A 56,492-nucleotide genomic window follows, 5' to 3' on the forward strand; every position below is an offset into this window, starting at 1 on the left:
TTTAGCCAGCTTTAGCAATCAAAGTCTTATTGCGCCGCCTTCTGCACAGCCGCCGCGACCGCGGCGTCCTTCGCCAAAGCAGCATCCTCTGCGACATCCGAGAGTTGCTCCTGCGTCAGTTCCTCGAGCAGTGCCAGGTCGCGCTCGATGACTTGCGGAAGATGCGCGCGCAAGAATTCCACCCACGTCTTTGTTTTCGCGTCGACGAACTTGCGCGACGGATAAAGCGCGTACACGTTTGTCTTCTGCAGCTTGTGCTGCGGCAGCACGCGCACGAGCGTACCGTTACGCAGTCCTTCGATTGCCGCGTAGACCGGCAGCATCCCAATCCCCATCCCCTCGCGTATCGCCACTGCGAGGGATTCCGCGATATTCACCTGCACGGGGCCGTCCACGTGCATTTCGACGCTACCCTCGGGTCCGTCAAGCGTCCATTCGTGCGCTGGAAACGCCGGTGATTTGAGAATCAGACAGTCGTGATGCGATAGATCGGCGGGTGAGCGCGGTGCGCCGTGCGTATGCACATAACCAGGCGATGCGCACAGAATGCTGTACGTCGAGCCCAACTGGTGCGAAACAAGATCGGAATTCGGCAGCGAAGACGCCGTGACCACCGACACATCGCTGCTGCCCTCGAAAAGATCCGGCATGCGTTGAGAGAGCGTCAGTTCGACGGTGACCTCGGGATGCAGTGCGCGATAGCGCGAAATCGCCGGCAGCACGTACTGCTGACCGATACTCGCGAAGCTGTGCATGCGCAGCGCGCCGGCCGGGCGTTCGTGCGCGCAGCTCGCTTCTTCTTCTGCACTATCGACGTCCGCGAGAATCTGCGAGCAGCGCTTCAGATACCGCTCGCCGGCTGGCGTGAGCGCAAGCCGGCGCGTTGAGCGATTGAGCAGACGGGTGCGCAAATGCGCTTCGAGTTCCGATACCGCGCGCGACATTGCGCCGGTGGTCGAATCCAGCGACTGAGCCGCTGCCGTGAAGCTGCCCGCTTCTACGACGCGGACGAACACCCGCATGTTTTGTAACGTATCCATCAGACCTTCTTGACCTTCTTGTTCGGTGCAGAAACGATATTGTCCGCCTCTCGGGGCGCGTCATTGTTGAGTGATCTGGAACGGAGGTTCCCCGCGCGTCCCATTAATGCGGCGCAATGACGCTCCTACAATCGGCCCCTGTCCTCGAAACAGCCCGAGCGTTTGTCATGAGCCGCCAGCCTGCGATACATCGAGCGTTCGACTCGCGTCGGCGCGCGGAAATCATATGGCGCGCCGCCAGACGGGCGCTGCGCGACTGGCAGGTCACCGATGGCGCGATCTGGATTCATCTGCTGAAAACGGTAGCGGCCGGCTTGCTTGCCATGGGCATTTCCATGCTGCTGGATTTGCCGCAGCCGCGTATCGCGATGACCACGGTCTTCGTCCTGATGCAGCCGCTCTCCGGCATGGTGTTCGCAAAGAGCTTCTATCGCATCGTCGGCACCGCGGTGGGGATGATTGCGGCAGTGGTGCTGGGCGCCGTGTTCGTCCAGCAGCCCGAGCTTTACATACTCGGGATGACGGTGTGGGTGGCCGCCTGTACGGCTGCCGCCATGAGGAATCGCCATTTTCGCTGGTACGGTTTCGTGCTCGCCGGCTACACGGCGGCGCTGATCGGCATCCCGCTAGTTATGCAACCCAACGGGCTCTTTCTCGCCGCGTTAGGACGCGGCGCCGAAGTGGCCGTTGGCATTCTTTGCTCGGGCATGGTCAGCGCAGTGATCGTGCCCCGGCAGTCGGGCTCGCTGCTCGATCGCACCCTGCGCGCCCGATATCTCAATTTTACTGCGTTCGCCGCGGCGGTGTTGGCAGGGCGGCTCGAAAGGGGCGCGTTCGAAGGGCGATTCGCAAGTCTCGTCGACGATGTCGTCGGTTTCGAGGCGACGCGCGCTTTCTCATTTTTCGAAGATCCGACCATGCGCGCGCGCAGCGGCCTGCTTTCGCGCCTGAATTCCGAATTCATGGACGCCTGCGCGCGGCTGCACGCGCTGCGCCAGTTGCTCAAAAGGCTGCATTGGAGCGACGCGGCGATCGCACCGCTGGCCCCATATTTCGGCGAGCTTGCCACGCTGCTCGCGCAACGGCCGAGCCGCAACGAAAGCGATCGCGCCTATGCGCGGCGGCTCGCCGACGGGCTCGAAGCCTTCCAGCGCACGCTGCCGCGTCACGTGCGCGAGACGCGGCGGCCGCTCGAACATGCGCTTCCCGACGCGCTGCCCGACTTCGACACCTCGGCTGAACTCATCTATCGCTTCACGACGGAGATCGTGCGCTACAGCCGCACGTGGGCATCGCTCATGGAGGCGCGTCCTGCGCAGGAGCCGAGCGGCGCGCGCTACGTGCCTCGCACGAGCTGGTACGTGGTGGCGTTCACCTTCGTGCGCACGGCCATGGTGGTCGCGGCGCTGGGCTGGTTCTGGGTCGAGACGGACTGGCCGAGCGGCGGCCTCGCGATGATCGCGGCCGCGCTCACGTGTGCGCTCACCTCGTCGTCGCCGAACGCGTCGCGCATGGCCGTGCAGATGGCGGTCGGCGCAGTCTTTGCCGCCGTGACGGGCTATCTCTTCACCTGCTACGTCTATCCCAATGTCGATGGCTTTCCGTTGCTCTGCGCGACGCTCGTACCCGTGCTCGCCATCGGCGCTTTTCTTGCCACGCGCTCGCGCATCGCGGGCTACGGCGTCGGCTTCTCGGTGTTCTTCTGCTTGCTTGCGGGTCCCGACAACGTGATCGTCTACACGCCGGATCTGCTGATCAACAACGGCATCGCCGTCGTTGCCGCGATGCTGGTTGCCTCGCTCGCATTCGCGGTGGTGTTTCCACCGCACATGAACTGGCTCGTCGAGCGTATGTGCGTGTCGTTGCGCGGGCAGGTCGTGCTGGCCTGCCATGGGGAACTGAAAGGCCTCGGGCAGCGCTTTCAGTCCGGCACGCACGATCTGATGCACCAGTTGCGGCTCCTGCTGAACGGGCGCCGCCAGGCGCACCGGCGCGCGCTGCGCTGGATGCTCGTGACGCTCGAAGTTGGGCATGCCGTGGTGGATCTGCGCAACGAGGCGCATGCGGCAGCGTGGTTCGACCGTCATGACGCGCGCTGGCCTGCCGCATTGGAGCGCGTGCAGGAGGCTATCGCGCATCTTTTCGAGAGCCCGGACGGAACCTCGCTCGACCACGCGCTCAGTGCCGTGCGCGCGGCGACCTGGATCGCCCAGGAAGCGCTCGCGACGGTGCATCACGAGCGAGAGAGCCGGCACGCGGTGCAGCGTCTGTTGAGCCACCTGCACTTCATCCGCAGCGCGCTGCTCGACCGCGATGCGCCGCTCGGGCCGCTGGCGCGCCGTGCACGCCGCACGCGTGCGCCGCGCAGATCGTTGAAAACACAATGAAAAAGCAGGCGCGCGCGATCTTGCTGCAGTCTGGAAATATGCCTTCCACCCCGCCTTCTTAATCAATTCGACCGTGAGTCATATAGTCACATCACTGCTTCGCAGTACCCGTTAGCACTGGAGAGTAAAATGAAGTCCGTGAAGATCGCTGTTGTTGCCTGTTCGCTTTTTGCCGCCGCCGCTGCTTATGCACAGAGCGAAGCACCGGCAGCGAGTGTCCCTCAGCAGGTCGCGCAGTCCGCTGCTCCTCAAGTAGCGCAAGCGCCCGCTCACCGCGAAATCGTCAAGCCGGCAAAGAAAGATGAATGCGTCGGCCCGGTCAGCTTCTGCAATATTTATTTCGGTAGCTGAGATCGAGAGCACGCCCGCCATGTGCAGGCGCACGCCGACATCTTGTGCCGCGACGCCTTCATATGGGTGCCGCGGCTTTGCGCATTGTGGCTGCGCGAAACACTGCAATAGTGTTTTGTGAAACTCGCAGTGCACGACCGCCGATGCAAGACCTGAGAATAGGCACCAGGCGATCAGAGAGTTTGTGGAGACTGTGATGTACGAAGACCGTATTCGTTGTGCCGCCTTGCGCGGGAAAATTACTTCGGCTGCCGAGGCGGCTCAACTCGTGCGCAATGGCATGCGCGTTGGCGCGAGCGGCTTCACGCGCGCGGGCGACACGAAGGCCGTGCCGATCGAACTGGCGCGCCGCGCGCGCGAAGAGAAGGAGCCGCTGCGCATTACGCTGATGACGGGCGCCTCGCTCGGCCACGACGTCGACCGCATGCTCACCGAAGCCGGTGTGCTCGAGCGCCGTTTGCCGTTCCAGGTCGACTCGACGCTGCGTAAGGCAATCAACCGCGGCGAGGTGATGTTCGTCGACCAGCATCTTTCGGAAACCGTCGAGATGCTGCGCGCGAACCTGCTCGGCAAGCTCGATCTCGCGATCATCGAAGCCGCCGCGATCACGGAAACCGGTGCGATCGTGCCCACCACTTCGGTCGGCAATTCGGCAAGCTTCGCGATTCTCGCGGAGAAAGTGATCGTCGAGATCAACCTCGCGCAGCCGCTCGCGCTCGAAGGCCTGCACGACGTGTGGATTCCCGGCCGGCGCCCGCATCGCGATCCGCTGCCGATCGTGCGGCCGCAGGACCGCGTGGGTACGACCGCCATCGAAATCCCGCCGGAGAAGATCGCCGCCATCGTCATCACGAACGAGTCGGACAGCCCTTCGACCGTGCTGCCCGCCGATGAAGAAACCGCGCGCATTGCCGGTCACCTTATCGAATTCCTGCAGCACGAAGTGAAGCATGGCCGCATGAACGCGCAATTGCCCCCGCTGCAGGCCGGCATTGGCACGATCGCGAATGCGGTGCTCTCGGGCTTTGTGGATTCGCCGTTCGAAGCGCTTACGATGTACTCCGAAGTATTGCAGGACTCGACTTTCGATCTGATCGATTCCGGCAAGATGGTCTTCGCCTCGGGCGCCTCGATGACGCTCTCCGCACAGCGTCAGGCTCAGGTGCTTGCCGAACTCGACCGCTATCGCGACAAGCTCGTGCTGCGTCCGCAGGAAGTGAGCAACCATCCGGAAGTGATTCGCCGCCTCGGCTTGATCGCACTGAACACCGCGCTCGAATGCGACATCTATGGCAACGTGAATTCCACGCACGTGGGCGGCACGCACATGATGAACGGCATCGGCGGCTCGGGCGATTTCGCGCGTAATGCGTCGTGCGCGATCTTCGCAACCAAGGCGATTGCAAAGGATGGCCGCATTTCGAGCATCGTGCCGATGGTGCCGCACGTCGATCACAACGAGCACGACGTGGACGTGATCGTGACCGAGCAAGGTCTGGCCGATCTGCGCGGTCTCGCGCCGCGCGAACGTGCAAACCTCGTGATCGAGCGCTGCGCGCATCCGCTCTATCGCGACCTGCTGCGCGACTACTATCGCGACGCACTCAAAATTGGCGGCCAGACACCGCACGATCTCGCGCGTGCGTATGAAATGCATCTGCGCTTCAATCAAACGGGCTCGATGCTGCCCGAAGCAACGGGCGGACTCGCGTCGAACGCATAATCTCCGCAGCGATCCAGCAGCATACAAAACAAAACGGGAGCACCGTTGCCGGTGCTCCCGTTTTTCATTGATAGCGCGGATTCGCTACGCTCGTCTAACCAACCGGATGATGAAGAGCAGAATGACCGCACCGACAATGGCGGTGATGATCGAACTGATGATACCGGCGCCGATATGAATGCCGAGCACCCCGGCAAGCCAGCCGCCGATGAACGCGCCGACAATGCCGACGATGATATCGATGAACAATCCGAAGCCGCCGCCCTTGACGAGGACGCCAGCGAGCCAGCCTGCGATTGCGCCGATGATGAGCCAGGCAATGATGCCGTGTTCCATATGAATAGACTCCCCTTGTTGGCGTGAAAGAATCACGGTGAATGCAGCTTAGTCCAAGGGCGAATAGGCGTCCATGCAACACGGCCAGAATTGACAGTTCTTGAACTGTGTCGCGGATAGTTTTAAAAAGCGCAATAAATTAGAAATGCAATCGTAAGGAATCCGAGCCGATGCCATGCGCAATCGTCATTCGGGCGCGATTTCGGGTTCCGCGGCCGTCCAGCTCACGCTGGACACGCCTTTCTCCATGCTCAGGCGGCTCGCCATGAGTTCGAGCTTCGACTGGTACTTCGGATGCAGGCGCATCGTTGCCGTCACGCGCAGGCGCGGCGGATCGCCGGCCAGGTCCTCGCTCGTGAGGCTTTGAAATGAAAGCGGCGTGGAGTACAAAGAATTTGAAAGCAACGTGCGGATATGGACTTCGTCCTCTTCGCGGCAAACCACGGTAAGCACATAAGCGCGCACGAGATCCGCATTCGAAACGGGCGATGCGTTGATGATGCGGCTCACCTCGCGCAGCACGGTATTCGTGAGCAGCACGACGACGGTGCCGGCCACCGCCGGGCCGTAATGACCTGCGCCGCACAGCACCCCCACGGCCGCCGAGCACCATAGCGTCGCCGCAGTATTGATGCCCTGAATCGAGCCCTTCTCGCGCATGATGACGCCGCCGCCCAGAAAGCCCACGCCAGAAACCACGTAGGCTGCAATTTGCGTGACGCCGGTCGAGCCATTGCCGGTCAGCACGCCGAGCGTGACGAACAAGCACGCGCCGCTTGCCACGAGCGTGATGGTGCGCAGACCGGCCGTGCGTTGGCGAATCTGGCGTTCGAGGCCGATGGCGACGCCGCAGGCGAACGCTGCGAGAAGGCGCAGGGCGAATTCGAGAGTCATCGTTTTGTCATGAAAACGCAGGGCGGCCGCACGCCTTGCGGCTCTCGCGCAAGCGTGGCGGGTACATCGGGGGCCAGTGGATCATACGCGGGACGGGGCTTTGCGCCAAGCTGTCCGCGCCGTCATGTTCGAGTCAGGATCTGGCCACGGCTCGTAGGCGAAACTAGTTTCATTCGTGTGGAGATGGGAAGGCAGGCCGAATGAACGGGAGTTTCTGATGGATACGCTGCGCAATATGCGGGTCTTCGTGCGAGTGGTGGAGTCCGGCAGCTTTACGCGCGCTGCGGCGAGCGAAACGATGACGACCGCGCAGGTCTCGCGCGCGGTCACCGACCTCGAATCGCGGCTGCGCACACGGCTCCTCAACCGGACCACGCGGCGCATGTCGATGACAGAAGCGGGCGAGCGCTACTTTCAAAGCTGCAAGCGCATTCTCGCCGACATCGAGCAGGCCGAGGCCGAAGCCGCCGCGGCGCACGCGAACCCCGCGGGCAAGCTGCGCGTGTACGGCGGCACGAGTTTCGGGCAGCACTATGTGATGCCGCTCATCGCGCGCTATCAGCAGCATTTGCCGGAGGTCTCGGTCGATCTCACCATCGCGCAGCAAATGCCCGACATCATCGAGGAGGGCTTCGATGTGGCGGTCGTGGTGGCCGCCGAGCTCGAGGACTCCGCGCTGATCTCCCAGCATCTGGGCAGCACCGCCGCGATTCTCTGTGCTTCGCCGGCGTATTTGCGCATGCGCGGCGAGCCGCAATCGTTCGACGACCTCGAGGCGCATACCTGCCTGCATTTGACCGACGCGAGCCTGCCCGCCGGCCAATGGGTTTCCGAGGGGCCGCTTGGCGAGACCTTCCGGCATACGGGCGTGACACCGTTCCAGGTGAACAACCCCGAGGCGCTCGCGCTTGCCATACGCGAGGGCATGGGCATCGGCCCGCTGCCGGTGCCGGTGGCGTTGCCCGGGCTTGCCGACGGCACCCTGGTGCGCGTGCTGCCCACGCACACGCTGCAAAAGCTCAATATTTACGCGCTGTACGCTTCGCGCCGCTATCTGGACGCGAAGATCCGCACCTTCGTCGAGTTTTTACGCGAGAAGGTGCCGCTCGTTCTTGCCGAACAGGAGGCCGCGCTCGCCACCTGTGACGAGCCGCCGCTTCGCGAGATGGAGGCGCACACGGGGCCGCGAGGTACGCGTGCGCGCAGCGGCCGTGGCCGCGCTCACAACGCGCGCGACCTGGAGCGCCTGCGCCTCGTGAATTGAAGCAGTGAACTGAAGCAGTTAAAGAACGGCTCGCGAAGCGTGCGGCTGTTACCGGGCGTTTCGCGGGCGGCTTTTCAGGCGCTTCGCGACGCTGCAGCGGCGATCTATCTGCGTTCCCGTACGCTATCGCGCGCCTCGCGCGTTGCCTGTCAATTTCGCCATATTGGCGCCAGCAAACTGCCACCGCCATTGCCTATGATGCGGCACCCGCTGGATGAATGCGTCCTCGTCTCAACCCCTCGCCTGAGTTGTCCGAAACACTGACATGTGGATTGTCAATCTCGCGCTGAAGCGACCGTACACGTTTATCGTGATGGCCATCATGATCGTGCTGGCCACGCCGTTCGTGCTCATGTCGATGGCCACCGACGTGCTGCCGAACATCAACATCCCGGTCATCAGCATCATCTGGTCGTACACGGGCTTTTCCGCGAAGGACATGGCCGACCGCATCACCTCGGTCAACGAGCGCAGTCTCACGACCACGGTGAGCAACATCGAGCACATCGAGTCGCAATCGCTGCCGGGCATCGCCATCATCAAGCTGTTCCTGCAGCCGGGCGCGAGCCTGCAAACGGCGATCGCGCAGGCCGTGGCGTCGGAGCAGGCGCAGGTGAAGCAGATGCCGCCCGGCGCCACGCCGCCGCTCGTCATCAGCTATTCGGCCTCGAGCATTCCGGTGATCCAGCTCGGCCTCTCCAGCAAGTCGATGAGCGAGCAGGCGCTGGCCGACATCGCGATGAACTTTCTGCGCCCGCAGCTCATTACGATTCCCGGCGCGCAGGTGCCTTACCCGTATGGCGGCAAGACGCGCGTGATCTCCGTGGATCTCGACACGCGCGCGCTCATTTCGAAGGGCCTCACGCCCGCCGATATCGTCAACGCAGTCAACGCGCAGAACCTCATTTTGCCGACGGGTACGGCCAAGCTCGGGCAAACCGAATATCGTGTGGACACCAATGCGTCGCCCGATACGATCGCGGGCCTGAACCGCATTCCCGTGCAGACAGTGAACGGTGCGACCACTTATCTCGGCGACGTGGCGCACGTGCGCGACGGCTTCACGCCGCAGACCAACATCGTGCGCCAGGACGGCCAGCGCGGCGTGCTGCTGTCGATCCTCAAGAGCGGCGACGCATCGACGCTGCAGGTGGTGGGCGTACTCAAGGACCTGTTGCCCAAGGCGCGCGACACGCTGCCCGCAGACCTTGTCGTCAAACCGCTTTTCGACCAGTCCGTGTTCGTTTCCGCAGCCGTGCAGGGCGTGGTGCGCGAAGCGCTCATCGCGGCGGCGCTCACGGCGGCGATGATCCTGCTCTTTCTCGGCAACTGGCGCAGCACGCTCATTATCGCGGTGTCGATTCCGTTGTCGATTCTCTCCTCGATCATCGCGCTCTATGCGCTTGGCGAGACCATCAACATCATGACGCTCGGCGGCCTCGCGCTCGCGGTCGGCATTCTGGTTGACGACGCAACGGTCACGATCGAGAACATCGAACGGCACTTGCATCTGGGCGCGAAACTGCACGACGGCATTCTCGAAGGCGCGGGCGAAATCGCCGTGCCCGCGCTCGTTTCGACGCTGTGCATCTGTATCGTGTTCGTGCCGATGTTTTTCCTGACGGGCGTGGCGCGCTTTCTGTTCGTGCCGCTCGCAGAAGCCGTGGTGTTCGCGATGATCGCGTCGTACATCCTCTCGCGCACGCTCGTACCGACGCTCGCCATGCTGCTGTTCGAGGGCCACGATCCCACCGCGCACGCGCAGCGCGCGCAAGGCTCGTTCTTCTCGCGCATCCACTGGCGCTTCAATCATGCATTCGAGCGCGTGCGCGCCAATTACATCGCGCTGTTGAGCCTGCTGCTCTCGCGCCGCAAGCTCTTCGGCGGCAGCTTCCTCGCGTTTTGCCTGCTGTCGCTCGTCCTTGTGTTCTTCCTTGGACGCGACTTCTTTCCCTCGGTCGATGCCGGCAACATTCGCTTGCACATGCGCGCGCCAACGGGCTTTCGCATCGAGGAAACCGCGCGCCTCGCCGACCAGGTGGAGCAGGTGGTCCGCGACGTGGTGCCGCCCGATCAACTCGATACGATCGTCGATAACCTCGGGCTGCCCTATAGCGGCATCAATCTCTCGTACAGCAATGCGGGGACGATGGGCACGCTCGACGGCGAAATCCAGATCGCGCTGAAGCCCGATCACGATCCCTCCAGCACGTATATCGACAAGTTGCGTGCGTTGCTGCCGCAACGGTTTCCGGGCGTCGAGTTCTTCTTTCAGCCCGCGGACATCATCACGCAGATTCTGAACTTCGGTCAGCCCGCCGCGATCGACGTGCAGGTGGTGGGTGCGAATCTGAATCAGGACATGGCGCTGGCGAGCACGCTGCTCAAGCAGGTGCGGCAATTGCCGGGCGCCGTGGATGCGCACATCGAGCAGCGCAACGACGAACCCGCGCTCACGCTGGCGATGGACCGCTCGCGCATGCAGCAGCTGAACCTGAGCCCGCAGAACGTTGCCCAGGATGTGCTGATCGCACTTTCGGGCAGCACGCAGACCTCGCCCGCGTTCTGGGTGAGTCCGCAAAACGGTGTGGAATATCCGCTCACGGTGCAAACGCCGCAGTATCGCGAAACCTCGATGAACGAACTGATGGGCACGCCCGTTTCCGCGCACAGCACGAACGCCAATGCGCCGCTGCAGCTGGTGAGCAATCTCGTGCAGCTCAGGCCGCATAACGGGCCCGCCATCGTCACGCACTACAACATCCGTCCCGTGATCGACCTGCTCGTGAGCGTGGAAGGTAGCGACCTCGGCTCCGTGGGCGCGAACATCAACGACATCATCCGGCATGTGCAGGCGCACGCGCCACGCGGCACCACCATCACCATGCGCGGGCAGATCGGCACGATGCGTTCGTCGTTCGTGGGCCTCGGCGTGGGCATTGCGATGGCGGTGGTGCTCGTGTATCTGCTCATTGTCGTGAACTTCCAGTCCTGGGCCGATCCGCTCATCATCATCAGCGCGCTGCCCGCCGCGCTCGCGGGCATCGCCTGGATGCTGTTCATCACCGGCACGCACCTGAGCGTGCCCGCACTCACGGGTGCGATCATGACCGTGGGCGTGGCGACCGCGAACAGTATTCTCGTGGTGTCGTTCGCGCGCCAGCGTCTCACCGCGGGGGCTACGCCGCTCGCCGCCGCGCTCGAAGCGGGGGCCACCCGCATACGCCCCGTGCTGATGACGGCGTTCGCCATGATGATCGGCATGGTGCCGATGGCGCTCGGCCTCGGCGAGGGCGCGGAGCAGAACGCGCCGCTCGGACGCGCGGTGATCGGCGGGCTGCTGTTCGCTACGGTCTCCACGTTATTGTTCGTACCCCTGATGTTTGCGACCGTGCATACGCGGCTCGCCCAGCGCGCGGCCGCGAAACGCGAGCGCGAGGCGCAGCGCCGTGGTGCACGAGGCGATACCCGTTAAGTCACAATTGGCCGAAGACATGAACGAACCCCACCACCATTCATCTCTCGACATCACCGTCGGCGGCGAGCAGGGCATGGACCTGCCGGCGCGCGGCCAGGCGGGCAAGCGCGCACGCTTCGCGGTGATCGTGGTCGCGCTGCTGCTCGCGGCAGGCGCCACGCGCACGATCGTCTCGAACCTCATGAATGCGCACCATCTCGCCGATGTCACGAAGCAGAACGCGAAGCAGTACGTGAGCGTCGTGCAACCCGTGGCGGCAGGCGCGGACGGCCGCATCGTGCTGCCCGGCACGCTGCGCGGCTATGTCGAAGCGCCGATCTATTCGCGCGCGAACGGCTACGTGCGGCACTGGTATGCCGATATCGGCGCGCATGTGCAACAAGGCCAGTTGCTCGCGGAGATCGACACGCCCGAGATCGACCAGGAACTCTCGCAGGCGCAGGCGCAGCGCGATCAGGCCGCAGCGACGCTTGCGCTCGCGAAGACCTCGTTCGATCGCGCGCAGCAGTTGCGTCAGCGCGATGCGGTCTCGCAGCAGGAACTCGACGACCGCCAGGGCGCGTTCAACACCGGCCAGGCGAATCTCGCCGCCGCCGACGCGAACGTGCGCCGCCTCACGGAGATGAAGTCGTTCCAGCGCATCGTCGCGCCGATCACGGGCATCATCACGCAGCGCAACGTCGATATCGGCGACCTCGTGAATGCGGGCAATGGCGGTGCGGGGCATGCGCTCTTTTCGATTGCGCAGTCCGACCCGCTGCGTCTCTATCTCGACGTGCCGCAGACCTACGCGCACCAGGTGGCGGTCGGCCAGCACGTGAGCGTGACCGAGCAGGAGTTGCCGGGTGTGACGTTCGACGGCACCGTTACGCGTACGGCGCAGGCGATCAACGTCGCCACGCGCACGCTGGAGGCCGAAATCTCGCTGCCCAATCACGATGGCAGGCTGCTGCCCGGCGCCTATGTGCAGGCCGCCTTGCAGACCGATGCGAAGGGCGTGCTCACCGTGCCGGGCAACACGCTGCTGTTCCGCTCGGAAGGCCCGCGTCTTGCGGTTGTCGATGCGGATGGCAAGGTCAAGCTCAAGGCGGTGGAAATCGCGCAGGACCTCGGGCAGACGCTCGAAATCAGTGGCGGGCTCGATCCGACCGATCGCGTTGTGCTCAACCCGAGCGATTCGATTGCAGATGGCGACAGCGTCGTCGTGGTCGCGCCGAACAAGACCGAATCGGCGCGTGAGGCCGCCAGACGGAGCGCGACGTGACGATGTGGCCAAAAACGCGGCAAAACGCGCGGCAAACCGTGCTGCTACGTCCGCGCGCTTACTTCACGGCGCTCGGCGCGATCGGTCTCGCGGCCTGCACCGTGGGCCCCGACTACCACGCCCCGCAAACGCAGAGCCCGACGGCGTGGCGCGTCGATTCCGCCGATTCATACTGGCACGCGGCGCAGCCCTCGCATGCGCCGCTCGATCCACAATGGTGGAAGGGCTTCGACAACGCCGAGCTGGACGGTCTGGAAACCGCGGCGCTCGCCGAAAATCAGACGCTGCGCGTGGCCGCCGCGCACTACGCTCAGGCGCGCGCCACGCTCGCTTCGGTGTCGTCGCAGCAAAGCCCGCAGGTCGGCCTCGACGCGGGCCTCGCGCGCGAGCGCATTTCCGCGAACCGGCCGCTCACGAACTACGCCACGCCCAACACGTCGACCGTGCAAAACCAGGTCACGGTTGGCGCGACCGTGAGCTATGAGCTGGATCTGTTCGGGCGCATCCGGCGCATGGTGGAGTCGGCGCAGGCATCGACTCAGCAGGCCGGCGACGATCTCGCCAACGCACGTCTCGTGCTCACCGCCGAACTCGCCACCGACTACTTCGCCATGCGCGAACTCGACAATGAGATCGACGTGGTGAACCGCTCGGCGCAACTGCAGCAAAAGGCGCTCGATTTCGTGACCGCGCAGCACGATCTCGGCGCGGTTTCGGGCCTCGAGCTGCTGCAGCAAAAAGCGCAGCTCGCCGCGACGCTGACCCAGGTGCATTTGCTCGAAAATCAGCGCCAGCAGGAGCAGAACGCCATTGCCGTGCTGGTCGGCCGGGCGGCGCCCGAGTTCACGATTGCGCAGAAGGTCACGACGCTCCCGGCGCCGGCGCTTCCCACGGGCCTGCCGAGCGAACTGTTGCAGCGACGCCCGGACGTGGCTTCGGCCGAGCGTGCAATGGCCGCGGCCAATGCGCAGATCGGGGTGGCGCGCTCCGCGTACTTCCCGGACATCACGCTTTCGCCCACGTTCGGCTGGGAATCGACGCGCTTTGGCGGCCTGTTTTCCGTGCCGAGCCTGATGTGGTCGGTGGGCGCGACGGCCAGCGAGGTGCTGTTCGACGGCGGCAAGCGCGCGGCGGGCGTGGATTTCGCGCAGGCCGGCTACGAGTCGGCGCAGGCGACTTATCGTCAGACCGTGCTCACCGCGTTCCAGGAGGTGCAAAATGCGGTAACGGGCCTTTCGGTGCTGGAGCGCGCATCGACCGACGGCCAGGCGGCCGTGGACGACGCACGCAAGTCCTTCGATCTCGCCAACGACCGCTATCAGGGCGGCCTCGTGGCGTTCATCGACGTGCTCAACGCGGAGCAGCAGTTGCTCACCAGCGAGCGCCAGGAGGTGCAGATTCAGGGTCAGCAGGTCGCCACCGTGGTGTTTCTCGCCAAGGCACTGGGCGGCGGCTGGAGCGCCGGCGACCGCGAGATGGCATGCAGCGCAGGTACGTGCCGCGAAGTGCCGAAGGCCGAGGGTAGAGGCTAAGCGGCATGCGAGGACTGAAAGCGGGGCAAACAAGAGGGCTTGAGCGAGCCCGGCACCAGGGTATATAACAGCGCGCAACGGCGGTCACGAGCCGCAGCGGCCGGAACCGCCAGGGCAGCGCGCGAAGAGGAGGGCGGGCATGAAAGTATTGGTTATCGAAGACGAGCGCAAGGTCGTGGACTATTTGCGCAGCGGACTCACGGAACAGGGCTGGGTCGTGGACGTCGCCATGGACGGCGAGGAAGGCGCGTGGATGGCCACGGAATACGACTTCGACGTGATCGTGCTCGACGTCATGCTGCCGAAGCTCGACGGCTTCGGCGTGCTGCGCGCCGTGCGCACGAAGAAGGACACGCCGGTCATCATGCTCACCGCGCGCGACCGCGTGGACGACCGCGTGCACGGCCTGCGCGACGGCGCCGACGACTATCTCACGAAGCCGTTCTCATTTCTCGAACTCGTCGAGCGGCTGCGCGCGCTCACGCGGCGCGCACGCACACAGGAATCCACGCTGATTTCGGTGGGCGATCTGCAGGTGGACCTCATCAGCCGCCGCGCGACGCGCGACGGCGTGCGTCTCGATCTCACGGCGAAGGAATTCCAGTTGCTTTCGGTGCTCGCGCGGCGGCGCGGCGAGATTCTTTCCAAGACGCTGATCACCGAGCTGGTCTGGGACGTGAATTTCGAAAGCAACGCGAATGTGGTGGAAACGGCGATCAAGCGGCTGCGCGCCAAGCTCGACGGCCCGCATGCGGCGAAGCTGCTGCACACCATACGCGGCATGGGCTATGTGCTCGAAGTGCGCGAGGAAGGAGGCCAGACGTCATGAAACGCTCGATCTCGCTGCGGCTTTCGGCGATGTTCGCAGCGGTGTCGCTCATCGTGTTCACGCTCACGGGCGCGGGTCTCTTCTTCCTGATGCAGCGCCAGCTCTTCAACGAGTTGCGCGAAACGCTCGATACGCGCGCGCGCATTGCGAGCCTGATCGTCTCGCACGCACCGGACGTGCAGAAGTGGGCCTTCGTGCAGGAAAAGCTGCGCGACCTCTCGCCTGCGGACAGCCGCATGCATTACTACGTCGAAGGCCCCGATCCGCGCTTTCGTTTCGGCACGCCCATCGTCGGCAAGGTCACGGGTAACGTTGGCCCGAACCATGTGCTCGTGCGTCCGCCCGATTGCAGCTACGACATCATCACGACGACCTTTATCGTGCCCGCGAGCGGCGACCGGCCCCAGGTGAAACTCGTGGTCGGCAGCGACTGCGTGCGCACCGAAGGCATGCTGCGGCGCTTTGGCATTGCGCTCGGCGTGCTGATCGCGCTCTCCACCATCGCGGTCGCGTTGCTGAGCCGCGCGGTCACGCGCTTCGGGCTTGCGCCGCTCACGCGCCTCTCGCGCGAGGCCGCGCAACTGAGCCCGTCGAACCGGCGCCAACGGCTGCATTCTGACGAGCTGCCAGAGGAGTTGCACGAACTCGCCACGTCGTTCAATGGTGCGCTGGAGCGTCTCGACAAGGCCTACGAGCGCCTCGAATCGTTCAACGCCGACGTGGCGCACGAATTGCGCACGCCGGTGAGCATCCTGATCGGGCAGACCCAGGTGGCGCTCACGCGCGACCGCTCGGTCGAGCAGCTGCAACAGACGCTGCAATCGAATCTTGAGGAATTCGAACGATTGCGCGTGATCGTGAACGACATGTTGTTCCTCTCGCGCAGCGACCGCGGCGAACGCGCGACGGACCTGGCAGAAGTGTCGTTGCGATCGGAGATCGAACGCATGCTCGATTTTCTGGAAATGCCGCTCGAAGAGGCGCAACTGCGCGTGGAAGTGCAGGGCGACGCGCGCGCATGGGTGAATACGTCGCTGATTGGCCGCGCCGTGAGCAATCTGTTCGTCAACGCGATCCAGCATTCGCAGCCCGGCACGACGCTGCGCGTTACGGTCGCGCCGCAGAGCGGTCACGTCGAGATCGCCGTTTCGAATCCCGGCGAGCCGCTCGACCCCGTGACGCGCGAGCATATTTTCGACCGCTTCTACCGCATTCAGGAAGCGCGCTCGAACAGCCACGAAAATCACGGGCTCGGGCTGTCGATCGTCAAGGCCGTGGCGGAAATGCACGGCGGCACGGTGTTCGTGCGCAGCGCGGACGGCGTCAACACGTTCGGTTTTTCGGTGGCCGTGGACGGCGTCGAAGCGCCCGAAGCACCCGTTGCCGGTCTCTCGCGCCAGGGCCGCGCCGGTGTGCCGCTGCACGTCTCGCCCTGACGTTGCTCTGAAGCTGCCCCGAAGCTGTCCTCTAGCGGCGCTTACACGGGCTCGTCTTCCACGGGCGCGCTCTCGTTTTCGATGTTGTGCTGGTCCTTGCGCAGCAAGTCCCAGCAACTGATGAAGAGCGCGGCAATGAGCGGCCCGATCACGAAGCCGTTGATGCCGATGAGCGAGATGCCGCCGAGCGTCGAGATCAGCACGACCCAGTCGGGCAGGCGCGTGTCCTTGCCTACGAGCACGGGCCGCAGCACGTTGTCCACGGTGCCGATCACGACGGAGCCGAAGACGATGAGCCCGACCCCCTTCGCTACCGCCCCCGTGGAGAGGAAGTAAATCGCGATGGGCCCCCACACGAGCGCTGCGCCCACGGCGGGCAACAGCGAGAGCAGCATCATCACGAAGCCCCACAGCAGCGCGCCCTGAATGCCGAGCACCCACAGCGCGATGCCGCCCAGACCGCCCTGCACGACCGCCACCGCCACGTTGCCCTTGACCGTGGCGCGGATCACCGTCGTGAACTTGCGCATGAGATGCAGCTTGTGCTGCTCGTCGAGCGGAATGGCGTCGCGCACGAGCCGCGAAATTTCGCGGCCGTCGCGCACGAGGAAGAAGAACAGATAGAGCATCACGCCGAAGCTCACCAGGAACTGCAGCGTGTTCTGCCCGAAGGAAAGCGCGCGCGTGGCGACGAACTGGCTGATCTGCGCGGCGCCCGCCGAAAGGCGCTGCTGCAGCCCCGGCAGATCCATGAGGTCGTAGCGCGCGAGCAGGTTCTGAATCGACTCGGGCAGGGCATGAACGATCTGCGTGAAGTACGCGCCGACGTCGAGACTGCCGCCGCGCACCTGCTGATACGCCGAGGCGACCTGCTGCACCAGCGTGGCCGTCACGAGCGTGAGCGGAAAGATCACGATGACGAGGCAGATCGCGAGCGTGATGAGCGCGGCGAGATTGCGCCGCCGCCCGAGGCGCGCGACGAGCCGGCGCTGCACCGGCTGGAAGATCAGCGCGAGTATGGCACCCCAAAGCACCGTGCTGAAGAACGGCGCGAGAATGAAGCACAGTGCAATCGACACTGCGAACAGCAGCAAATAGAACGATGTCTGGTGAAGGTGCTTGTTGCCTTCCATGTGCGATGAATTCCGGTTAAAGCGTTCTGGCGGACGAACGGCGGCATCGCCGGATGATACCGGCAAGACCATGCAGGCCGTGGGGCGCAGCGTGCCCGGCGGCTTTTACCTGGCGCCCACGAGCCGTACCTGCGTGATTTCCGAAGGCGCGCCAAGGCGCTTGGGCGGCCCCCAGTAGCCCGTGCCGCGGCTCGTGTACACCCACAAGCTGCCGAGCTTTTCGAGGCCCGCTGTGAACGGCTGCTGCAGCCGCACGAGGAAATTCCACGGGAAGATCTGGCCGCCGTGCGTGTGGCCGGAGAGTTGCAGCGTGAAGCCCGCGTCGGCGGCGGCGTGGGCCGTGCGCGGCTGGTGCGCGAGCAGCACGCGCGTGTTGACGTCGGCGGGCGCGTCGCGCAGCGCCGCCGCGGGATCGCTGCGGTGCGCGGGATCGAACTGGCCGCCCGTGAAGTCGGTCACGCCGGCCAGCACGAGCCGCGCGCCGCCATGCTCGATCACCACGTGCTGATTCATCAGCACCGTGAGGCCGATGCGGCGGAACTCGGCAATCCACGCGTCCGCGCCCGAGTAGTACTCGTGGTTGCCGGTCACGAGATACACGCCGTGATGCGCATGGAGCTGGCCGAGCGGCGCGGTGTGCCTGGCGAGATGCGCCACGCTGCCGTCTACCACGTCGCCCGTAATGGCGACCACGTCGGCGTCGAGCTGGTTCACGGCGCGCACGATCGCCTCGACATAGCCGTGCTTGATGGTCGGCCCGACGTGGATATCGCTCAACTGCACGATGGTGAAGCCGTCGAGCGCGGCGGGCAGGCCGCGAATCGGCACCTCGACGCTGCGCACGCGCGCGCGCCGCCGCGCATTGAAGAAGCCGAACCCGGTAGTGAGGAACGCAAGCGCGATGACCGCGGCGGCGCTCACGATGCGCCAGCCGGTGAGATCGATGGCGTGGGGCCACAGGGCTTCCACGGTCATGGCCGAGGCGAGCACGATGTCGCGCGCGATCGTCAGCATGAGCAGCGACGAGAAGAAGCCCATGGCGAGCATGCCGATCCAGGCGAGGCGGTCGCCGAGCGGCTGGCGCTTGAAGCGCCGCGCGAGCAAGCCGGGCGGGATGAACAGCACCGACAGGACGAGCCACAGCACGGCGAGCCATTTGCCGGCGGCGGGCACGGGCAGGTCGGGAATCAGGCGAAAGCCGACATAAGCGTGCAGCAGCACGCCAATGGCGATGAAGCGAACCAGAAACGAGAGTCGGGGCATGGCGGCGCGAACGGATGGGAGCGGACCGGCGTGAAGCCAGACCAACGTGGCCCGGCCAGCGTGGCCCGGCCGAAAACCCGGCGAACGGGGCAGCGCAGGTAGCTGCGTTGCATTCTACCGGCGCAGCAGACTTCGTGCCGCCAGGCGGCGGCGGTGAGTGGCTGCGCATGCCGCGATGCGTCATGAACCGGCCCGTCAACGTCGCATCGATATCGCTTCAACATACATGCATGCGTGTATGCATCGGCGTTCGCGCTTTGTCTCTTACGCGTGTGGCAGTGCGGCATTTCCCTGGATTGCCAGGGCGATCGCAGTCGTCGCACTATGTTCTCGTGGGGCCGGGCACACTCTATTAAACGTCCATTGAATCGGCCTCTGCGATGGACTATGCTCGAAATGAGGCCCGCGCTGTTTCGGGCGCTCTGGGGGAGACGGATCATGAAAGGCATCCGGCCAGTCACACATGGGCTGCACGAAGGGTTGCATGGTCGTCACGTCGGGCACGAGGGCAGCCATGTCATGCTGCCGATGGTTGGGCTCTCGATCATGGCCATCGCGCTGTATATCGCGGTCAAGCACATCGATATCATCGATATTGGCCGAAGCGCGTTGTTCGACGTCGTGATGGTGTTCGTCGCGCTCGGTATTGCCGGCATGTTCGGCGTGCTGGGGGCCTGGCTGCGATCTCGCACCACCGATGAGCCGGCAGAAGGCTTCTGCTTCGTCGGCGCGCTCATTGGCGCGGTGGTTTTCTACGTCGCGCTGCTCACCTGATTCGCTCTCTGGCGGGAAGCGAGGGCGCGCGGTAGCCGGCCGCGCCATGCGAAACTGCACGTTTCCCGCTCGATTCAAGCATTCTCGATGTTCGATCTTTTCGACGATACGCCGGCCCCCGACGTGGCGTGGCATCCGTCATGGCTCGCGCCTCGCGCGGCCGCCGAGGCGCTCGCGCGCATCATTGCCGAGGCCGACTGGCGCCAGGAACGCATTCGCACGCCCGGTGGCTGGGTGGACCAGCCACGCCTTACCGCCTGGCAGGGTGACGAGGGTGCGGTATACGTCTATTCAGGCATCCGAAATATTCCCCTGCCGTGGACGCGTCAGGTCGCCGAACTGCGCGACGCCATCTCTGCGCTTTGCGGCGTACGCTTTAACAGCGTGCTGCTCAACCGCTATCGCATGGGCACCGACAGCATGGGCTGGCACGCGGACCACGAACCCGAACTCGGCCCCGAACCGGTGATCGCTTCGCTGAGCCTCGGCGCGACACGGCGCTTCGACTTGCGTCACAACGCGACGGGCGTGGTGCGCTCTTTCCAGCTGACGAGCGGCAGTCTGCTCGTGATGCAGGGCAAGACACAGGCGCAGTGGCGGCATCGCGTGCCGAAAGAGCCTGCCGTGACTGGCGAGCGCGTCAACCTCACGTTTCGCGTGGTAACGCCCGGTTTGCGGAAGTAGGCTGCGAGATCGTGTTGGATGGGTGATCAATTGCCGATTTTCGACGCGGCGAGGACTGTTCGGCGCGCGGCTTCGCGTTAAAAAGAAAATAAGAATTTATGCGCATAAACGCCGTGGTCGGCGTTGGCATGGCTTTCAGGCGTCGTCGCCTAGCCGCCGCCGCACGATCGCGACGAGCCGCTCCAACGGCAAACCTGAGCCTGCGAGCGCCGCCACTTCGGGATACTGCTCACGGGCGATGTCTGTGAGCACCTGGCCGGGGGGCGCCTCTACCAGCACGCTGGCGCCCGACTCGATCATGACCGTGAGCGCGTCGTACCAGCGCACCGTGTAGCGCATGTTGGTGGCGAGATCGGCGCGGATCGCGTCGGCGCTGTAGAGCGGCCGGCCGCCGCGATTGTCCACGTACACGCCACGCGGTGCGCGAAACGCTATGTCTCGCGCCCACTCGGCGAGCGTCTCTGCAGCATCGGCCAATAGTTCGCAATGCGAAGGAACGGCTACTGCCAGCCGCTGCGCCTTGCGCGCGCCGGCGGCGAGCGCGCGGGCCGCGAAGGTTTCGAGGGCGGCATCGGCGCCCGCCACGACGATCTGGCGCGGCGCGTTGACGTTCGCCACGTACACCTGCTCGCCGCCCTCACGCGCATACGCGCCCGCGAGCGTTTCCACCTGAGTCTCGCTCAAGCCGGCAATGGCCGTGAGGCCATAGCCCGAGGGCCACGCGCTTTCCATCAGCTCGGCGCGTTTGCGCACCATGTGCAGCGCGTCGCCGAACGCCAGGGCCTCGCAGCTTACGGCGGCCGCATACGCGCCCACGGAGAGCCCGGCGCTGAACTGCGGCGCGAGGCCTTCTTGCGCGAGCGCGCGTGCCACGGCGACGCCCGCGACCGTGAGGCCGATCTGAACGGCGACCGTGGAGCGCAAGGCGTCGTCGCTATCGAGCGTGAGGACGTCGAAGCCAAGTGCGGCCGACGCCTCGTCGAGCGTGGCCCGTACCGCGTCGTGCTGCGGCAGTTTGTGGAGGAAGCCTGTGCTTTGCGCGCCCTGGCCGGGAAAGAGCAGGGCGAGCGTCATGGCGTGTGCCAAGGGTCGGCGACGAGTTGCGCGCCGCTCGAAGCGCGCGCCAGCACGCGTGGCTTGTGCGCCGCGAGTTCGGCCAGCGCGACGCCGCCCGCGGGCGTTTCGAGTTGAGCGTCGATGCGCGTGCCGGCGCGGCTGGCGGCTTGCGCGAGGGCTTGCGCGAGCGAGTCGATCGCCCCACGCGAGATGCGTTGTGGCAGGCGAATCAGGATGTCGAGATCGCTCGATGCCGTGAGGGTGGGCACGCCCGTGGCGAGCTCGAAACCGGCGCTGCCCGTGGGGCCCCAAACATGATTGCGCAACGGCGAGGCGGAGGTGCGCAGGGTTGCTAGCGCGATGAACGCAGGCAGCGCGCGGCGTGCGCGCAGGGGATCAACGTCGAGAAGATGTTCTGGGCTCGAATATGATTCGATATCCTCAATATTGACCCACGTGCCGAAGCGCTCCGAACGTACGCCGCCGCGCACACCCACGGCCACGAAGCCCTCCGCCGCGCACGTGCGCCGCACGACGACCCAGGGTGCGCGAGCGAGTGCGCCGCGCACCCAATCCGGTTCATTGTCGCCGTGCGCGAGACGCGCCACGCGCAGCAGGTCGTGCGCGCGCCAGCGCGCGTCGTCCCCACGTGGCGCATCAGCAGCGAACGGCGGGGCGGCGCACACGCGCATCAGCTAGCGTCCCACTGTTGGGCAAGGCGCTTGCGCACCTCGATCGATGCCGCGCGCGTACGCTGCGCCGACTCGCCCTGCAACCGATGCGCGAGACCGCTCTTGTCGCCGCGCGCTTCGCGCACCTTCTGCGCGAGCACATCGCGCACGCGAGCGATCTGTGCGTTGCTGGGTGCGTCCGCATCGACGCCTTCGATCAGTTCGTCGAGCAGACCGAGCTTCGCAAACGACGCCATCGAATACGACATCGGCACGATCTTTTCGCCGAGTGCGTCGAGGTCCTCCACGCTGCGCCGCGTGACGCGCGCCGCGGCTTCCTTGCCCATGGCGTGCACCATCGTGCCGGGCGCGTCGAGCGCGACGATGCGATTGGCCTGGTAGCCATGGGCGAGGAACGCACCCGACATCGCGGGCCCGACGATCAGCGCCACCACGGGATGCCCGGCGAGCCGCGCGCTCGCATAGGCGTCCACGGCGGAGGCACAGGCGAGGTGAATGCCGAGCATCTCCTCGCGATAGCCGTAGGCCTGGCTCTTCACATCCACGATCGCGATGATGGGGCGGCGCTTGCCGCTTGCGGCGTCTTCGGCAATCGCTTCGCGCACGGCCTTCGCGAGATACCAGCCTTGTTCGAGGCCCACCACGTTGTCGCGCGCGCGCGGGAAACGGTTCGCAGGATCGGGCACAACGGTGATGAAGCGCGCGGCCTCGTCGTTGAGCGGCGCATCGGCATATTGCACGCATGCGCCTTGTGTGTCCGTACCCGCGAGGGCGCGCAGCCAGCGTGCGCCGCGGCTCGTCGTCGTATCGTTCATGCGTTTTCTCCGCGCAGGTTCAGGGGCGAAGCAGTAAACACCGCACGCATCGTTTCAGGGGTGACGCTGGCGGGATCGATCTGCGCGAGCTTCGCTAGCGTGCCGTCCACATTCGCCGATCGCGGCGTGTGCGGCGCGCCTTGTGCAAACGCCGCGCGCACGGCGGCGCGCACATCGTCCAAGGCGTCATCGACGAGCGCATCGGCGAAACCCGTCTGCGCGCGTTGTTCGCCGCCGATCAATTGCCACACCTGGCGGCGGTCGCTCGAATCGAGTTCCTCGATGCCGGCTTCCTGCTCGATCACCTCCGGACCATTCATGCCGAGGCGGCCTTGCTTCGTCATGACGAGCGTCGAACATAGCGCGGCCGCGAGCGACATGCCGCCAAAACAGCCCACCATGCCCGCGATCACGCCGACCACGGGAACGTGCTTGCGCAACGCGACGATGGCCGACTGGATCTCCGCAATCACCGCGAGGCCGAGATTCGCTTCCTGCAGGCGCACGCCGCCGGTTTCGAACAGGATGACAGGCCGCACGATCTTGCCGCGCTCGCAGTCGGCGAGCGCCAGTTCGAGTGCGGCGGCGATCTTGCTGCCCGACACTTCGCCGATACTGCCGCCCTGGAAGGCCGATTCGATTGCGGCCACCACGGCGGGCTGGCCGTCGATGGTGCCGCGCGCGATCACCGCGCCGTCGTCGGCCTGGCAGACGATGCCCTGCAGCGGCAGCCACGGCGATTCGATACGGTCGAACGGCCCGAGCAGTTCGCGAAACGTGCCCGCGTCCAGCACAGCACGCGCGCGTTCGCGCGCGCTCAGTTCGATGAAGCTTTCGCGCAGCAGCGCGCCGGGCGTCAGTTGATTAGCGCTGCTCATGACTGCGCCTCCTGCGCGGCTTCCACGGCTTCCGCGAGCCGCAGCGCCACCACGCCGGGCGTGGCGCCGAAGTCGTTGATCTCGATGAGCGCCGCGCCGTCATAGCGCGTGAAGAAGCGGTCGAGCACGCTCTTCCAGATATGGCTGTAGCCGTCCACGCTCGTATGCACGACCACGCGCGCCTGCATGTCGCTTGCGGGCTGCAGCAGCACCTCGAGATCGCCCGAGCCCACTACGCCCACGTGAGCGCGCGTCGTCACGGCGCGTTGCGCCGGATAGTCGAATGTCAGTTGTTCCATGAAACCGTCCTTCCGCCCATGCGGTGCTGAACCAGTTTGTCGATGAAAAGCGTCGCGGCGAGCAGATCGGCCGCACCACCCGGCGATGCGTTGAGTGCGAGCAGCGCGCGTTCTAGCGCGTCGAACGCGGCACGGCCGGCTTGCGTGGCGACGCCACCCGCATCGCGCACGCGCTGCGCGCCCGCTTGCGCGGCCTCGCGCCCGGCGAGTCCCGCGCGGTGCAGCACACAGGTGTCGTCGAGCGAGGCCATGATCGCGAGCAGGGCGTCCACGCGCGCGTGGGCTTCGTCGTGGCCATGCGCGCGAGCGGCCTGCAGCGCGGGCAGGCCCACGCGCGCGACGTGCGGAAAGCCTTCTTGAGCTTCGCTGCGTGCACCGCCCACGTTGTAGCGCTGGCGCACGCGTTCCCCGTTGCTTTGCACGGGTTGTGCGAGCAGGTCGTCGTAGCGCGAGATCTGCGCAGCTGTCTCGCAGATATGTGCGGCATGCGCCCACGCGCTGTCGCTGCCTTGAGGCGTATGCACGATCGCCGCGCCGGCCACGAGCAGCCCGACGATCCAGATCGCGCCGCGATGCGCATTGCTGCCTTGCGTCGCGCGCATCATCGCAGCTTCGCCGGCGCGGCCGATGCGCGCGAGATCGGTGCGCAACGTTACGCCGGGCGTGGCCCCGCGCGAAGCGCGCGCGAGCGCTTCGAACGTGGGTTCGAGCGCGTGCGCCGAGCGCAGCATGGTGGCGAGATCCAGATCGTTGTGCGCGCCACTACCGCGTGCGTCCACGAGCGCGGGCTTCGGCGTGAGGCGCGCCTCTTCGATCAGCGCGTCGCGGGCCAGGCGTGCGAGCAGCGCTTCGGAGCAGGGCGCTTGCGAAGCGTCAGCGTAGGCAACGCGCCGCGCAAGGCCCGCCGAGCCCTCGGCAAGCACGGTAGAAGGAAGCGTGCGCATCGCCGCTTACCAGCTGCGGAAACGCGCAGGCGGCGTGTAGAGTCCGCCCGACCACGTGACCAGATCGTCGATGCTGCGCGCCGCGAGCAGCGAGCGCTTGGCCTCGCCGCGCAGAATGCCGAGGTCCTCGGGAAACTGCACAATGCCGCGGCGGCGCAGTTCGTCGGTTTTCTGCTGCTGCGCGCGCAGGCCGATGGGCGTCACGCCCGCCACGGCCGCGAGCGCGGCGCGGCGCTCGTCGATGCCCTCTGCGCGATGCAGGTGCGCAATGCCCTCTTCGGTCACGACGTGGCTGACATCGTCGCCGTAGATCATGACGGGCGCGACGGGCATGCCGCTCTTCTGGCCCACGGCGATGGCGTCGAGTTCGTCCACGAAAGTCGGCTCGCCGCCTTTCTTCCAGGTTTCCGCCAGTTGCACGACGAGCTTTTGGCCGCGCGAAACGGGTCCGTTGTCCTTGAGCAGCTTGAGCCACGCTTCGCTCGCATGGCGCCGCCCGCGCGGATCGTGGCCCATGTTCGGCGCGCCGCCAAAGCCCGCGAGCCGCCCGCGCGTGACGGTGGACGAATTCGCGTCCGCGTCGATCTGCAGCGTCGAGCCAATGAAGAGATCCACGGCATATTGCCCCGCGAGCTGGCACAACACGCGGTTCGAGCGCAAGCTGCCGTCGCTGCCGGTGAAAAATACATCGGGGCGCGCGGCGATATACGCTTCCATGCCTACTTCGCTGCCGAAGCAATGCACGCTTTCCACCCAGCCCGACTCGATGGCGGGAATCAGCGTGGGGTGCGGATTGAGGGTCCAGTTGCGGCAGATCTTGCCCTTGAGACCGAGCGACTCGCCATACGTGGGCAGCAGCAATTCGATCGCGGCGGTGTCGAAGCCAATGCCGTGATTGAGCGCGGTGATGCCATAGGGCGCGTAAATGCCCTTGATGACCATCATCGCGGTGAGCACCTGCAAGTCGCCAATGTGACGCGGGTCGCGCGTAAAGAGCGGCTCGACCGCGAACGGGCGGTCGGCCTGCACGACCACGTCGACCCACGAGCCGGGAATGTCCACGCGCGGCAGTTCATCGACGATTTCGTTTACCTGAACGATCACGATGCCCTGGCTGAATGCGGCAGCCTCGGCGATGGTCGGCGTGTCTTCGGTATTCGGGCCGGTGTAGAGATTGCCGTGACGGTCGGCCTTTTCGGCGCACAGCAGCGCGACCTGGGGAATCAGGTCCACGAACATGCGCGCGTACAGCTCCACATAGGTATGGATCGCGCCGACTTCGAGCTGGCCGTCTTCGAGCAACTGCGCGACGCGCAGGCTCTGCGGCCCCGCGAACGCAAAGTCCACCCGGTGCGCAATGCCGCGCTCGAACAACGTGAGATGCTCAGGACGGCTGATGCTCGAAATCAGCAGATGAACGTTGTTGACCTTGGCCGGATCGGCCTTTGCGAGCGAGCGTGAGAGGAAGTCGGCCTGCTTCTGGTTGTCGCCTTCCAGCGCGACGCGGTCACCTGGGCGGATCAGCAGTTCGAGCGCTTCGGTCATGCGTGAGGTGGGCAGGACGCCGTCTTCGAGCCAGCCGGAAATGGCGGCGAGGCGGCGGGCCTTTTCGTCCCGGCGCGTAGTCCACGAGCGTGGCGCGAGGTCAGGCGAGGTTGGCGTATCAGCTTGAGGCTTCATCGGCAGTTCGGCTCCGTGAGCGGGAAGAGGCGGCGCGCGGCTTGGCGGCGGCAGTGTGTGCCGAAGGCGGCACTGAAGTTGCCACTGAGGTTGCCACTTCAGGAAGCGCGGCGCGCTCGGTCAGGAAACGGTAGATGAGTTCGCCCGTGCCGAGCAGGTGCTCGGCCACGAGCTTTTGCGCGGTGGGCACGTCGCCGCGCTTCACGGCGGCAAGAATTTCGGTATGCTCACTATCGGATTCGCCCTTGTATTCGGGAAAGCCGAATTTCAGGCGCAGATAGCGTTCTCCGCGGCGATGCAGCGCGGTGAGCATCTCCATCAACTGCGGGCGGCCGGCGGGCGCGTAGAGGCTCATGTGAAACGCCTCGTTGCGCGCGACGTAGAGCGACGGATCGCGTTCGCGTTTCGCGGCGGCGGCCAGCGCCGTCACTTCGCGCAGCGTGGCGCTCGTGTGATTCGGAATGGCGAGGCCGAGCGCGAGGCTTTCGAGTGCGGAGCGGATCTCGTAGATCTCGCGCGCTTCGTCGGCGGAAAGCGAGGCCACGCTCGCGCCCTTGTTCACCTCGATCTTCGCCCAGCCTTCGCTCGCGAGCTGGCGCAGCGCCTCGCGCACGGGGATTGCGCTGACCGAAAAATGCCGCGCGATCGCGTCCTGACGCAGCGGCGCGTCGGGCGCGAGCTTGCCCTCGACGATCGCGCTGCGCAAGGCGTCGGCGATCATGCGCGAGGTGCTGGTGCGGGGCGCGGCTGCGCCTTCCAGGGGAAAACCATTCGTTGCGTCGCTCATGAGATCACATATTATATATAAAACGACCAAGGCGAAAGCCTCGAAAACCCGCAACACGGAAACACCAGATTCACTATAGACGGGTAAGAAGAACGGGGGCTTACAGGGAGTTCCTGAACACGGCTGGCACTGTCGCGGCCTGCATTTCCGCGTTTCGCGGCGCGCGTGCGCATCCTGCTGCGCGTGCTGGCGAGGCATCAAAGGAGAGAGGAGCATCATGAATTCGATTACCGGGTCCGCGGGGCGAACTCGCACCAAGACACCGCTCAACCGGTCGCAGATCGCCGGTTTCTGGGGCGCCTGGGCAGGCTGGACGCTCGACGGGATGGACTCGTTCATCTACGCCCTCGTGCTCACGCCCGCGCTTACGGAGCTGTTGCCGCGCTCGGGCTATGAGGCGAGTGCGGCGAACATCGGGCTTGCCGGCTCGATCCTGTTCGCGCTCTTCCTCGTGGGCTGGGGCCTGTCGTTCATCTGGGGGCCGCTCGCCGACCGCTTCGGCCGCACGCGCGTGCTGGCCGGCACCATCTTCATGTTTGCGATCTTCACGGGACTTTCGGCCACCGCGCAGAGCGTGTGGTCGCTCGGCTTCTATCGTTTTCTCGCGGGCGTGGGCATCGGCGGGGAGTGGGCGCTCGCGGGCACCTACGTGGCCGAATCGTGGCCCGAAGACCGCCGCAAGATGGGCGCGGGCTATCTGCAGACCGGCTATTACGCGGGCTTCTTCATTGCGGCCGCGCTCAATTACACGGTCGGCGTGCACTTCGGCTGGCGCGCCATGTTCCTCACGGGCGCGGTGCCGGTGGTGGTGGCGATTCTCGTGCTCACGCGCGTGGAGGAACCGGCGAAGTGGCAGAAGTCGGAGGCGAGCCATGTGCATCGCGGCCGTCCGCTGCGCGAAATCTTCGGCGACGTGTATCGCATGCGCACCGTGGTGGCGTGCGCGTTGCTGACCATTGCGATCATCGGCTTGTGGGCAGGCGCGGTCTATGAACCGTCCGCCGTGATCCAGCTTGCCACGAAGGCGGGTGCGAACAAGGCCGAGGCGATCCGCACGGCTTCGATCGCCACGGGCATCCTGTCGATCGGCACGATCCTGGGTTGCCTCGCATTGCCGCCCTTGGCCGAGCGCATTGGCCGCCGATGGACGCTCGCCGTCTATTTCGCGGGCATGGCCGTGACGATCGCGGCAAGCTTCGGCTGGGCGTTTTACCTGGAGAACGGGCTCGTGCCGTTCATCGCGTTGCTCTTCGTACTGGGCTTCTTTGGCGGCAACTTCGCGCTCTTCAGCCTCTGGCTGCCCGAGCAGTTCGAAACGCGTGTGCGCGCCACGGCGTTCGCGTTCTGCACGTCGTTTGGCCGTTTCGTGGGGGCGGGCGTGAACTTCCTGCTTGGTGCCGCAGTGCTGCGCATGCACACGCTTGGCGTGCCGGTTGCGCTCACGGCGCTGGCCTTCGTGCTCGGACTCCTGATCATTCCGTTTGCGCCGGAAACGAAGGGTCAAACGCTGCCTTCGTAACCTCAGTGCGGCGCGTTGATTAGCGCCGCGCCTTCACGAGCCTCGGCGGCAACAGGCGCCAGCCGAGATTGACGCCGAGGCTCGCCGCCACGATCAGAACCATGCCCGCAAGCTGCGGCACGCTCAGCGCGCGGCCGTAGACGATCGCATCGACGGCGATCGCGGTGAGCGGATACACGAACAGCAGCACGGCGATCACGGGCGTGGTCAGCATCGGCAGCGCGCCGTAGATCAGCACGTACGAAAGCCCCGTGTGCAGCACGCCCATGCCCACGAGCCAGCCCCATTGCGTGGCCGAGATATGCGCGAGTTCGAGCGGCGCGAAAAACGGCGCGATGAGCGGCAGGCACACCGAACCCACCACGCATTGCGTGAGCGTCAGCAGATGTGGGCGAAAGTTGCGCAGGCTCTTGGCGATGAGCGTGACGCTCGCATAGAGCACCGAGCCGCCCAGCGACTCGCCAATGCCGATCATGTAGCTCGTGCGGTCGGCCACATGGGTTTCCGCAAGCACGCCGGAAGCGAGCACGAGCCCCGCGAATGCAATGCCGATCCAGCCCAGCCGGTCGGCGCCGAGCCGCTCGTGAAAGAGCGCCGCACCCATCAGCACGACCCAGAACGGCTGCACATGGAACACGACCGTCGAAACGGCGATGCTCGTGCGATGGATCGCGTCGAAGAAGGCCACCCACTGCGTGACCATCAGCACGCCTGAGATCACCGCGAGCGCGAGCGTGCGGCGCGTGAACTGCCGCGGCGAGAGCCAGCCCTTATAGGCGCAGTACGCGGCGAGCGCGAGCATGCCGAAAAAGCAGCGGAAGAACACGAGCGTGAGCGCGCCGAGGCGCGCCTCTTCGACGAACACGCCGATCGTGCCCATCAAGAGGCCGCCGCCCGCGAGCATGAGGACGCCTTGCTGGCGGTTGCCGTGATGTTCGGATTGCATGGCCGGAGCGGGGGAATCGAAAGTGGGTTGGGGACACGCTCAGTATTCGCCAGTTGCGGGTCGCGGGCAAACGAATTAAATTGAAGAATTCCATCAATGCAGCTTATGAATGGTCACCGCAGGCCATTCGTTGCCTGACGCGCCTCACGTATGAACCCCGAATTCGACATCGATTTGTTGCGCACCTTCGCCGCCGTGGCGGACGCGGGCAGCTTCACGAAGGGCGCCGTAGCCGTGCATCGCTCGCAGGCGGCCGTGAGCATGCAGATCAAGCGGCTCGAGCAGATGCTCGGCACCTCGCTGTTCACGCGCGACACGCGCAATCTCGCGCTCACGCGGCCCGGCAACACGCTGCTCGAATATGCGCGGCGCGCGCTCGATTTGCAGGAAGAGGCATGGGCGGCGCTGGTGCGGCCCGAGGTGACCGGGCGCGTGGTGCTCGGCGCGCCCGACGACTACATGGCGTCGCTGCTTTCGCCGGTGCTGCGGCGCTTTTCGACCCTCTATCCGCACGTGGAGATCGAGATCGTCTGTGCGCAGAGCGTAGCGCTTGGGCCGATGCTGGCGGAAAACAAGATCGACATCGCGTTCGTCACGCGCGACCGCAAGATGCGCGGCGAATTCGTGCGGGCCGAGGAGATGGTGTGGGTGGGGTCCGCCACCGACCCCGCGCCGCTCGCCATGTCGCCGCTGCCGGTGGGGCTTTACGAGCATGGCAGCGTGGCGCGCGCGCATACTGTGGCGGCGCTCGACGCCGCGCACATCCGTTACCGCGCCGCGTATAGCAGCGCCAGTTTGATGGGTTTGACGGCGACGGTGGAGGCAGGCATTGCGATCGTCGCGCTCACGCGTTGCAGCGTGCCGTCGCGCTTCGCGATTCTCGGCGAGGCGCAGGGCCTGCCAAAGATCGAGCCGCTTGAGATCGTGGTGGCGCGCAGCGTCAAATCGAATCGCCCGACGTGCGACTACCTCGCGCAGCAGATGGTGCAGGACCTTTCGGTGCCGCGTCAGCGCGGGTAGACGCTCACTTCGCCGCCCACCGCGAGCCGCACGCGCTCGCCTTCGCGTGGCGTGCGATAGCCGGGCACGCGCGCACGCACCGTTGCGGGCGCATCGATCAGTTGCAGCGTGAGCGCGGCGTCCTGGCCCTGGAAGGTGATGGCGCTTACCACCGCATCGAGCGCGCCGTCGCGCTGGGCGGCTTCGGGTAGCACGTCGATCTGCTCTGGGCGCAGCATGACGTCCACGGCGCCTTCTGCGCCATACTGGTCTTGCTGGATCGGCAGCGTGCCGAGCACGCAATGCGCGAACCCGTTGGCCACCGTACCCGGCAGCAACACCGCTTCACCGATGAAGGCCGCGAGTTCGCGCGTGGCCGGGCGGCGATAGAGCATTTGCGGCGGCCCGCTTTGCAGCAGTCTTCCGCGCCACAGCACGGCGACCTCGTGGCCGAGCGAGAGCGCCTCGGCCTGGTCGTGCGTGACGAGCACGGCGGTCGCGCCGGCGGCGGCGAGCGCGCGCGCCACGGCTTCGCGCGTTTCGACGCGCAGCGCGGCGTCGAGCGACGAGAACGGCTCGTCGAGCATCACGAGGCCGGGCGAGGGCGCGAGTGCGCGGGCGAGCGCCACGCGCTGCTGCTGGCCGCCCGACAGCTGTTGCGGCGCGCGCGATGCATAGGATTCCGGAAGACCGACGAGTTCAAGCAATTCGGCCACGCGATGACGTGCGCGGCGCTGCGCGCGCGGCAGGCCGAACACGATGTTCTCGGCGACCGTGAGGTGCGGAAAGAGCGCACCTTCCTGCGGCACATAGCCTATATGACGCTGCTCGGTCGGCAAATGCAGCCGGTCGCCGGCCACGCGGCGGCCGTCGATTTCGATCGTGCCGGCGTCGGCGCGCTCGAAGCCGCACAGCACGCGCAGTAGCGTGGTCTTGCCGCTGCCCGAAGGCCCGAGCAGCGCGACGAGCGAACCCGACCGCACGGAAAGGTCGATGCCGTGCAGAACCGGATGACCGTCGAAGGCCTTCTGCAGGCCGGAAATGCGAAGTGTGCTCATGGTCTCAGGCGTCGTGGGAGGGCGCGTTGGCCGTATCGACCGACAGGGTCACGGGTGCATGGCCCGCGAGCGCGGAGCGGCCTGCAAACGCGAACAGCAGGCCCGAAGCGGCGAGCGAAAGCGCGGTGAGCAGTGCGGCATAGGGCGCGGCGGCCGCGAAGGCGAGCGTCGAGGTGTCGGTCCAGACCTGCGTGGCGAGCGTGTGTGTGCCGATCGGCGCGAGCAGCAGCGTGGCGTTGAGTTCGGTGACCACCGAGATGAAGACCATCGAAGCGGCCGCGCCAAGGCCTGGGCCCGCGAGCGGCAGCACGACGCGGCGCAGCGTGGCGAACCAGCCGAGGCCAAGTGCGCGCGCCGTATCTTCGAGGCGCTGCTGCGCCTGCATGAGCGCCGCGCGCACGCTCACGAGCGCAAGGGGCAGGCAGAGGATCGCGTACGCCGTAATCAGCAGCGTGGTGCCTTGATAGAGCGGTTCGAGCGCACGCACGGCGAGCGAGACGATGGCCAGTGCGATGACGAGACTGGGTACGCCCTGCGCAATGAAGGCCGTGCGTTCGAGAAACGTGGCGGCGCGGCCGGGATAGCGAGCAAGCAGATACGCGAGCGGCAGCGCGAGCAGTACGGTGAAAAACGCAGCGGTGAGGCCGAGGCGCAGCGAGGCGAACGTGGTCGAAACCAGCAACTCCGGCGAGACATCGGCGGGCGTGATCGCAGCCGCGCCGGGCTGCGTGAGCCAGTAGCCGATCATCGCGAGCGGCACGCCGAGCGTCGCCACATTGAGCGCGACGAAACCTGCCGCAACGGGCCAGCGCCAGCGGCCGAGCGCATGGCGCACGCTCGCGCGGCGCGCGCCGCGATCCACGCGCTCGTAGCGCGAGCGCCCGCGCACGCGAAACTCGAGCACGAGACACACGAGGCAGAGCAGGATCAGCACGCAGGCCAGCAGCGAGGCGCCCCCGCCATCGAAGCTCGTGCGGTATTCCGCGTAGATCTCGGTGGTGAACGTGCGAAAGCGCAGCAGCGTGAACGCGCCGAATTCGGACAGTACGCCGAGCGCAACGAGCAGCATCGAGCCGAACAGCGCAGGCCGCAATTGCGGCAACACGACACGCACGAAAACGGCCCAGCGGTTGCAGCCGAGCGCGCGCGCCGATTCTTCGAGCGCGGGGTCGAGGCCGCGCAGCGCGGCGGCCACGGGCAAATAGACGAGCGGGAAGTACGCCGTCGTGATGACGATGAACGCGCCGAGAAAGTCCTGCAGATCGAGGCTCAGCGACACCCACGCATAGCTCGTGACAAACGCGGGCATGGCGAGCGGCGCGGCGGCGAGGAGCGCCCACGCGCGCCGCCCGGGCACGTCGGTGCGCTCGACGAGCCATGCCACCGCGGTGCCGAGCACGGCGCAAGCGAGCGTGGCCGAAACGGTGATCGAGAGCGTGTTGACGAGCAACTCGCCCACCAGCGGCCGGAAGATCAGTTCGGCGGCGTCGGCCAGACCGAAGGAGAGCGCGCGCCAGAACGTCAGCGCGAGCGGCAGCAGCACCAGCAGCGGGCCGAGCGTGGCGGCGGCAAAGAGCGCGCGCGGCACCCGCCGCGGCGCGCGTTGGGGAGGGCCAGCCGCGACATCCACTTGATGAGCCTCGGGTACGGCCTGCGCCGTAGTGACTGCTTCGCTCACGATCTTGCTTCGAACTCCATACGGTTTACAGCAGGCCGGCCTGGCGCAGCAGCTTGCCTGCCTGGCTGTCGTCGCCGAGCTGCTGGATGGTCAGCGCGGGCGGCTTCAGCTGGTCGAACGGCTTGTTGATGGGATCGCTCGCCACGCCGGGCCGCAGCGGGTACTCGTAGCTGATATGGTTCTGCGCCATCAGCTTTTGCGCGCGCTCGCTCACGAGGTAGGCGAGGAACTTCTGCGCACCGTCCACATTGTGCGCGGACTTCATCACTGCGGCGCCCGAGACGTTGACGAGCGCGCCCACGTCGCCATCGGCGAAGTGCGCGACGGCGCTTTGCGTCTTCTTGTCGCCGATCTCGGCGTGCAGGCGGTCCCAGTAGTAGTTGTTGATGATGCCGGTGGCGACGGCGCCACGGTTCACGGCAGCAACCACGCCTTCATCGTCGTCGAAGATCTGCGAGTTGGTCTTCAGGCCCTTGAGCCATTCGAGCGTCGCGGCTTCGCCCTTCATGGCGAGCACGGCATCGACGAGCGGCAGGAAGTCGGCGTCGCTCGGCGCGATGCCAACCTTGCCTTTCCATTCGGGCTTCGCCAGATCGAAAATCGATTTCGGCAATTGCGCGGGCTGCACTTTGACCGTGTTGTACGCGAGCACGTTCTCGCGCGCGGTCACGCCGACCCATTGTCCTTGCGGCGAGTTAAAGCGTGCGGGCACGGCTGCGAGCGTGGCTTGCTGGACGGGAGCGAGCAGGCCCTTTTCTTCCAGTAGCATCAATTCCGGCGAATTCTCGGTGAAGTAGACGTCGGCGGGCGTCTTCTCGCCTTCGGCGACGAGCTGCGCCGCAAGCGCCGGGCCTTCGCCGCTGCGGATCTTCACGTCGATGCCGGTCTGCTGCTCGAAGTCCTTCGCCAGCTGGTTCACGACCTGCTCGTGCTGCGCGTTGTAGAGCGTGATCGACGCGGCGTGCGCGGCGAGCGGCAGCATGCCCGCGAGCGCGAGCGAGAAGGCGGCGGCGCGCAGCGGCGCGCGCATCATGGAAATTTTCATATTGCTTCGTTGTCCGTTGTTATCGAATGATTTCAAGCGATCTCAGGCGCTGAACAGCTCCGCGCCGATGAACGAGCCCACTTTCGCGCCGGGCGGGCACGCGAAAATCGCGCTGCCCACGTGCGTCGTGAACTGGTTCATCATGTCGAACTTCGCGAGGCGCTCGTTGATCGGAATGAAGCCCGTGCGCGGGTCGCTCTGGTGCGCAACAAAGATCAGACCCGCGTCGTATTCGGTTTCCTGGCGCCACGGTGGCCAGCGCTCGATATAGAAGTCCGTGCTGTCGTTGTACGAGTAGGAGCGGCGCAGGATCTGCGCGCCGTTGTTCGACGCGCGGTTCGAAAGACGCACGTGCGAATTCTCGGGAATCAGCGGGTTGCCGTCCTTGTCCTGCGCTTCGAGATCGACGTTGTCGAACTCCTTCTTCTGCCCGATAGGCGCGCCGCTGTACTTGTGGCGGCCGAACACCTGCTCCTGGAAGCCCAGTTCCATCTGGTCCCAGTGCTCCAGCGTGATGCGGATGCGGCGCACCACCGTATAGGTGCCGCCTTGCATCCACGGCGCGTCGGCGGCCGTGGCCCAGACGAACTGGTTCATTGCCTTCGGGTCGGTGGTCGGCGGATTGTTCGTGCCGTCCTTGAAGCCCATGAGGTTGCGCGGCGTCTGCGCGCGCGGGCCCGAGAGAAAGCCCGCCTGGCCCCAGCGCATCGTCAGGATTCCGTAGCCTTGGCGCGCGAGTTGGCGCACCGCGTGGAAGGCCACCTGTGCGTCGTTGGCGCACGCCTGCACGAAGAGATCGCCACCGGTTTTTTGCGCGATCAGCTGGTCGCCATTGAAGCGCGGCAGGTCGACGAGCGCGGCAGGGCGCTTGTGCGCGAGACCATAGCGATCCTTGTCCTGCGACGTGAAGAGGCCGGGGCCGAAGCCGAACGTGACCGTGAGACCCGCCGGGCCGAGGCCCAGCACGTCGCCGGAATCGGGCGCGGGGTGGTCGTCGCCGGTGCCGTCCAGCGACGCCGCCGGTTGCGCCTGGCTCATGCGCGCCGCGGACTCGGTCCACTTGCGCAGCAGATTGACGACGTCGTCGCGCGAGGTCGTCGTGAGGTCGAAGGCCGCGACATACGTGTGCGCCTGCTGCGGCGTCACGATGCCGCCCTGGTGCTCGCCGTAGAACGGCTCCACCGCGAGCATCGGGTCGGCGGGCATGGCGTGGTGCCTGGCCTCGGCGGCCTGGGCGAGGCCGCTCGTGGCCGCGCCTGCGCCAAGGCTCGCACCGACGCTTGCACCCAACGCGGCGCCGGCTTTCAGGAAGCCGCGCCGCGCCAGGCGCGTTGGGTTGTTGGGAGTATCGTCGGAGGACATGATTATTTAGCCAGCACGAGAGTATTCACATCGTCTTCCACATAGTAGAAGCCGTCGCCCGCCGGGGTCAGCGCGATGCCGAAAAGGTCGCCGTTGCCAGGGGGCGTTTGCGCCTTGTCGGTATCGATCCAGCGTGCGTAGAGCTGCTTCGCTGCGGTCGGGTCAATCTCGACGACCTGGCCGTTCAAGGCATTCGTCACGAGCAGGTGGCCCTGCGGCGTGGTGATCATGGCGAGCGGGCGGTGCAGCAGACCGTCGGCGGTGAGTTGGCGGCCCACGCCTGCGCTCGTGTCGCGCGTGAGCGGGTCTTCGATCACGTTGATGCGATTGCCGATCGCGTCGGACACGTAAAGCAGCTTGTTGTCCGCCGAAAGCGCGAGGCCGGTCGGGCCGACGAGGAACACGCCCTTGTCCGCCTGCGCGCCAAAGCCGCTCGCCACCACGGTTTCGCTCTTCACGACCGGCGCCTGGCCGCTCGGGATGTCGAGGTCGAGGCGCAGCACCGTGGCCTGCTTGAACACAGGCGGGTCACCTGCTGCGCTGCCCACGCCGAAGCCCGCGTTGCTCACGAACAGCGTGGCGTGGTCGCCGTTGTCGACCACGGCCATGTTGCCCCACGGGTCATTGATGTTGGGACTACTGATGACCTTCGCAATCTTGCCGCCGCTGTCGAGCACGATCATGCAGCCCGCGCCCTTGGTGCCGGTCGTGCCGTCGTTGCTCGGCGTGCTGCCGACGATGACCCAGCCCGACTTGAGCATCGTCATAGCGGTCGAGAGGCCGACACCGCCCGGGCACTCCTTGAGATCGCGCGGAATCGTCGCGAACAGCGTCATCTGCTTCGTGTCGGGGTGATAGTCGATGATGGTGCTGCCGGTGCCCTGCAGGTTGGCCGCATTGTTGAAGTTGTCCACCAGCACGTCGCCTTCTTTCACCGTGCCGGCGGAAACCGGCGCGACGAAGATCGCGTACGGGTTCTGGTCGCCGTTGTCGGGCACGGTGTTGATGAGCGTGGTGTGGTGCTTGACGGTCTCGAGCAGGCCCTGCGGGTCGGCGTGGGCCGCGAGCGGCGCGCCGGCGAGCACTGCCGCGGCGGCCAGCGCGAGCGCGGAGCGGGCCGCGTGGACCGTGCATTGCAGGAGCGTGCGCGTAGCGTGTTTCATACTGAATCTCCGTGCCTCGCGCGGCCGCAGTGCGTGCGGTTGGGAAAACGCGAGGACTTGGGGTTGAACATGGGTCGGTTGCGCTTTCTTGGGCTTAGAACGTGATGTTGGTCCGCACGCCCACCACGAACGTGTTGCGCAGCGGCGCGGTCGGGTCCTGCGGATTCTGGCCCGCACCCGCGTTGAACGTGTATTGCGCGTCGGCCTGCAGAATCCACCATGGCGTGACCTGATACTGATAGGTCAATTCGAGCGCCGTTTCCTGCGTGCGCACGCCGTAAGGACCGCCGGTGAACATCTGCTGGTCGAGGTCGAGGTTGTGCACGTTGTTGCCGACCTTGATGTAGGTGGCGGCGATGCCCACGCTGTCGTTGTCGCGGCCCTTGAACGGCGCCTTCATCACGATGCCGAGGTTGGCCGCGAGGCTCACGAGATTGCGGTCGCCGGGCGCACCCATCACGCGTGCGAATACGCCGATGCTGCGCGGCTCGTCCGGGTCGGGACGCCAGATCATCTGGTCGGCCACGGCATAGAAGCTGTAGTTGCCCTGGTGCTGCAACGCAATGCCGGTCGAAGCCGGGTTCGCGAGCGAAAGCCCCGTGTTGTCGAAGCGCTGGTCGGCGAACGAGTTGGTGTTGTACCAGAAGCCCAGCTTGTAGGTGCCCGGCAGGCCGTGATTGTCTGCGCTGACCAGTTCGCCTTCTGACGGCTGGTTGATGGCGTATTGCAGTTCGCCGATCCACAACGTGCCGTTGTGCAGATTGAAGTTCGTACCACTAAGATTATTCGGGTCGTTGCCGAGCGGGTCGCCGGAGAAGACACCCGCGAGCGCGGTCAACGAAGGCGTGATCTGCCCGCGCACGCGCACGCCGAGGCCGGCGAGCGGATAGGCGGGGCCGCCCGAGGGCATGTCGTACGAGGGCAGCGCAGGCCAGCCGAACATCGTGTTGATGAACAGCGCACCGTACTGGCTCACGATGAATTCCTGGTCGAGACTTTGCTGACCGATCTTCACGTCGAGGCGCTTGTTGAAGAACGATTGCTGATACCACAGCTCCCACAGGCGCGTGGTCGGCGTCGCTTCAATGCCGCTCGCGGTGTTCAGCGTGCCGAGGTTCGACGTGCTCAGGTTGGTGCCGTGAATCTGCAGGGCGCTCACGTTGAAGAGGCCGCCCGGAATGCCGAGCGCCTTGCTCGTGTCGACCTGCACCGTCGCCGTCGTGAGGCCGTCGTACGCGCCGCCCGTCTTGAGACCGCCACGCAGATTCGCGAGATACTCGCTCGTCTCGGTAAGCTGGAATGTCACACCGTATTTGCCGAGCCAAGGCCGCAGCCCGCCCATGTCGCCGAGCAGGTTCTGGCGCGTCCAGATGCCGGTCCAGAAGTTCGACGGCTGCGACTGAATGGCGAGGTCGGCTTCCGGAGCTTCAGGCGCGGCGTCGGGGTTGGCATTGCTCTGTGCGCGCGCTGCGCCGCATGCGAATGTCGCGCTCGCGGCGAGCACGGCAATGGCGCGCAACGCCGGTGCGCGCCGACGCGCCGGGCGGCCTGGCGCCGCGCTGCGCGAACAGGCCGGCGCGGGCACGCGGGCGGTTCGGGTCAATTCCATCGTATTCCTTACTTATTGAAATGATTGCTTGATTGATCGCGTTGGCGTTTGTTATTCGCAAGCCGCTGAATACCCGACATCTCCAGACGGCGCCATCGTACTAACAGCAAATGCGAGCGTCAACAAAAACGAGAATGATTCTCAACCGTTTTACGCAAGTTTTACGTGGCGTCATCTGAATGCTTACGGATGCCTGTCTATTGCGCGTTCGTGCATTACAGACAGTTAGTTTTGGACGTAATAGTCAGGCGAATGAAGTCGCATATCATCACGGTTGTGAACGCAGGTTCACCGCTCAAACTTCAAACCAAACTGGCTCCATGACCGACACTTCCTCACGCTACGAAATCGATCTCGATGCGTACTTCGCCCGCATCGGCTACGGCGGTTCGCGAGCCGCCACGTTCGCCGTGCTGCGCGAACTGCATCGTCTTCATCCGCTTGCCATTCCGTTCGAGAATCTCGATCCGCTCGCCGGGCGGCGCGTGTCGGTCAAGTTGCCGGACATTGCCGATAAACTCGTGGCGCAGCGTCGCGGCGGCTACTGCTTCGAGCACAACACGTTGTTTGCGCATGTGCTCATGCAACTGGGCTTTTCCGTGACGCCGCTTTCCGCGCGCGTGCTGTTCGGCCAGGCGCCGGGCGCGCGCACGCCGCGCACGCATATGCTGCTGCGCGTGGAGGCCGAGGGCGATTCGTGGATCGTGGACGTGGGTTTCGGCGGCGCGACGTTGTGCGCGCCGCTCCTGCTTTCGAGCGAGGCGCAACAGCAAACGCCGCACGAGCCGGCGCGGCTCGTGACGCTTTCAGACAATGAGCGCAAACTCGAACTGTTCGACGGCGAGAAGTGGTTCGACGTGTATCGCTTCGAGTTGACGCCGGCGGAGTGGGTCGATTACGAAGTGGCGAACTGGTATACGTCGGCGTCGCCCGATTCGTTTTTCACGTTCAGCCTGATCGCGTGCATCGCGCGTGAAGGTGGCCGCGCGATCCTGTTCAACGATCGATTTACCGAGCGCGACGCGCAAGGCCAGGTGAGCGAGGAGCGTACGATTGCCAATGGAGAGGAACTCGCGTTGTGTCTGCGCGAACGCTTCGGCATCGACCTCGCCCGCGGCGAAGCGGCGCAGCGTATCGACGCCGATGTGCTCTATGCGCGCATGACTTCACACGGCGCGTAGCAGGAAGCGCGCGAAACGACACTTGGCCCGCGCGCAAGGAGGGCATCATGACTGAGCCGAAAATGACGAAAGCGCTAATGGCGAAGCTGTTCGTGCAAGTCGTGGTCTGGTTCGGGTTGATGGGCGTGCTGCTGTTCGTTTCGGCGGGAACGCTGGCCTGGACGGCGGCGTGGCTGTGGCTCATCGAGTGGGCGTTGTGCGGCGTGTGGATCGGCTTGTGGCTTGGGCGCGAAGATCCTGGGCTCCTGGTCGAGCGGCTCGCGCCTTTCGCACAACGCACGCAGCAGCCGTGGGACCGCGTCTTCATGCTGTGCGTATCGGTGGGGTTCTGCGCGTGGCTGTGCCTGATGGGCATCGACGCCGTGCGCATGGGCTGGTCGCGCGTGCCGCTGTGGCTCAGCGTGCTCGGCGCCATTTTCATCTTCGTCGATATCTACGCAACGCGCGCGGTCTTCGCGGCGAACCGCTTTGCCGCACCCGTCGTGAAGATTCAGAGCGAACGCGGGCATACGGTCAGCGACACGGGCCCGTATGCCTACGTGCGTCACCCGATGTATGGCTTCGCGCTGCTCTTTCTCGCCGGCACGCCGCTCATGCTCGGTTCGTGGTGGGGGCTCGCGTGCGTGCCCGTCATGGTCGTGGGGATCGGCTATCGCGCGGTGCGCGAAGAGCAAACGCTCGCTGAGAATTTGCCCGGCTACCGCGAGTATCTGGCGCGCGTGCGTTATCGCTTCGTGCCGGGCATCTGGTAGCAGGAGACTAGCGCGTAGTGGTCGAAGTCAACGCTTGCGCGTAGCGCCGGTAAAGCCAGGCGAGCGCCGTGGTGGTGAGCAGCGCGAACACGATATTGCCGATGCTCTGGCCAATGGCGAGCGCGGTGAGCCAACCGGGCTGCCGCACGATTTCAGGCGAGACGCCCGCGAGGCCCATGCCGATGAGCACGATGAGGCCGCATACGGCAATGGGCAGCGCCGCGACGAAGGTGACGCCAAAGAGGCTCCAGAAATGGCCGCGGCTGTCGCGCCATGCGGCGCCGAAGGCGATCGGGCTGCCGATTGCAAGCGCCGGGAAGAGCAGCGAGAGGCGCACCGCCACGAACATCCAGATCGCAAGGACCACCAGAAAGAGGAACGCCGCGCCGCCCTGGTACTGAGGCCGCAGCACGACCCATAGCAAGAGTGCGAATGCGCCGAGCGCGACCGCGAGAATGAGGCCGACCGCGAATACGCGCAGGAACGGTTTCGCCCCTGCCGGCATGAGCGGCGCGCTGCGCTCGCCTAGCAGCACGAAGCGTGAGATCTTCAGCGTGAACCAGAGGTAGACGAGCGAATTCAGCAGCGAGGCGAGATTGCCGAGCGCAATGAGTCCGGCCGAGGGCGTCGCGCCTTCGGCTGGCACGGGCCGCCCGGCGAGCCCGAACCAGCCGAGCGCCGCGTAGATCACGAAAGTCGCCAGAACGAGAACCGGCATTTGCACGGCGGCCTGCCAGGCGCTCGCCCACGCGCGCTTGACGCATTCCATGAAGGTCATCTGTTGCATGAAGGTTTCACACGGGTGACAGAGAGCCTACAGTCTAACGCGGCGCCGTGAAATCGAGCGCGCTTGTGCCAATCCGCTTGTGCCTCACTTGACGGCGAACAGCGTGAGGTTCATGAAGACCTTGAACGCGAAGCCGAGCGACACGGCCGCACCCACGCCCGCACACCAAAGGAGTACGAACCAGATCCAGCCGGGCAGCTTAGTGGTAGTGATGGGTGTCGCCATGACGCACCTTGCCTCTGAAGACCCAGTAACCGAGCATCGTATACGCGAGAATGATCGGCAGAATGAAGGCAGCGCCCACGAGCGTGAACGTCTGGCTCTCGCGCGGCGCGGCCGCTTCCCAGAGCGTGAGGCCCTGCGGAATCGCGTAAGGCCACAGGCTCACGAGCAAGCCTGCGTAGCCGAGCAGCACGAGCCCGATGGCCGCGATGAAGGGCGTCTTGTGATGGCGCGCATGCACGGCCCAGCGCATCCACGCGGCGCAGGCGAGCACGAGCAGCGGCACCGGCGCAAGGCGCCAGAAGAGGCCCGAACGGAACCAGCGATCGGCAATCGCCGGGTCTTGCAGCGGCGTCCACAGGCTCACGAGCGCGATGAAGCCGAGCAGCATGACAGTAAGCGGCCAGACGAGCTTGCGCAGGCGGCGCTGCAGGTCGCCCTCGGTCTTCGCGACGAGCCAGCAGCAGCCGAGCAGCGCGTAGGTCGCGACGAGCCCGAAGCCCGAAAGCAGGCTGAATGGCGTGAGCCAGCCGAAGGCGTCGCCGGCGAACTGGCCGCCGTCCATCGGAATGCCTTGCAGGAAGGCGCCGAGCGCAATGCCCTGGAAGAACGCCGCACCGGTTGAGCCGCCGATGAACGCGAGGTCCCACAAATGCTTCGTGCGATTGGCCTTGGCGCGAATTTCGAACGACACGCCGCGGAAGATCAGGCACGCGAGCATGAACACGAGCGGCAGATAGAGCGCGGAAAGCACGGTCGAGTAGACGACGGGGAACACGGCGAAGAGCCCCGCGCCGCCTAGCACGAGCCAGGTCTCGTTGCCGTCCCACACGGGGGCGACGGTGTTCATCATGAGATCGCGCTCTTCCTCGTCGGGAAAGAGCGGAAACACGATGCCGATGCCGAGATCGAAGCCGTCGAGCACCACGTAGAGAAGAACGCCGAGCGCGATGATCGCGGCCCAGATGACGGTGACATCCATTTGCTTGCTAGCCTCGTAACGATGAATGCGGGGCGCCTCAAGCGTCGATCAGCTGATCGGCGGCGGACATGGGGCGGCGTGCGGTCTGATTCACAGTGAGCGCAGGGTGGGCCACGCGCGGTTCACGCGGCTCGTGGGGCGAATGCGGCTTCGTGTCGGGCAGCGCTGGACCTTTGCGCAGCAGCTTGAGCAGGTAGTAAATGCCCGTGCCGAACACGAGGAAGTACACGGCCACGAACGCCATCAGCGAAACGCCGACCTGTTGCGCCGTGAGCGGCGACACCGCTTGCGCCGTGCGCATCACGCCGTAGACCACCCAGGGCTGGCGGCCGGCTTCGGTCGTGACCCAGCCCGCGAGCAGCGTGATGAAGCCCGTTGGTCCCATGGCGAGCACGAAGCGCTGGAAACCGCGCGATTCGTACAGCGTGCCACGGCGGCGCAGCACCCAGCCCACCACGCCGAGCAGAATCATCAGGAGACCTAAGCCGACCATGACGCGGAAGCTCCAGAACAGCAGCGGCGAATTGGGCCGCTCGTCGGCGGGGAAAGACTTGAGCCCCTTGATCTCGCCGTCCCAGCTATGCGTGAGGATCAGGCTGCCCAGGTGTGGGATGGAAACGGCGTAGCGCGTGGTCTCGGCCTGCATGTCGGGGATGCCGAACAGGTTCAGTGCCGTGCCGCCTTGTTCGGTGTCCCAAATGCCTTCGATCGCGGCGATCTTGGCGGGTTGATATTCGCGCGTGTTCAGGCCGTGCGCGTCGCCCACGAAAGCTTGCACTGGCGCGAGCACGAGCAGCAGGCCGAGCGCCATCGAAAACATCTTCTTGATGGCGGGGTCGCGCCGCCCCTTGAGCAAGTGGTATGCGCCGCTCGCGGCCACCACGAGCGCGGCCACGATGAACGCTGCGATCGCCATGTGCGCAAGACGGTACGGGAACGACGGGTTGAAAATGATCTTGAACCAGTCGACCGGCACGACGTGGCCATCGACGACCTTGAAGCCTTGCGGCGTCTGCATCCAGCTATTCGAGGCGAGGATCCAGAACGTGGAGATGAGCGTGCCGATGGCGACCATCAGCGTCGCGCCGAAGTGGGCGCGCGGGCTCACGCGGTTCCAGCCGAACAGCATGATGCCGAGGAAGCCCGCTTCGAGAAAGAACGCGGTCATGACTTCGTACATGAGCAGCGGCCCGGTTACAGGGCCGGCGAACGACGAAAAGCCCGACCAGTTGGTGCCGAACTCATAGCTCATGACGACGCCGGAGACAACGCCCATGCCGAAGGCCACGGCGAACACTTTCGACCAGAAGAGGCAAAGGTCCTTGTAGAACGGCTGACGCGTTTTGAGCCAGCAGGCTTCGAGCACGGCGATAAAGCTTGCAAGCCCGATGGAAAGCGCCGGAAAGACGATGTGAAACGAGACGGTGAAGGCGAACTGCAGCCGGGCCAGGTCGAAGGCGGAGAGTGACGTGTGCATGTGCGTGCCTGTTGCTTGCTTACCGGGAAATGCGCGGGGGAGCCTGCGCACTGCACCGCAGTGGGGGCGCTGCGGTTGCGTGCGATGGACGTAAGCGTAGGGGAATGGCGGCGGTTTTGCTGCACTGCGACGTGCGCCAGCGTGTCGCAGTCGTCAATCTCAATCAGGCAAAAACATGCGCTAACGCATTGATAAAGATCAATTTAGATTAAACGTTCGTTGTGCAGGCGGGATGCGCGAGGGGTGTGGCGCTGCGGCAATACACCGCGCAGCCGCATGGGGTGCGGCAATGCGCCTCGGGGCGCGGTGCAGGAAAGCGTGCGAGGGAGGATTCAGTCGCGCCTGGCGGCGCGGGCGCTACGTGCGAAGCCAGGCGGAAAAGATAAGGAATGCGATAGAGGTGGAAACGTCAGCGTGGATCGCTCCACAGCTTGCCGGCCGTCGCCCAGTTTTCCGGCTTCACGTCGTGAAAGATGATGTCGACGGATTGCGGCTCGACGCCGAGCACCTTGCAGGTGGTCTCGGTCAGTGCAGCGGCGAGCTGGCGCTTTTGTTCGACGCTGCGGCCTTCGAACATTTCGATGTGGAATGTCGGCATGCGGGTCTCCTCGGAAAGTCAGTGATGCGATGGAATGGGCGTGGTTAGTCGCGGTATGACGAATCGATGCGATCGAGCTTGCGCAGCAGCGCCGGCCATTCGAGCACGCCTTCGATCGCGCCGCCGTCGCGCAATTGCTCGGCGGTGCGTTCGGCCACCTCGGGCGGCGGCAAGACGAGCGGTACACCACCGGCCTGCGCTTGAAGCTGGATTTCGCACGCCTTGATGAGCGTCGCCATCAGCACATAGGCTTCAGCCACCGTGCGGCCAGTGGTGAGCGTGCCGTGATTGCGCAGCAGCATCGCCGGGTGCGTGCCCAGGCTCGCGGTGAGGCGCGTGCCTTCGGCGGGCGTGAAGGCGAGGCCTTCGTAGTCGTGCCACGCTAACTGCCCGTAAAAGCGCAGCGCGTGCTGCGAGCCAGGCAAGAGTCCGTCGCGCTGCATCGACACGGCAATGCCCGCCGTATTGTGCAGATGCATTACGCACACTGCGTCGGGCCGCGCGAGATGCACGGCCGCGTGCAGCGCGAAACCGGTGGCGTTCACAGGGTGCTCGCTCTCGCCGACGATGCGGCCTTCGGTGTCGATCTTCACGAGGTTCGAGGCGCGCACTTCGTCGAAGGCGAGGCCGAACGGATTGATGAGGAAGCGGCCAGGCTCCCCGGGCACGGCGGCGGAAACGTGCGTGTAGATGAGGTCGTCCCAGCCGTTGAGCGCGATCAGGCGGTAGGCGGCGGCGAGATCGACGCGCAGTTGCTGCTCGGCGGCGGAGCGGGGCGCGGTCTCGGCGTAGGCGCTCGTCGGGCGATGGGCGAAAGACATGGCGATTCCTTCAGCGGACGGTGGATTCTTCAAACGGCGTGGCTGACGCAGGCAGCGCGCGCAGGCGTCGCGCTGCCACATGCCCGCTCCAGCTTGCCAGCACGAACGGCGCGGTCAGCGCGGGCAATCCGCAGCGCACGGCGGCCAGATGCAGGGCCGCGGCGAGCATGGTCGCACAGAACGCGGCGCGCGTGCCGAGCGTGCACACGGCGAGCGCCGCAAGCGCGCCATTGAAGCCCGCGAGGCCCGCGCCGAAGGCGTCCGGACTCACGCCGCACGCGAGTTCGAGGGCGCTCGCGAGCGCCGCGCCGCCGAGCGCATAGACTGCAGCGCGCCGCGACGACCAGGCGAGCCCCGCGAGCACGCACAGGCCCGCCACCGCGCCCGTTGCGAACGTGGTTTGCGCGAGGCCGCTCAATACGCCCGCCGCGGCGTGGGCTGCAGCCTCGAGCGGCGAGCCGTGCGGGGCGAGCGGTGCAACGGCGCTCGCGGTCGCAACGGGCTCGCTGCCCGGATGCAGCGGCAGCCAGATCCAGGTCGCGATGAGGCAGGGCACGGAATACAGCCCGAGCGACGCGCGGGCGAGCCAGCGGTTCAACGGTCCGGCGATCCACGCGCTCGCGCCGCCCGCAATGAGCGCGAGCGCGGCCGCCGTGCCCGCATCGCCGACGAAGGTGAACGCCGCGAGCGCAGCGAGCGCGCCGTTGTAGCCCGCGAGGCCGTCGTGGATCGCCGGTTGCGCGTGGCCAGCGACGACTGCGCAGACGTTGGCCGCGGCGGCTCCGAGCAGGGCAGCGAGCGCCAGCCGCCAGTCGGTGAGCGCGAGCGCCGCGAGCAGGCACGCGCCCGTTCCCGAGTTCGCCTGCAGCACGATCTGGCCGAGGCTGCGTAAGAGTGCGCGCAAGGCGGGAGCCACGGCGGAATCGGCCGTATCGGCAGTGGCACCGGAGGCGGCGGGAAATCGGGCTGACATGAAGAGGTGGCGTGCGGATACGGGCGAGTGCGGCCCCGGTGCGAGGCGCACGGCGGGCCAAAGTGCGAGCATAGGCGATGCAGCTAGCCTCGCGCATGCGCGCAGGTTGATAGTCGCTATTTGCCGCCGCGTTACGATACGCACAAGGCGGGTACCGTGATCTTTGTGGAGGCGGACGATGCGGGAAGTGCGTTGGGCATCCGAAACGGGCGAGGGCATCGAGCATCTGGCGTTCGATGCGCACTGCGGCCCGAAATTTGGCGAAAAAGGCGACACGATCCGCGCGGAAAGCGTGGTCGTCGGCGAGCGCTACGGCAAATCTTATGGCCTGGCTTACGCCATCGAGTGCGACGCGCAGTGGCGCGTGCGTTGGGCGGCGTTTCGCGTGATGGGCGGCCGCTCGCTCGTGCTACAGGGCGACGGCAAGGGTCACTGGACCGATGGGGAAGGGCGCGCACTGGCAGCGCTCGACGGCTGCATCGATATCGACATCGCCGCGACACCGTACACGAACACACTGCCGATCCGGCGTTTAGGCCTCGCGCGCGGTGAGCGCCAGCCAATTCGCGTGGTGTACATTGCCGCGCCGGAGCTCGAGCCCAAACCGGTCGAGCAGGCCTACGTGTGCATCGAACGCGACCGCGAGTACCGCTACGAGGGCATCTTCCGCGATTTCACGGCGAACCTGCGCGTGGACGAAGATGGGCTCGTGATCGACTATCCGACGTTGTTCCGGCGTTTGCCGCCCACGCAACGGTAAAACGGTTATGCGGCGCCCCCCGTGCTCTTCCCAAACAGCAACTGCTCGATCAGCGTGTTGTCGATGGTCTCGTTATTGAGCGTGCGCGCGAGCAGTTCGCCTGCGAGCAGTTGCGGCGAAAACACCATGTCGGGCTGCAAGAGGCGCAACCGCTGCAAGTTGCGGCTGTCGTTCACGAGCGCCACGGTACGCACCTTCGGCGCGACCTCCTTGATCGCGAGAATCACGAAGGCGTTTTCGGCGTCGTCGGCGCGCAGCGCGAGCGCGGCGAGCGCGGTTTCTGCGCCTGCGTTGTGGAGCGTGGCGGTGTCGCTCGCGTCGCCGACAATGAGGTCGGCCTCGGCCGGATAGTTATGCGGCGTATTCGGCGCGACGATCACGGTCGCCGCGTAGCCGCGCTTAACGAGCCCCCCATACACGCTATGCGCGAGCGGCGAGGCGCCGACGATCAAATAGTGGTTCTTGCGGGTCACGTTGGAAATGCCTCCCTTGACGATGCGTTTCAGGTGCCCGCCAATCACGGGCCCGATCACGGCGCTGATCGAAGTCGCGAACACGGTGATCCCGAGCACGATGATCGAAGCCGTGAAAAGCCGCGCGGTGTCCGAGTGCGGCACGATATCGCCGTAGCCGACCGTGGACATCGACACGATCGAGAAGTAGAACGCGGTGACGAGGTTGCGAATGGGCGGCGCAAAGTCGTCGCCGAGATACAGCGCGCCGAACACTGCGTAGACGACCAACGAGCCAATGCTCAGGAATGCGAACAAGGAGCCCGCAGCGACGCTCGCGCGATCGAAGCGGCGCCAGTAGTAAATGAGCGCGCAGGCGAGTGCGAGCGAGAAGCCCGCGAGCGCGTGGCTGCGATAGTCGCCCCACAGGCAGATGCTGGCCGCGCCCGCGAGCAGCACGAGGGAGAGCACCCACGCCACGCGTGCGCGCAGCGCAATGCCGAACGACATCATCGTGAGGCCGGTGGCGACCAGCGCCTGGGGAAGCGCGAGCACGCCGAACGCGTTGATGAGCGTGATCCAGTCGTCGAACCAGTTGCCGCGCGCGTGTTCGAGCGCTCTCTGCGCGACCGGGCGCACGAGCAGCAGGCCGTCGAGCACCAGCAGCAAGGCCAGGTAGCCGTGCGGCACGAGTCCTCTGGCGTAGCCGCGCAGGCGGCGCGCGTACGCGTTCATTGCTGCGCTTGTTGCGTCGACTGCGTCGGTTGTGTCGGTTGCTCCGGCTGTGTCTGCACGATGTGCAGTTCGCGAGTGCGCACGGGCAGCGAGCAGTGTGCGTCATTGAGCGCCTGGCGGACCTTGCGCGAAAGGTCCCAGCGCATGTCCCAGAACGTGTCGATGTTCGACCACACACGGATGTTGAGCACGGCGGTGCTGTCGTCGAAGCGCGTCACCATCACTTGCGGCGCGGGCGAGGCGAGCACGCGCGGGTCGGCGGCGGCGAGCGTGCGCAATACCTCGATCGCGTGGTTGACGTCGTCGCGCACCGACACCTCCACTTCGAGGTCGAGCCGGCGCGTGGGATTGCGGCTGTAGTTGCGGATCGAATTGCTCCACAGCGCGCTGTTCGGCACGTATTCGCAGATGCCGTCCGGCTTCGTGAGGCGGGTGGTGAAGAGGTTCACTTCCTCGACGGTGCCCGCCACGCTGCCTGCGCCGCCGTCGATATAGTCGCCTACCTTGAACGGCCGCAGCAGCAACAGCATGATCCCCGCCGCGATGTTCTGCAGCGTGCCTTGCAGCGCGAGACCGATGGCGAGACCCGCCGCGCCGAGCACCGCGACGATGCTGGCGGTCTGGATGCCGATTTGCGAGAGCGCGCCGATCACGGCGACAAGGCGCACGCCCCACACGGCCGTGTCGCGCACGATGGGGCGCAGCGTCGGGTCGATGGCGCCGCCGCGTCGCGCGATCCAGTTGGCTACGCGCCGGGAGAACCACCAGCCGAACCAGATGATCGCGAAGGCCGCGCACAAGCGCAGCGCGAGCGCGGAGAGCGCGTCCCACAGGAAGCTCCAGTTGGCCGGGTGCAGGTGTTCGAGGAGGGGTTGCATGGCGAATCAGTCCTTGTCTTCGGAGCCTTGGAACTGGCTCCGTTGCGAAAGGACGTATTGTACGAGCCGCGTTTCGCTTGCGGCGCGTGTGCGGCGCGCAGGAGCGTTTTTGCGCGTGCCGCGTCAGCCTTTGGGCGGCGTATCCACGCCCGGCCCGAGCGTGCGCTGCATGAGCGCCGTGTCGCGCCACTGGCCGTGCTTGAAGCCTACGCCGCGCAGCGTGCCGGTCAGTTCGAACCCGAGGCGCTCGTGCAGTTTGAGCGAGCCGCCGCGCGGGTCGGCGACCACGGCGATCATTTGCCGCCACGGGCCTGCCTCGCAGCGTTCGATCAGCGCGTTAAGCAACGTGTGGCCGAGTCCGCGGCCGCGAAACGCTTCGTCGATATAGATCGAGTCTTCGACCGTGAAGCGGTACGCCGGGCGCGGCCGGTAGGGCGTGGCGTAGCAGTAGCCCGCCACGCGGCCGTCGATCTCGGCGACGAGCCAGGGCAGACCGTGTTCGCGCACGGCGGCGTGGCGGCGCAGCAGTTCGTCGAGCGCAGGCGGCGTCTCCTCGAACGAGGCCGTGCCGTGCAGCACGTGGTGCGCATAGATCGCGGCGATGGCGGGAAAGTCGTCGGCGGTGGCGTCGCGCACGTGCGCGTCGGTGTGTGGGGTCATCGGTTGGAGCGGGGCGCGAAGGCATAGGGGAAGGAGGTTTGCATCCCTCACTATGCCTCGCGCGCGGGCGCTTTTGAAGCGCGCCAAAAATGCATGGCTTAGACGCGCTGCGTGCGGGTGCGATTCGCAACCGTGGATGCGCCCGTTGCGCGCCCGAAGCGCCGCGCCCCGGCCACGCACGCGATCACCACGGCAGTGACGGCGATCATCGCTGGCGGGACGGTTTCGTGCAGCAGCAGTGCCGCAAGCACGAAGCCGAAAAACGGCTGCAGCAACTGCAATTGCCCCACGCCCGCAATGCCGCCGAGCGCGAGCCCGCGGTACCAGAACACGAAGCCGATTAGCATGCTGAAGAGCGACACATAGGCGAACCCCCACCACGAGGCCGCGCTCACGGCGGCGAACGACGCGGGGCGCAGCCACCACGCGAGCGGCGCCATCACGGGCAGCGAGATCGCGAGCGCCCAGCAGATCACCTGCCAGCCGCCCAGGCGCCGCGAAAGCCGCGCGCCTTCCGCGTAGCCGAGCCCGCACACGACGATGGCGGCGAGCATGAGCGCGTCGCCGAGCGGCGAGGCGTCGATGCCGTGGCGCAGCGCAAACGCCACCACGGCGGCGCTGCCCGCCGCTGAAAAGATCCAGAAGGCCGGCTGCGGACGCTCGCCCGCGCGCAGCACGCCGAACACGGCGGTGGCGAGCGGCAGCAAGCCGACGAACACAATCGCGTGCGCCGAACTCACGTGCTGGAGCGCGAGCGCGGTGAGGAGCGGAAAGCCCACCACCACACCGAGCGCGACGATGACGAGCGGCCAGATTTCGTTGCGCGCCGGCCGCGCCGCGCGCAGCGACAGAAGCAGCAACACGCCGAGCACGCCCGCGATGGTCGCGCGCGCGCCCGTGAGGAACACGGGGTCGAGGCCGAGCACGGCGAGTCGCGTGGCGGGCAGCGAGCCGCTGAAGATGAGGACGCCTGCGAGGCCGCAGAGCCAGCCATCGGTGGTGGGATCGAGCGTTTTGCGCATGGGCAATGGCCAAGGGGAAAACATCGGTGATCGATCCAGCGATGATGCGCGCCGAGCCGCGCGGAGGTAAGCTACAGATCAGTACAATTTCTTCAAACTGTATTGAACACGGAGCAGTACAGATGAAAGACAGAGCGAGAACGGAAGGTTTGCCCATGACGCGCGTCGAGCAGGTGATGCAGGCGCTGCGCGAGCGCATTGCCGCGCGCTCGCTGGCCGCGGGCGCGCGCGTGCCGTCCATCCGTGCGATGAGCGAGCAGCTTGGCGTGTCGAATTCCACGGTGGTGGAGGCCTATGAGCGCCTCGTTGCCGAAGGCGTGCTGGTCGCGCGGCGCGGGGCGGGTTTCTTCGTGGCCGGTCACGCGCCGCCGCTCGCGCTTGCCGCGCTCGGGCCGCAGCTCGACCGCGAGATCGATCCGCTCTGGCTCACGCGCCAGTCGCTGCAGACCGAGGCGGGTGCGTTGCGGCCCGGCTGCGGCTGGCTGCCCGCTTCGTGGCTGCCGGAGGACGCCGTGCGGCGCGCGCTGCGCGCCATCGCACGCGATCCGCGCGCGCCGCTCACGGATTACGCTTCGCCGCTCGGCCTGCCCGCGCTGCGCCAGCAACTCGCCTGGCGGCTCGGCCAGCATGGCGTGGAGGCCGCCCCCGAGCAGATCGTGCTGACCGACGGCGGCACTCAGGCGCTCGACCTGCTGTGCCGCTTTCTGCTCGAGCCGGGCGACACCGTGCTCGTGGACGACCCGTGCTACTTCAATTTCCAGGCGCTGCTGCGCGCGCACCGCGTGCGCGTGGTCGGCGTGCCGTACACGCCAACGGGTCCGGATCTCGCCGCGTTCGAGCGCACGCTGGCCGAAACGCGAGCGCGCCTTTACGTGACGAACTCGGCGGTCCACAACCCCACTGGCGCGACGCTCGCGCCTGCCGTCGCGCATCGCCTGCTCAAGCTCGCGGAGGAACATGACCTCCTGATCGTCGAGGACGACATCTTCGCCGACTTCGAAATCGAGCCCGCGCCGCGCCTCGCGGCCTTCGACGGTCTCGCGCGCGTGGTCACCATTGGTAGTTTCTCGAAGACGATGTCGGCGGCGGCGCGCTGCGGTTTCATCGCGGCGCGCGCGGACTGGATCGAGCCGCTCGTGGATCTCAAGCTCGCTGTGTCGTTCGGCAACGGGGAGATGGTGGCCGAACTCGTGCACCGCCTGCTCGTGGACGGCACGTATCGGCGGCATCTGGACGGCCTGCGCGCGAAGCTCGCCGACGCGATGGGCGACACGCTGCGCCGTCTTTCGGCGCTCGGCCTCACCGCGTGGACGCGGCCGCAGGCGGGGCTATTCGTGTGGGCGCAATTGCCAGAGGGGCTCGACGCCGCGCAGATCGCGCGCGAGGCGCTGGTGGAAGGCGTGGTGCTCGCGCCGGGCAACGTGTTCAGCGTGTCGCGCAGCGCGGGCGATTTTCTGCGTTTCAATGTCTCGCAGTGCAATCGTCCGAAGGTCTACGAAACGTTGCAGCGTGCGATGGAGCGCGTGGCGCAGCCGGTCTGAGCAACGGCGTGCGCCACGCCCGGGTCACGGCTCGTGGCGCAGATACCCTTCCTTGGCCGGATCGCGCATGCGCCACGACACGATGAGCGCAACCGCGCAGATCGCCGTGACGTACCAGTAGAACGTGGTCTCGCTGCCAACGGACTTGAACCACAGCGCGACATATTCGGCCGAGCCGCCGAACAGCGCGTTCGCTACCGCATACGAAAGGCCCACGCCCATTGCGCGCACTTCGGGCGGGAACATTTCGGCCTTGATGAGACCGCTGATCGACGTATAGAAACTGACGATGGCGAGCGCGACGATGATGAGCACGAACGCGGCCACCGGGCTCGACACGTCCTTGAGCGCGTGCATGATCGGCACCGTGCCGAGCACCGAAAGCGAGCCGAAGAGGATCATCGACGTGCGGCGGCCGATCTTGTCGGAAAGCGCGCCGAACAGCGGCTGCATCAGCATGTAGACGAAGAGCGCGCAGGTCATCACGTTGCTCGCGGTTTTCGCGTGCATGCCGGCCGTGTTCACGAGGTATTTCTGCATATAGGTCGTGAACGTATAGAAGATCAGCGAGCCGCCTGCGGTGAAGCCCACCACCGTGAAGAACGCGCCCTTGTGCTGCCACACGCCGCGAATCGTGCCCGCGTCGTGCTTGTGGCGCGACTCCGTCGTCGAGGTTTCGTCAAGCGACTTGCGCAGATAGAGCGAGATCAGCGCGGCGGCGGCGCCGACCACGAACGGAATGCGCCAGCCCCAGGCCTTCAGTTCTTCCGTGGAGAGCGTCTGCTGCAGGATCACGAGCACGAGCAGCGCGCAGAGCTGGCCGCCAATTAGCGTGACGTACTGGAACGACGCGAAGAAGCCGCGCCGGCCCTTGAGCGCGACCTCGCTCATGTAGGTCGCGCTCGTGCCGTACTCGCCGCCCACCGAAAGACCCTGGAAGAGGCGCGCGAGCAGCAGCAGGAACGGGGCGAACGCGCCGATCTGCGCATAGGTGGGCAGCATGGCGATTACGAGCGAGCCGCCGCACATCATCAGCACCGAGATCATCATCGCATTGCGGCGGCCGTGGCGGTCGGCGATGCGGCCGAACAGCCAGCCGCCGATCGGGCGCATGAGGAAGCCCGCGGCGAATACGCCGGCGGTGTTCAAAAGCTGCGTGGTGGTGTTGCCGCTCGGGAAGAACGCGGGCGCGAAATACAGCGCGCAGAACGAATAGATATAGAAGTCGAACCACTCGACGAGATTGCCCGACGAGGCGCCGACGATGGCGAGTACGCGTCGCCTCGTGTCTTGCGCGGATAGCGTGGTTGGGTCGTTCTGGACGTCCATGGGCGGGTCTTCTCCTGGTTGTGTGTTTTATGGCGAGCGGCCGTCATGCAGCCGTCGCGAGAGTTCGAACGCGCGCCGCCGGGTCCCGGCGCGCGGTGCCCGCGATTTTAGCTAAATGTAATTAAATGTGTGGAAAATGTAATGATGATGCGAACGGGCCCCATTAGACCGATGGGATGCCGGTTCGCGAGGCAAAAAAAGCCAGCGGGAATCCGCTGGCTGGAGGGGAAAAAGCGGCGAAGCGCGCTCAATGCTGTTTGCGCAGCGGCACGTCACGCAGCAGCAACGACAGCGCGAACGAGAACACCACCACGATCGCAGCCGAGAGGTAAACCGTGTGCAGCGCGCCCGCGAACGCGTCGAGATACTGCGCGTGCAGCGTGGGCGGCAGATGGTGGATCACGTCGGGTGTGAGCGGCTGCGGCAGTTGCACGTCGGCCGTGAGCACCTTTTCGAGCCGCGCGTGCAGCCCGTGCGAAAACACGGCGCCGAACGCCGCCACGCCCACCGAGCCGCCAATCGAGCGGAACAGCGTTGCGCCCGACGTCGCCACGCCCATGTGGCGAAACTCCACGGCGTTCTGCACAGCAAGAATCAGCACCTGCATCACCATGCCCAGGCCGCAGCCGAGCAGCCCCATGTAGAGGTACATGCGGTGAATGGGCGTGTCGAGTTGCAAGCGCGCGAGCAGGATCATCGCCGCGGCCACGAGCGCCGTGCCCGCAATCGGGAAGATTCGGTACTTGCCGATCTTGCTGATGATGCGCCCCGTGATGATCGACATCACGAGCACGCCGCCCATCATGGGCAGCATCTGCATGCCGGCCTGCGAGGGCGTGGAGCCCTTCACGACCTGCAGATAAAGCGGCAGGAACGTGACCGAGCCGAACAGCGACACGCCCACGATGAAGCCGATCAGGCTCGCGAGCACGAAGGTGCGCTGGCGGAAGAGTTCGAGCGGCATGATGGGCTCGGCCGCATGCTTTTCCTCGTGGATGAATCCCGCCACGGCCACCAGGCCGAGCAGCAGCGTGAGCCAGAGCGTGGGCGAAGTCCACGGCAGCAGCGAGCCGCCCTCACTCGTGAAGAGGATCAGGCAGGTGAGGGCGGCGGCGAGCCATGCCGCGCCCATGTAGTCGATCACGTGCTTCACGTGCGCGGCGCGCGGCTTGAACACGGCGGCGATCACCACGAGTGCGATCGCGCCGAGCGGCAGGTTGATGTAGAAGATCCAGCGCCACGACAGATGCTCGACGAGAAAGCCGCCGAGCAGCGGCCCGATCACGGTGGCGATGCCGAACACGCCGCCGAACATGCCCTGATACTTGCCGCGCTCCGCGGGCGGAATGACGTCGCCAATGGCGGCCATCGTCACGACCATGAGGCCGCCGCCGCCAATGCCCTGAAGCGCGCGCAGCACGATGAGCTGCTCCATGTTCTGCGCCACGCCGCACAGCGCCGAGCCGATCAGGAAGATCACGATGGCGGCCTGCAGCACGATCTTGCGGCCGAACAGGTCGCCGAACTTGCCATATAGCGGCACGACGATCGTCGACGTGAGCAGGTAGGCCGTCACGACCCACGAGAGCCGGTCGAGTCCGCCCAGCTCGCCGACGATGGTGGGCAGCGCCGTCGAGACGATGGTCTGGTCGAGCGCCGCGAGCAGCATGACGAGCAGGAGCGCCGGAAACAGCAGCCGGATCGGCGGATGGCTGCCGGCATCGGCAGCAGCCGGGCCCGACGCCGTCGCCGCGGCTTTTGCGCTGGCGCTGGCTCCCGCCGTGGCGGGCGCAGGATGTTTCGTGCTGGGTTCCATCGTCGTGTCCATCTATCTTGAATTTAATTAATTCGGAGGTTAATATTAGGACAATTATTCCAGTTGGTCAAAATTCAATTCGTTACCGAGTTGCTAACCGATAGAACGCCTATGAAAGCGCCAGAACACACCCTCGACAGCGCAGGCGGCGGCGCGCCAGCCCGGCCCGCCGCGCGCCGCCCCGGCCGGCCGAGCGGCGGTGTGGGTGGGGCGGAGCAGCGCGCGCGTCTGATCGACGCCGCGCTCGTGCTGTTCGCGCGCCAGGGCATCCTCGACACGTCGCTTGCCGCCATTGCCCGCGAGGCCGGCGTCACGCCCGCGATGGTTCACTACTACTTCAAGACGCGCGACCAACTGATCGACGTGCTGATCGACGAGCGTTTCGTGCCGCTGCGCGAAGCGCTCGGCGACATCTTCGCGGAGCATCCCGACGATCCCGTGAAGGCGCTCACCGCGCTGGCGCAGCGCTTCGTGGCGGTGGGGCAGCGCAATCCGTGGTTTCCGCCGCTGTGGGTGCGCGACGTCATCAGCGAGGGCGGCGTGCTGCGCCAGCGCATGCTCGAGCGCCTGGGCCGCGAGAACCAGGAA

Annotated in this window: 51 protein-coding genes (1 of these 51 running past the window's edge); 18 read left to right on the forward strand and 33 right to left on the reverse strand. The window is 65.9% G+C overall.

The features are described from left to right. Positions 1-26: 26 nt before the first annotated feature. Positions 27-1,040, reverse strand: a complete 1,014-nt coding sequence (locus U5A58_RS09450) for a LysR family transcriptional regulator (protein ID WP_321916803.1) — start codon at positions 1,038-1,040, stop codon at positions 27-29. A gap of 167 nt (positions 1,041-1,207) precedes the next feature. On the opposite strand from U5A58_RS09450, the gene U5A58_RS09455 reads away from it, so the two are divergent. The 3 genes from U5A58_RS09455 to U5A58_RS09465 all read left to right on the forward strand — a co-directional run bounded on the left by U5A58_RS09455 (position 1,208) and on the right by U5A58_RS09465 (position 5,501). Beyond that, entirely contained in the window at positions 1,208-3,427 is a 2,220-nt protein-coding gene (locus U5A58_RS09455) for an FUSC family protein (protein WP_321961249.1), read from the forward strand. A 129-nt stretch (positions 3,428-3,556) separates the two neighbouring features. Next, on the forward strand, positions 3,557-3,778 hold the full coding sequence (locus U5A58_RS09460) for a hypothetical protein (protein ID WP_321961250.1): 222 nt from the start codon (positions 3,557-3,559) through the stop codon (positions 3,776-3,778). 196 nt (positions 3,779-3,974) lie between these two features. Further along, positions 3,975-5,501 (forward strand): acetyl-CoA hydrolase/transferase family protein, encoded by a 1,527-nt coding sequence (locus tag U5A58_RS09465; protein WP_321949497.1) that lies wholly within the window; start codon positions 3,975-3,977, stop codon positions 5,499-5,501. 84 nt (positions 5,502-5,585) lie between these two features. Here the strand turns inward: U5A58_RS09465 and U5A58_RS09470 are convergent, their stop codons facing one another. Continuing rightward, a complete protein-coding gene (locus U5A58_RS09470; RefSeq protein ID WP_321916894.1) occupies positions 5,586-5,837 on the reverse strand; it encodes a GlsB/YeaQ/YmgE family stress response membrane protein in 252 nt (83 codons plus the stop codon). Positions 5,838-6,023: 186 nt separating this feature from the next. Beyond that, the gene (locus U5A58_RS09475) at positions 6,024-6,731 is read right to left on the reverse strand and encodes an MgtC/SapB family protein (protein ID WP_321916809.1); all 708 of its coding nucleotides are present in this window, start codon (positions 6,729-6,731) and stop codon (positions 6,024-6,026) included. 217 nt (positions 6,732-6,948) lie between these two features. Between U5A58_RS09475 and U5A58_RS09480 the strand changes: the two genes are divergently transcribed. The 6 genes from U5A58_RS09480 to U5A58_RS09505 all read left to right on the forward strand — a co-directional run bounded on the left by U5A58_RS09480 (position 6,949) and on the right by U5A58_RS09505 (position 16,534). Then, the gene (locus tag U5A58_RS09480) at positions 6,949-7,995 is read left to right on the forward strand and encodes a LysR family transcriptional regulator (protein ID WP_321961251.1); all 1,047 of its coding nucleotides are present in this window, start codon (positions 6,949-6,951) and stop codon (positions 7,993-7,995) included. A 265-nt stretch (positions 7,996-8,260) separates the two neighbouring features. Continuing rightward, complete coding sequence (locus U5A58_RS09485) at positions 8,261-11,470, forward strand: efflux RND transporter permease subunit (protein WP_321961252.1); 3,210 nt, start codon at positions 8,261-8,263, stop codon at positions 11,468-11,470. 19 nt (positions 11,471-11,489) lie between these two features. Continuing rightward, entirely contained in the window at positions 11,490-12,737 is a 1,248-nt protein-coding gene (locus tag U5A58_RS09490) for an efflux RND transporter periplasmic adaptor subunit (RefSeq protein WP_321961253.1), read from the forward strand. A gap of 2 nt (positions 12,738-12,739) precedes the next feature. Beyond that, the gene (locus tag U5A58_RS09495) at positions 12,740-14,269 is read left to right on the forward strand and encodes an efflux transporter outer membrane subunit (RefSeq protein WP_321961512.1); all 1,530 of its coding nucleotides are present in this window, start codon (positions 12,740-12,742) and stop codon (positions 14,267-14,269) included. A gap of 139 nt (positions 14,270-14,408) precedes the next feature. Beyond that, complete coding sequence (locus U5A58_RS09500; protein WP_042265081.1) at positions 14,409-15,098, forward strand: heavy metal response regulator transcription factor; 690 nt, start codon at positions 14,409-14,411, stop codon at positions 15,096-15,098. Next, positions 15,095-16,534: a heavy metal sensor histidine kinase gene (locus U5A58_RS09505; RefSeq protein WP_321916816.1), complete on the forward strand. Its 1,440-nt coding sequence runs from the start codon at positions 15,095-15,097 to the stop codon at positions 16,532-16,534. The genes U5A58_RS09500 and U5A58_RS09505 overlap by 4 nt, the downstream gene beginning before the upstream one ends. A 41-nt stretch (positions 16,535-16,575) precedes the next feature. Here the strand turns inward: U5A58_RS09505 and U5A58_RS09510 are convergent, their stop codons facing one another. Both U5A58_RS09510 and U5A58_RS09515 read right to left on the reverse strand, forming a co-directional pair. Further along, a complete protein-coding gene (locus tag U5A58_RS09510; RefSeq protein ID WP_321916818.1) occupies positions 16,576-17,667 on the reverse strand; it encodes an AI-2E family transporter in 1,092 nt (363 codons plus the stop codon). 105 nt (positions 17,668-17,772) lie between these two features. Next, positions 17,773-18,930, reverse strand: coding sequence for a metallophosphoesterase (locus tag U5A58_RS09515; RefSeq protein ID WP_321961254.1), 1,158 nt, complete (start codon positions 18,928-18,930; stop codon positions 17,773-17,775). Positions 18,931-19,368: 438 nt separating this feature from the next. On the opposite strand from U5A58_RS09515, the gene U5A58_RS09520 reads away from it, so the two are divergent. Together U5A58_RS09520 and U5A58_RS09525 are read left to right on the forward strand one after the other, a co-directional pair. Beyond that, a complete protein-coding gene (locus U5A58_RS09520; RefSeq protein ID WP_321916822.1) occupies positions 19,369-19,704 on the forward strand; it encodes a hypothetical protein in 336 nt (111 codons plus the stop codon). A gap of 87 nt (positions 19,705-19,791) precedes the next feature. Next, the gene (locus tag U5A58_RS09525) at positions 19,792-20,388 is read left to right on the forward strand and encodes an alpha-ketoglutarate-dependent dioxygenase AlkB family protein (RefSeq protein WP_321961255.1); all 597 of its coding nucleotides are present in this window, start codon (positions 19,792-19,794) and stop codon (positions 20,386-20,388) included. Positions 20,389-20,523: 135 nt separating this feature from the next. On the opposite strand, the gene mdcH is transcribed toward U5A58_RS09525, so the two are convergent. From mdcH to U5A58_RS09565, 8 genes are read right to left on the reverse strand one after another with little or no spacing between them, the layout of a single operon-like run. After that, on the reverse strand, positions 20,524-21,462 hold the full coding sequence (mdcH, locus tag U5A58_RS09530; protein ID WP_321961256.1) for a malonate decarboxylase subunit epsilon: 939 nt from the start codon (positions 21,460-21,462) through the stop codon (positions 20,524-20,526). Beyond that, positions 21,459-22,136, reverse strand: coding sequence for a malonate decarboxylase holo-ACP synthase (locus U5A58_RS09535; RefSeq protein ID WP_321961257.1), 678 nt, complete (start codon positions 22,134-22,136; stop codon positions 21,459-21,461). Before U5A58_RS09535 ends, mdcH begins: the two co-directional genes overlap by 4 nt. Further along, positions 22,136-22,951, reverse strand: coding sequence for a biotin-independent malonate decarboxylase subunit gamma (mdcE, locus tag U5A58_RS09540; protein ID WP_321961258.1), 816 nt, complete (start codon positions 22,949-22,951; stop codon positions 22,136-22,138). Before mdcE ends, U5A58_RS09535 begins: the two co-directional genes overlap by 1 nt. After that, positions 22,948-23,829 carry a biotin-independent malonate decarboxylase subunit beta gene (locus tag U5A58_RS09545; RefSeq protein WP_321961259.1) on the reverse strand — a complete coding sequence of 294 codons (882 nt, stop codon included), beginning with the start codon at positions 23,827-23,829 and terminating at the stop codon, positions 22,948-22,950. Before U5A58_RS09545 ends, mdcE begins: the two co-directional genes overlap by 4 nt. Then, a complete protein-coding gene (locus tag U5A58_RS09550; RefSeq protein ID WP_042265098.1) occupies positions 23,826-24,128 on the reverse strand; it encodes a malonate decarboxylase subunit delta in 303 nt (100 codons plus the stop codon). The genes U5A58_RS09545 and U5A58_RS09550 overlap by 4 nt, the downstream gene beginning before the upstream one ends. Further along, positions 24,116-25,072, reverse strand: a complete 957-nt coding sequence (locus U5A58_RS09555; RefSeq protein WP_321961260.1) for a triphosphoribosyl-dephospho-CoA synthase — start codon at positions 25,070-25,072, stop codon at positions 24,116-24,118. Before U5A58_RS09555 ends, U5A58_RS09550 begins: the two co-directional genes overlap by 13 nt. A gap of 6 nt (positions 25,073-25,078) precedes the next feature. Next, positions 25,079-26,752, reverse strand: coding sequence for a malonate decarboxylase subunit alpha (gene mdcA / locus U5A58_RS09560; protein WP_321961261.1), 1,674 nt, complete (start codon positions 26,750-26,752; stop codon positions 25,079-25,081). Further along, positions 26,736-27,539 (reverse strand): GntR family transcriptional regulator, encoded by an 804-nt coding sequence (locus U5A58_RS09565; protein ID WP_321961513.1) that lies wholly within the window; start codon positions 27,537-27,539, stop codon positions 26,736-26,738. The genes mdcA and U5A58_RS09565 overlap by 17 nt, the downstream gene beginning before the upstream one ends. Before the next feature lie 217 nt (positions 27,540-27,756). On the opposite strand from U5A58_RS09565, the gene U5A58_RS09570 reads away from it, so the two are divergent. Further along, positions 27,757-29,058 (forward strand): MFS transporter, encoded by a 1,302-nt coding sequence (locus U5A58_RS09570; protein ID WP_321961262.1) that lies wholly within the window; start codon positions 27,757-27,759, stop codon positions 29,056-29,058. Between the two features lie 19 nt (positions 29,059-29,077). On the opposite strand, the gene U5A58_RS09575 is transcribed toward U5A58_RS09570, so the two are convergent. Then, positions 29,078-30,004, reverse strand: coding sequence for a DMT family transporter (locus U5A58_RS09575; RefSeq protein WP_321961263.1), 927 nt, complete (start codon positions 30,002-30,004; stop codon positions 29,078-29,080). 150 nt (positions 30,005-30,154) lie between these two features. On the opposite strand from U5A58_RS09575, the gene U5A58_RS09580 reads away from it, so the two are divergent. Then, the gene (locus tag U5A58_RS09580) at positions 30,155-31,024 is read left to right on the forward strand and encodes a LysR family transcriptional regulator (RefSeq protein WP_321961264.1); all 870 of its coding nucleotides are present in this window, start codon (positions 30,155-30,157) and stop codon (positions 31,022-31,024) included. On the opposite strand, the gene U5A58_RS09585 is transcribed toward U5A58_RS09580, so the two are convergent. From U5A58_RS09585 to U5A58_RS09610, 6 genes are all read right to left on the reverse strand, one after another. Further along, positions 31,012-32,061 carry an ABC transporter ATP-binding protein gene (locus U5A58_RS09585; protein WP_321916846.1) on the reverse strand — a complete coding sequence of 350 codons (1,050 nt, stop codon included), beginning with the start codon at positions 32,059-32,061 and terminating at the stop codon, positions 31,012-31,014. The two genes, U5A58_RS09580 and U5A58_RS09585, sit on opposite strands and share 13 nt — an antisense overlap. A 4-nt stretch (positions 32,062-32,065) precedes the next feature. Next, entirely contained in the window at positions 32,066-33,691 is a 1,626-nt protein-coding gene (locus U5A58_RS09590) for an iron ABC transporter permease (protein ID WP_321961514.1), read from the reverse strand. Between the two features lie 73 nt (positions 33,692-33,764). Next, the gene (locus tag U5A58_RS09595) at positions 33,765-34,784 is read right to left on the reverse strand and encodes an iron ABC transporter substrate-binding protein (RefSeq protein WP_415774197.1); all 1,020 of its coding nucleotides are present in this window, start codon (positions 34,782-34,784) and stop codon (positions 33,765-33,767) included. A gap of 42 nt (positions 34,785-34,826) precedes the next feature. Next, entirely contained in the window at positions 34,827-36,146 is a 1,320-nt protein-coding gene (efeB, locus tag U5A58_RS09600) for an iron uptake transporter deferrochelatase/peroxidase subunit (RefSeq protein WP_321961265.1), read from the reverse strand. Between the two features lie 2 nt (positions 36,147-36,148). Further along, positions 36,149-37,309, reverse strand: coding sequence for a hypothetical protein (locus U5A58_RS09605; protein ID WP_321935800.1), 1,161 nt, complete (start codon positions 37,307-37,309; stop codon positions 36,149-36,151). A gap of 94 nt (positions 37,310-37,403) precedes the next feature. Next, the gene (locus U5A58_RS09610) at positions 37,404-38,918 is read right to left on the reverse strand and encodes a carbohydrate porin (protein WP_321961266.1); all 1,515 of its coding nucleotides are present in this window, start codon (positions 38,916-38,918) and stop codon (positions 37,404-37,406) included. 320 nt (positions 38,919-39,238) lie between these two features. Here U5A58_RS09610 and U5A58_RS09615 point away from each other — a divergent pair, with 320 nt between their 5' ends. Both U5A58_RS09615 and U5A58_RS09620 read left to right on the forward strand, forming a co-directional pair. Further along, positions 39,239-40,099 carry an arylamine N-acetyltransferase gene (locus U5A58_RS09615; protein ID WP_321961267.1) on the forward strand — a complete coding sequence of 287 codons (861 nt, stop codon included), beginning with the start codon at positions 39,239-39,241 and terminating at the stop codon, positions 40,097-40,099. A 47-nt stretch (positions 40,100-40,146) separates the two neighbouring features. Beyond that, a complete protein-coding gene (locus tag U5A58_RS09620) occupies positions 40,147-40,851 on the forward strand; it encodes an isoprenylcysteine carboxylmethyltransferase family protein (protein ID WP_321961268.1) in 705 nt (234 codons plus the stop codon). A 7-nt stretch (positions 40,852-40,858) separates the two neighbouring features. On the opposite strand, the gene U5A58_RS09625 is transcribed toward U5A58_RS09620, so the two are convergent. The 7 genes from U5A58_RS09625 to U5A58_RS09655 all read right to left on the reverse strand — a co-directional run bounded on the left by U5A58_RS09625 (position 40,859) and on the right by U5A58_RS09655 (position 46,711). Beyond that, positions 40,859-41,638, reverse strand: coding sequence for a hypothetical protein (locus U5A58_RS09625; RefSeq protein WP_321961269.1), 780 nt, complete (start codon positions 41,636-41,638; stop codon positions 40,859-40,861). Positions 41,639-41,722: 84 nt separating this feature from the next. Continuing rightward, positions 41,723-41,863, reverse strand: coding sequence for a hypothetical protein (locus U5A58_RS09630; RefSeq protein WP_321916856.1), 141 nt, complete (start codon positions 41,861-41,863; stop codon positions 41,723-41,725). Continuing rightward, on the reverse strand, positions 41,838-42,842 hold the full coding sequence (gene cydB, locus U5A58_RS09635; protein WP_321935796.1) for a cytochrome d ubiquinol oxidase subunit II: 1,005 nt from the start codon (positions 42,840-42,842) through the stop codon (positions 41,838-41,840). The genes U5A58_RS09630 and cydB overlap by 26 nt, the downstream gene beginning before the upstream one ends. A 37-nt stretch (positions 42,843-42,879) precedes the next feature. Continuing rightward, positions 42,880-44,319, reverse strand: a complete 1,440-nt coding sequence (locus U5A58_RS09640) for a cytochrome ubiquinol oxidase subunit I (protein WP_321961270.1) — start codon at positions 44,317-44,319, stop codon at positions 42,880-42,882. Positions 44,320-44,728: 409 nt separating this feature from the next. Beyond that, entirely contained in the window at positions 44,729-44,917 is a 189-nt protein-coding gene (locus tag U5A58_RS09645; RefSeq protein ID WP_028205614.1) for a 4-oxalocrotonate tautomerase, read from the reverse strand. A gap of 44 nt (positions 44,918-44,961) precedes the next feature. Continuing rightward, positions 44,962-45,738 carry a class II aldolase/adducin family protein gene (locus U5A58_RS09650; protein ID WP_321961271.1) on the reverse strand — a complete coding sequence of 259 codons (777 nt, stop codon included), beginning with the start codon at positions 45,736-45,738 and terminating at the stop codon, positions 44,962-44,964. Positions 45,739-45,748: 10 nt separating this feature from the next. Then, a complete protein-coding gene (locus tag U5A58_RS09655) occupies positions 45,749-46,711 on the reverse strand; it encodes an urea transporter (RefSeq protein WP_321961272.1) in 963 nt (320 codons plus the stop codon). Positions 46,712-46,889: 178 nt separating this feature from the next. Here U5A58_RS09655 and U5A58_RS09660 point away from each other — a divergent pair, with 178 nt between their 5' ends. Further along, the gene (locus U5A58_RS09660; protein ID WP_321916866.1) at positions 46,890-47,471 is read left to right on the forward strand and encodes a putative glycolipid-binding domain-containing protein; all 582 of its coding nucleotides are present in this window, start codon (positions 46,890-46,892) and stop codon (positions 47,469-47,471) included. Positions 47,472-47,476: 5 nt separating this feature from the next. On the opposite strand, the gene kch is transcribed toward U5A58_RS09660, so the two are convergent. The 4 genes from kch to U5A58_RS09680 all read right to left on the reverse strand — a co-directional run bounded on the left by kch (position 47,477) and on the right by U5A58_RS09680 (position 51,218). After that, positions 47,477-48,658, reverse strand: a complete 1,182-nt coding sequence (gene kch, locus U5A58_RS09665; RefSeq protein WP_321961273.1) for a voltage-gated potassium channel protein — start codon at positions 48,656-48,658, stop codon at positions 47,477-47,479. Next, positions 48,655-49,536 carry a mechanosensitive ion channel family protein gene (locus U5A58_RS09670; protein ID WP_321961274.1) on the reverse strand — a complete coding sequence of 294 codons (882 nt, stop codon included), beginning with the start codon at positions 49,534-49,536 and terminating at the stop codon, positions 48,655-48,657. The genes kch and U5A58_RS09670 overlap by 4 nt, the downstream gene beginning before the upstream one ends. A gap of 123 nt (positions 49,537-49,659) precedes the next feature. After that, positions 49,660-50,196 (reverse strand): N-acetyltransferase family protein, encoded by a 537-nt coding sequence (locus U5A58_RS09675; RefSeq protein ID WP_321961275.1) that lies wholly within the window; start codon positions 50,194-50,196, stop codon positions 49,660-49,662. A 98-nt stretch (positions 50,197-50,294) separates the two neighbouring features. Next, a complete protein-coding gene (locus U5A58_RS09680; protein ID WP_321961276.1) occupies positions 50,295-51,218 on the reverse strand; it encodes a DMT family transporter in 924 nt (307 codons plus the stop codon). Positions 51,219-51,340: 122 nt separating this feature from the next. Here U5A58_RS09680 and U5A58_RS09685 point away from each other — a divergent pair, with 122 nt between their 5' ends. Beyond that, positions 51,341-52,759, forward strand: a complete 1,419-nt coding sequence (locus U5A58_RS09685) for a PLP-dependent aminotransferase family protein (protein ID WP_321961277.1) — start codon at positions 51,341-51,343, stop codon at positions 52,757-52,759. 24 nt (positions 52,760-52,783) lie between these two features. Here the strand turns inward: U5A58_RS09685 and U5A58_RS09690 are convergent, their stop codons facing one another. Further along, positions 52,784-54,088 (reverse strand): MFS family transporter, encoded by a 1,305-nt coding sequence (locus U5A58_RS09690; protein ID WP_321961278.1) that lies wholly within the window; start codon positions 54,086-54,088, stop codon positions 52,784-52,786. Positions 54,089-54,335: 247 nt separating this feature from the next. After that, positions 54,336-55,904, reverse strand: a complete 1,569-nt coding sequence (locus U5A58_RS09695) for an MDR family MFS transporter (RefSeq protein ID WP_321961279.1) — start codon at positions 55,902-55,904, stop codon at positions 54,336-54,338. A gap of 111 nt (positions 55,905-56,015) precedes the next feature. Here U5A58_RS09695 and U5A58_RS09700 point away from each other — a divergent pair, with 111 nt between their 5' ends. Further along, on the forward strand, positions 56,016-56,492 hold the 5' portion of the coding sequence (locus tag U5A58_RS09700; RefSeq protein ID WP_321961280.1) for a TetR/AcrR family transcriptional regulator. 279 nt of this gene lie beyond the right edge of the window; only the first 477 of its 756 coding nucleotides appear in the window; it begins with the start codon at positions 56,016-56,018; the stop codon falls past the right edge of the window.

Source organism: Paraburkholderia sp. J7 (genome assembly GCF_905220155.1).
GTDB lineage: Bacteria > Pseudomonadota > Gammaproteobacteria > Burkholderiales > Burkholderiaceae > Paraburkholderia.

Coding starts and splice junctions, on each gene's coding strand:
- U5A58_RS09450 (WP_321916803.1), bottom strand. CDS start 1,040: ATGGATACGTTACAAAACATGCGGGTGTTCGTCCGCGTCGTAGAAGCG.
- U5A58_RS09455 (WP_321961249.1), top strand. CDS start 1,208: ATGAGCCGCCAGCCTGCGATACATCGAGCGTTCGACTCGCGTCGGCGC.
- U5A58_RS09460 (WP_321961250.1), top strand. CDS start 3,557: ATGAAGTCCGTGAAGATCGCTGTTGTTGCCTGTTCGCTTTTTGCCGCC.
- U5A58_RS09465 (WP_321949497.1), top strand. CDS start 3,975: ATGTACGAAGACCGTATTCGTTGTGCCGCCTTGCGCGGGAAAATTACT.
- U5A58_RS09470 (WP_321916894.1), bottom strand. CDS start 5,837: ATGGAACACGGCATCATTGCCTGGCTCATCATCGGCGCAATCGCAGGC.
- U5A58_RS09475 (WP_321916809.1), bottom strand. CDS start 6,731: ATGACTCTCGAATTCGCCCTGCGCCTTCTCGCAGCGTTCGCCTGCGGC.
- U5A58_RS09480 (WP_321961251.1), top strand. CDS start 6,949: ATGGATACGCTGCGCAATATGCGGGTCTTCGTGCGAGTGGTGGAGTCC.
- U5A58_RS09485 (WP_321961252.1), top strand. CDS start 8,261: ATGTGGATTGTCAATCTCGCGCTGAAGCGACCGTACACGTTTATCGTG.
- U5A58_RS09490 (WP_321961253.1), top strand. CDS start 11,490: ATGAACGAACCCCACCACCATTCATCTCTCGACATCACCGTCGGCGGC.
- U5A58_RS09495 (WP_321961512.1), top strand. CDS start 12,740: ATGTGGCCAAAAACGCGGCAAAACGCGCGGCAAACCGTGCTGCTACGT.
- U5A58_RS09500 (WP_042265081.1), top strand. CDS start 14,409: ATGAAAGTATTGGTTATCGAAGACGAGCGCAAGGTCGTGGACTATTTG.
- U5A58_RS09505 (WP_321916816.1), top strand. CDS start 15,095: ATGAAACGCTCGATCTCGCTGCGGCTTTCGGCGATGTTCGCAGCGGTG.
- U5A58_RS09510 (WP_321916818.1), bottom strand. CDS start 17,667: ATGGAAGGCAACAAGCACCTTCACCAGACATCGTTCTATTTGCTGCTG.
- U5A58_RS09515 (WP_321961254.1), bottom strand. CDS start 18,930: ATGCCCCGACTCTCGTTTCTGGTTCGCTTCATCGCCATTGGCGTGCTG.
- U5A58_RS09520 (WP_321916822.1), top strand. CDS start 19,369: ATGAAAGGCATCCGGCCAGTCACACATGGGCTGCACGAAGGGTTGCAT.
- U5A58_RS09525 (WP_321961255.1), top strand. CDS start 19,792: ATGTTCGATCTTTTCGACGATACGCCGGCCCCCGACGTGGCGTGGCAT.
- mdcH (WP_321961256.1), bottom strand. CDS start 21,462: ATGACGCTCGCCCTGCTCTTTCCCGGCCAGGGCGCGCAAAGCACAGGC.
- U5A58_RS09535 (WP_321961257.1), bottom strand. CDS start 22,136: ATGCGCGTGTGCGCCGCCCCGCCGTTCGCTGCTGATGCGCCACGTGGG.
- mdcE (WP_321961258.1), bottom strand. CDS start 22,951: ATGAACGATACGACGACGAGCCGCGGCGCACGCTGGCTGCGCGCCCTC.
- U5A58_RS09545 (WP_321961259.1), bottom strand. CDS start 23,829: ATGAGCAGCGCTAATCAACTGACGCCCGGCGCGCTGCTGCGCGAAAGC.
- U5A58_RS09550 (WP_042265098.1), bottom strand. CDS start 24,128: ATGGAACAACTGACATTCGACTATCCGGCGCAACGCGCCGTGACGACG.
- U5A58_RS09555 (WP_321961260.1), bottom strand. CDS start 25,072: ATGCGCACGCTTCCTTCTACCGTGCTTGCCGAGGGCTCGGCGGGCCTT.
- mdcA (WP_321961261.1), bottom strand. CDS start 26,752: ATGAAGCCTCAAGCTGATACGCCAACCTCGCCTGACCTCGCGCCACGC.
- U5A58_RS09565 (WP_321961513.1), bottom strand. CDS start 27,539: ATGAGCGACGCAACGAATGGTTTTCCCCTGGAAGGCGCAGCCGCGCCC.
- U5A58_RS09570 (WP_321961262.1), top strand. CDS start 27,757: ATGAATTCGATTACCGGGTCCGCGGGGCGAACTCGCACCAAGACACCG.
- U5A58_RS09575 (WP_321961263.1), bottom strand. CDS start 30,004: ATGCAATCCGAACATCACGGCAACCGCCAGCAAGGCGTCCTCATGCTC.
- U5A58_RS09580 (WP_321961264.1), top strand. CDS start 30,155: ATGAACCCCGAATTCGACATCGATTTGTTGCGCACCTTCGCCGCCGTG.
- U5A58_RS09585 (WP_321916846.1), bottom strand. CDS start 32,061: ATGAGCACACTTCGCATTTCCGGCCTGCAGAAGGCCTTCGACGGTCAT.
- U5A58_RS09595 (WP_415774197.1), bottom strand. CDS start 34,784: ATGAAAATTTCCATGATGCGCGCGCCGCTGCGCGCCGCCGCCTTCTCG.
- efeB (WP_321961265.1), bottom strand. CDS start 36,146: ATGTCCTCCGACGATACTCCCAACAACCCAACGCGCCTGGCGCGGCGC.
- U5A58_RS09605 (WP_321935800.1), bottom strand. CDS start 37,309: ATGAAACACGCTACGCGCACGCTCCTGCAATGCACGGTCCACGCGGCC.
- U5A58_RS09610 (WP_321961266.1), bottom strand. CDS start 38,918: ATGGAATTGACCCGAACCGCCCGCGTGCCCGCGCCGGCCTGTTCGCGC.
- U5A58_RS09615 (WP_321961267.1), top strand. CDS start 39,239: ATGACCGACACTTCCTCACGCTACGAAATCGATCTCGATGCGTACTTC.
- U5A58_RS09620 (WP_321961268.1), top strand. CDS start 40,147: ATGACTGAGCCGAAAATGACGAAAGCGCTAATGGCGAAGCTGTTCGTG.
- U5A58_RS09625 (WP_321961269.1), bottom strand. CDS start 41,638: ATGCAACAGATGACCTTCATGGAATGCGTCAAGCGCGCGTGGGCGAGC.
- U5A58_RS09630 (WP_321916856.1), bottom strand. CDS start 41,863: ATGGCGACACCCATCACTACCACTAAGCTGCCCGGCTGGATCTGGTTC.
- cydB (WP_321935796.1), bottom strand. CDS start 42,842: ATGGATGTCACCGTCATCTGGGCCGCGATCATCGCGCTCGGCGTTCTT.
- U5A58_RS09640 (WP_321961270.1), bottom strand. CDS start 44,319: ATGCACACGTCACTCTCCGCCTTCGACCTGGCCCGGCTGCAGTTCGCC.
- U5A58_RS09645 (WP_028205614.1), bottom strand. CDS start 44,917: ATGCCGACATTCCACATCGAAATGTTCGAAGGCCGCAGCGTCGAACAA.
- U5A58_RS09650 (WP_321961271.1), bottom strand. CDS start 45,738: ATGTCTTTCGCCCATCGCCCGACGAGCGCCTACGCCGAGACCGCGCCC.
- U5A58_RS09655 (WP_321961272.1), bottom strand. CDS start 46,711: ATGTCAGCCCGATTTCCCGCCGCCTCCGGTGCCACTGCCGATACGGCC.
- U5A58_RS09660 (WP_321916866.1), top strand. CDS start 46,890: ATGCGGGAAGTGCGTTGGGCATCCGAAACGGGCGAGGGCATCGAGCAT.
- kch (WP_321961273.1), bottom strand. CDS start 48,658: ATGAACGCGTACGCGCGCCGCCTGCGCGGCTACGCCAGAGGACTCGTG.
- U5A58_RS09670 (WP_321961274.1), bottom strand. CDS start 49,536: ATGCAACCCCTCCTCGAACACCTGCACCCGGCCAACTGGAGCTTCCTG.
- U5A58_RS09675 (WP_321961275.1), bottom strand. CDS start 50,196: ATGACCCCACACACCGACGCGCACGTGCGCGACGCCACCGCCGACGAC.
- U5A58_RS09680 (WP_321961276.1), bottom strand. CDS start 51,218: ATGCGCAAAACGCTCGATCCCACCACCGATGGCTGGCTCTGCGGCCTC.
- U5A58_RS09685 (WP_321961277.1), top strand. CDS start 51,341: ATGAAAGACAGAGCGAGAACGGAAGGTTTGCCCATGACGCGCGTCGAG.
- U5A58_RS09690 (WP_321961278.1), bottom strand. CDS start 54,088: ATGGACGTCCAGAACGACCCAACCACGCTATCCGCGCAAGACACGAGG.
- U5A58_RS09695 (WP_321961279.1), bottom strand. CDS start 55,904: ATGGAACCCAGCACGAAACATCCTGCGCCCGCCACGGCGGGAGCCAGC.